Annotated in this window: 54 protein-coding genes (2 of these 54 running past the window's edge); 23 read left to right on the plus strand and 31 right to left on the minus strand. The window is 42.0% G+C overall.

What is annotated here, in order from left to right; genetic code table 11:
* Together ACLPIE_RS00870 and ACLPIE_RS00875 are read right to left on the minus strand one after the other, a co-directional pair.
* A protein-coding gene (locus ACLPIE_RS00870; RefSeq protein ID WP_430258784.1) for a hypothetical protein crosses the window boundary here: on the minus strand, positions 1 to 124 show its start. Its footprint begins 1,007 nt before the window's first position; 124 of the gene's 1,131 nt are visible here — the first part of the coding sequence; it begins with the start codon at positions 122 to 124; its stop codon lies beyond the left edge, outside the window.
* Positions 121 to 1,374, minus strand: coding sequence for a hypothetical protein (locus tag ACLPIE_RS00875; protein WP_430258785.1), 1,254 nt, complete (start codon positions 1,372 to 1,374; stop codon positions 121 to 123). Before ACLPIE_RS00875 ends, ACLPIE_RS00870 begins: the two co-directional genes overlap by 4 nt.
* A gap of 273 nt (positions 1,375 to 1,647) precedes the next feature.
* On the opposite strand from ACLPIE_RS00875, the gene ACLPIE_RS00880 reads away from it, so the two are divergent.
* A complete protein-coding gene (locus ACLPIE_RS00880) occupies positions 1,648 to 2,367 on the plus strand; it encodes a UTRA domain-containing protein (RefSeq protein WP_430258787.1) in 720 nt (239 codons plus the stop codon).
* 80 nt (positions 2,368 to 2,447) lie between these two features.
* Here the strand turns inward: ACLPIE_RS00880 and ACLPIE_RS00885 are convergent, their stop codons facing one another.
* The 12 genes from ACLPIE_RS00885 to ACLPIE_RS00940 form a co-directional block, all read right to left on the minus strand.
* Positions 2,448 to 4,130 (minus strand): electron transfer flavoprotein-ubiquinone oxidoreductase, encoded by a 1,683-nt coding sequence (locus ACLPIE_RS00885; protein WP_430258789.1) that lies wholly within the window; start codon positions 4,128 to 4,130, stop codon positions 2,448 to 2,450.
* Between the two features lie 11 nt (positions 4,131 to 4,141).
* Positions 4,142 to 5,092, minus strand: a complete 951-nt coding sequence (locus tag ACLPIE_RS00890) for an electron transfer flavoprotein subunit alpha/FixB family protein (RefSeq protein ID WP_430258791.1) — start codon at positions 5,090 to 5,092, stop codon at positions 4,142 to 4,144.
* A 14-nt stretch (positions 5,093 to 5,106) separates the two neighbouring features.
* Complete coding sequence (locus tag ACLPIE_RS00895) at positions 5,107 to 5,862, minus strand: electron transfer flavoprotein subunit beta/FixA family protein (protein ID WP_430258793.1); 756 nt, start codon at positions 5,860 to 5,862, stop codon at positions 5,107 to 5,109.
* A 178-nt stretch (positions 5,863 to 6,040) separates the two neighbouring features.
* Positions 6,041 to 7,480 carry a purine-cytosine permease family protein gene (locus ACLPIE_RS00900; protein WP_430258794.1) on the minus strand — a complete coding sequence of 480 codons (1,440 nt, stop codon included), beginning with the start codon at positions 7,478 to 7,480 and terminating at the stop codon, positions 6,041 to 6,043.
* Between the two features lie 277 nt (positions 7,481 to 7,757).
* Positions 7,758 to 8,897 carry an acyl-CoA dehydrogenase family protein gene (locus ACLPIE_RS00905; protein WP_430258796.1) on the minus strand — a complete coding sequence of 380 codons (1,140 nt, stop codon included), beginning with the start codon at positions 8,895 to 8,897 and terminating at the stop codon, positions 7,758 to 7,760.
* The gene (locus ACLPIE_RS00910) at positions 8,894 to 10,078 is read right to left on the minus strand and encodes a CaiB/BaiF CoA transferase family protein (RefSeq protein ID WP_430258798.1); all 1,185 of its coding nucleotides are present in this window, start codon (positions 10,076 to 10,078) and stop codon (positions 8,894 to 8,896) included. The genes ACLPIE_RS00905 and ACLPIE_RS00910 overlap by 4 nt, the downstream gene beginning before the upstream one ends.
* Before the next feature lie 57 nt (positions 10,079 to 10,135).
* Positions 10,136 to 11,803 (minus strand): urocanate hydratase, encoded by a 1,668-nt coding sequence (gene hutU, locus ACLPIE_RS00915; RefSeq protein WP_430258800.1) that lies wholly within the window; start codon positions 11,801 to 11,803, stop codon positions 10,136 to 10,138.
* A gap of 788 nt (positions 11,804 to 12,591) precedes the next feature.
* Positions 12,592 to 13,293, minus strand: coding sequence for a high-affinity branched-chain amino acid ABC transporter ATP-binding protein LivF (gene livF / locus ACLPIE_RS00920; RefSeq protein ID WP_430258802.1), 702 nt, complete (start codon positions 13,291 to 13,293; stop codon positions 12,592 to 12,594).
* Entirely contained in the window at positions 13,293 to 14,072 is a 780-nt protein-coding gene (gene livG, locus ACLPIE_RS00925; RefSeq protein ID WP_430258804.1) for a high-affinity branched-chain amino acid ABC transporter ATP-binding protein LivG, read from the minus strand. Before livG ends, livF begins: the two co-directional genes overlap by 1 nt.
* A complete protein-coding gene (locus tag ACLPIE_RS00930) occupies positions 14,069 to 15,340 on the minus strand; it encodes a high-affinity branched-chain amino acid ABC transporter permease LivM (protein ID WP_430258806.1) in 1,272 nt (423 codons plus the stop codon). Before ACLPIE_RS00930 ends, livG begins: the two co-directional genes overlap by 4 nt.
* Entirely contained in the window at positions 15,337 to 16,263 is a 927-nt protein-coding gene (livH, locus tag ACLPIE_RS00935; protein ID WP_430258808.1) for a high-affinity branched-chain amino acid ABC transporter permease LivH, read from the minus strand. Before livH ends, ACLPIE_RS00930 begins: the two co-directional genes overlap by 4 nt.
* A gap of 102 nt (positions 16,264 to 16,365) precedes the next feature.
* Positions 16,366 to 17,475, minus strand: coding sequence for a branched-chain amino acid ABC transporter substrate-binding protein (locus tag ACLPIE_RS00940; protein WP_430258810.1), 1,110 nt, complete (start codon positions 17,473 to 17,475; stop codon positions 16,366 to 16,368).
* Between the two features lie 379 nt (positions 17,476 to 17,854).
* On the opposite strand from ACLPIE_RS00940, the gene panM reads away from it, so the two are divergent.
* Complete coding sequence (gene panM / locus ACLPIE_RS00945) at positions 17,855 to 18,268, plus strand: aspartate 1-decarboxylase autocleavage activator PanM (RefSeq protein WP_430258812.1); 414 nt, start codon at positions 17,855 to 17,857, stop codon at positions 18,266 to 18,268.
* Positions 18,255 to 18,641, plus strand: a complete 387-nt coding sequence (locus ACLPIE_RS00950) for a VOC family protein (protein WP_430258814.1) — start codon at positions 18,255 to 18,257, stop codon at positions 18,639 to 18,641. Before panM ends, ACLPIE_RS00950 begins: the two co-directional genes overlap by 14 nt.
* A 113-nt stretch (positions 18,642 to 18,754) precedes the next feature.
* Here ACLPIE_RS00950 and rpoH read toward each other — a convergent pair whose 3' ends face one another.
* The 4 genes from rpoH to ftsY all read right to left on the minus strand — a co-directional run bounded on the left by rpoH (position 18,755) and on the right by ftsY (position 23,598).
* Entirely contained in the window at positions 18,755 to 19,633 is an 879-nt protein-coding gene (gene rpoH / locus ACLPIE_RS00955; RefSeq protein ID WP_430258816.1) for an RNA polymerase sigma factor RpoH, read from the minus strand.
* 259 nt (positions 19,634 to 19,892) lie between these two features.
* On the minus strand, positions 19,893 to 20,870 hold the full coding sequence (gene ftsX, locus ACLPIE_RS00960; RefSeq protein WP_430258818.1) for a permease-like cell division protein FtsX: 978 nt from the start codon (positions 20,868 to 20,870) through the stop codon (positions 19,893 to 19,895).
* Entirely contained in the window at positions 20,863 to 21,528 is a 666-nt protein-coding gene (ftsE, locus tag ACLPIE_RS00965) for a cell division ATP-binding protein FtsE (protein ID WP_430258820.1), read from the minus strand. The genes ftsX and ftsE overlap by 8 nt, the downstream gene beginning before the upstream one ends.
* Before the next feature lie 6 nt (positions 21,529 to 21,534).
* Complete coding sequence (gene ftsY / locus ACLPIE_RS00970; protein ID WP_430258822.1) at positions 21,535 to 23,598, minus strand: signal recognition particle-docking protein FtsY; 2,064 nt, start codon at positions 23,596 to 23,598, stop codon at positions 21,535 to 21,537.
* Between the two features lie 271 nt (positions 23,599 to 23,869).
* Between ftsY and rsmD the strand changes: the two genes are divergently transcribed.
* Both rsmD and ACLPIE_RS00980 read left to right on the plus strand, forming a co-directional pair.
* Positions 23,870 to 24,451 carry a 16S rRNA (guanine(966)-N(2))-methyltransferase gene (rsmD, locus tag ACLPIE_RS00975; RefSeq protein WP_430258824.1) on the plus strand — a complete coding sequence of 194 codons (582 nt, stop codon included), beginning with the start codon at positions 23,870 to 23,872 and terminating at the stop codon, positions 24,449 to 24,451.
* An 11-nt stretch (positions 24,452 to 24,462) separates the two neighbouring features.
* Positions 24,463 to 24,759 (plus strand): DUF1145 family protein, encoded by a 297-nt coding sequence (locus tag ACLPIE_RS00980; RefSeq protein WP_430258826.1) that lies wholly within the window; start codon positions 24,463 to 24,465, stop codon positions 24,757 to 24,759.
* Between the two features lie 3 nt (positions 24,760 to 24,762).
* Here the strand turns inward: ACLPIE_RS00980 and ACLPIE_RS00985 are convergent, their stop codons facing one another.
* A complete protein-coding gene (locus tag ACLPIE_RS00985) occupies positions 24,763 to 25,116 on the minus strand; it encodes a DUF2500 family protein (RefSeq protein WP_430258828.1) in 354 nt (117 codons plus the stop codon).
* Between the two features lie 121 nt (positions 25,117 to 25,237).
* Here ACLPIE_RS00985 and ACLPIE_RS00990 point away from each other — a divergent pair, with 121 nt between their 5' ends.
* From ACLPIE_RS00990 to ACLPIE_RS01000, 3 genes are all read left to right on the plus strand, one after another.
* Positions 25,238 to 25,867, plus strand: coding sequence for a lysoplasmalogenase (locus ACLPIE_RS00990; RefSeq protein WP_430258830.1), 630 nt, complete (start codon positions 25,238 to 25,240; stop codon positions 25,865 to 25,867).
* A gap of 153 nt (positions 25,868 to 26,020) precedes the next feature.
* Positions 26,021 to 28,429: a zinc/cadmium/mercury/lead-transporting ATPase gene (locus ACLPIE_RS00995; RefSeq protein WP_430258832.1), complete on the plus strand. Its 2,409-nt coding sequence runs from the start codon at positions 26,021 to 26,023 to the stop codon at positions 28,427 to 28,429.
* A gap of 196 nt (positions 28,430 to 28,625) precedes the next feature.
* Complete coding sequence (locus ACLPIE_RS01000; RefSeq protein ID WP_430258834.1) at positions 28,626 to 29,552, plus strand: Rpn family recombination-promoting nuclease/putative transposase; 927 nt, start codon at positions 28,626 to 28,628, stop codon at positions 29,550 to 29,552.
* Positions 29,553 to 29,601: 49 nt separating this feature from the next.
* On the opposite strand, the gene tusA is transcribed toward ACLPIE_RS01000, so the two are convergent.
* The gene (gene tusA / locus ACLPIE_RS01005) at positions 29,602 to 29,850 is read right to left on the minus strand and encodes a sulfurtransferase TusA (protein WP_430258836.1); all 249 of its coding nucleotides are present in this window, start codon (positions 29,848 to 29,850) and stop codon (positions 29,602 to 29,604) included.
* A 170-nt stretch (positions 29,851 to 30,020) separates the two neighbouring features.
* Here tusA and ACLPIE_RS01010 point away from each other — a divergent pair, with 170 nt between their 5' ends.
* Entirely contained in the window at positions 30,021 to 30,689 is a 669-nt protein-coding gene (locus ACLPIE_RS01010; RefSeq protein WP_430258838.1) for a 7-cyano-7-deazaguanine/7-aminomethyl-7-deazaguanine transporter, read from the plus strand.
* Between the two features lie 127 nt (positions 30,690 to 30,816).
* On the opposite strand, the gene glpC is transcribed toward ACLPIE_RS01010, so the two are convergent.
* The 3 genes from glpC to glpA are packed head-to-tail and all read right to left on the minus strand — an operon-like array spanning position 30,817 to position 34,947.
* Positions 30,817 to 32,010, minus strand: coding sequence for an anaerobic glycerol-3-phosphate dehydrogenase subunit GlpC (gene glpC / locus ACLPIE_RS01015; RefSeq protein WP_430258840.1), 1,194 nt, complete (start codon positions 32,008 to 32,010; stop codon positions 30,817 to 30,819).
* Positions 32,007 to 33,302, minus strand: coding sequence for a glycerol-3-phosphate dehydrogenase subunit GlpB (gene glpB / locus ACLPIE_RS01020; protein ID WP_430258842.1), 1,296 nt, complete (start codon positions 33,300 to 33,302; stop codon positions 32,007 to 32,009). The genes glpC and glpB overlap by 4 nt, the downstream gene beginning before the upstream one ends.
* Entirely contained in the window at positions 33,292 to 34,947 is a 1,656-nt protein-coding gene (glpA, locus tag ACLPIE_RS01025; RefSeq protein WP_430258843.1) for an anaerobic glycerol-3-phosphate dehydrogenase subunit A, read from the minus strand. The genes glpB and glpA overlap by 11 nt, the downstream gene beginning before the upstream one ends.
* A 432-nt stretch (positions 34,948 to 35,379) precedes the next feature.
* Between glpA and glpT the strand changes: the two genes are divergently transcribed.
* Entirely contained in the window at positions 35,380 to 36,729 is a 1,350-nt protein-coding gene (gene glpT / locus ACLPIE_RS01030) for a glycerol-3-phosphate transporter (RefSeq protein ID WP_430258845.1), read from the plus strand.
* Between the two features lie 90 nt (positions 36,730 to 36,819).
* Positions 36,820 to 37,893, plus strand: coding sequence for a glycerophosphodiester phosphodiesterase (gene glpQ / locus ACLPIE_RS01035; RefSeq protein ID WP_430258847.1), 1,074 nt, complete (start codon positions 36,820 to 36,822; stop codon positions 37,891 to 37,893).
* 67 nt (positions 37,894 to 37,960) lie between these two features.
* Here the strand turns inward: glpQ and epmA are convergent, their stop codons facing one another.
* Positions 37,961 to 38,938, minus strand: coding sequence for an elongation factor P--(R)-beta-lysine ligase (gene epmA / locus ACLPIE_RS01040; RefSeq protein WP_430258849.1), 978 nt, complete (start codon positions 38,936 to 38,938; stop codon positions 37,961 to 37,963).
* A gap of 832 nt (positions 38,939 to 39,770) precedes the next feature.
* On the opposite strand from epmA, the gene frdA reads away from it, so the two are divergent.
* The 4 genes from frdA to frdD are packed head-to-tail and all read left to right on the plus strand — an operon-like array spanning position 39,771 to position 43,073.
* Positions 39,771 to 41,567, plus strand: coding sequence for a fumarate reductase (quinol) flavoprotein subunit (gene frdA, locus ACLPIE_RS01045; protein WP_430258851.1), 1,797 nt, complete (start codon positions 39,771 to 39,773; stop codon positions 41,565 to 41,567).
* A complete protein-coding gene (locus ACLPIE_RS01050) occupies positions 41,560 to 42,294 on the plus strand; it encodes a succinate dehydrogenase/fumarate reductase iron-sulfur subunit (protein WP_430258853.1) in 735 nt (244 codons plus the stop codon). Before frdA ends, ACLPIE_RS01050 begins: the two co-directional genes overlap by 8 nt.
* A gap of 14 nt (positions 42,295 to 42,308) precedes the next feature.
* Positions 42,309 to 42,704: a fumarate reductase subunit FrdC gene (gene frdC / locus ACLPIE_RS01055; RefSeq protein ID WP_430258855.1), complete on the plus strand. Its 396-nt coding sequence runs from the start codon at positions 42,309 to 42,311 to the stop codon at positions 42,702 to 42,704.
* Between the two features lie 15 nt (positions 42,705 to 42,719).
* Entirely contained in the window at positions 42,720 to 43,073 is a 354-nt protein-coding gene (frdD, locus tag ACLPIE_RS01060; protein ID WP_430258857.1) for a fumarate reductase subunit FrdD, read from the plus strand.
* 93 nt (positions 43,074 to 43,166) lie between these two features.
* On the opposite strand, the gene tetR is transcribed toward frdD, so the two are convergent.
* Positions 43,167 to 43,778, minus strand: coding sequence for a tetracycline resistance transcriptional repressor TetR (gene tetR / locus ACLPIE_RS01065; RefSeq protein ID WP_430258859.1), 612 nt, complete (start codon positions 43,776 to 43,778; stop codon positions 43,167 to 43,169).
* A 79-nt stretch (positions 43,779 to 43,857) separates the two neighbouring features.
* On the opposite strand from tetR, the gene tet reads away from it, so the two are divergent.
* The 5 genes from tet (at position 43,858) to ACLPIE_RS01090 (ending at position 50,374) form a co-directional block, all read left to right on the plus strand.
* A complete protein-coding gene (tet, locus tag ACLPIE_RS01070; RefSeq protein WP_430258861.1) occupies positions 43,858 to 45,060 on the plus strand; it encodes a Tet(A)/Tet(B)/Tet(C) family tetracycline efflux MFS transporter in 1,203 nt (400 codons plus the stop codon).
* A gap of 77 nt (positions 45,061 to 45,137) precedes the next feature.
* Positions 45,138 to 45,719 carry a TetR/AcrR family transcriptional regulator gene (locus ACLPIE_RS01075; RefSeq protein ID WP_430258863.1) on the plus strand — a complete coding sequence of 194 codons (582 nt, stop codon included), beginning with the start codon at positions 45,138 to 45,140 and terminating at the stop codon, positions 45,717 to 45,719.
* A gap of 192 nt (positions 45,720 to 45,911) precedes the next feature.
* Positions 45,912 to 48,107 carry a TonB-dependent siderophore receptor gene (locus ACLPIE_RS01080; RefSeq protein WP_430258865.1) on the plus strand — a complete coding sequence of 732 codons (2,196 nt, stop codon included), beginning with the start codon at positions 45,912 to 45,914 and terminating at the stop codon, positions 48,105 to 48,107.
* 18 nt (positions 48,108 to 48,125) lie between these two features.
* A complete protein-coding gene (locus tag ACLPIE_RS01085; RefSeq protein WP_430258867.1) occupies positions 48,126 to 49,259 on the plus strand; it encodes an ABC transporter substrate-binding protein in 1,134 nt (377 codons plus the stop codon).
* On the plus strand, positions 49,259 to 50,374 hold the full coding sequence (locus ACLPIE_RS01090) for a hypothetical protein (protein ID WP_430258869.1): 1,116 nt from the start codon (positions 49,259 to 49,261) through the stop codon (positions 50,372 to 50,374). Before ACLPIE_RS01085 ends, ACLPIE_RS01090 begins: the two co-directional genes overlap by 1 nt.
* Positions 50,375 to 50,449: 75 nt before the next feature.
* Here the strand turns inward: ACLPIE_RS01090 and ACLPIE_RS01095 are convergent, their stop codons facing one another.
* Together ACLPIE_RS01095 and ACLPIE_RS01100 are read right to left on the minus strand one after the other, a co-directional pair.
* Positions 50,450 to 51,634 carry an MFS transporter gene (locus ACLPIE_RS01095; RefSeq protein WP_430258871.1) on the minus strand — a complete coding sequence of 395 codons (1,185 nt, stop codon included), beginning with the start codon at positions 51,632 to 51,634 and terminating at the stop codon, positions 50,450 to 50,452.
* A gap of 62 nt (positions 51,635 to 51,696) precedes the next feature.
* Positions 51,697 to 52,467: a hypothetical protein gene (locus tag ACLPIE_RS01100; RefSeq protein ID WP_430258873.1), complete on the minus strand. Its 771-nt coding sequence runs from the start codon at positions 52,465 to 52,467 to the stop codon at positions 51,697 to 51,699.
* A gap of 260 nt (positions 52,468 to 52,727) precedes the next feature.
* On the opposite strand from ACLPIE_RS01100, the gene ACLPIE_RS01105 reads away from it, so the two are divergent.
* Complete coding sequence (locus tag ACLPIE_RS01105; RefSeq protein ID WP_430258875.1) at positions 52,728 to 52,937, plus strand: helix-turn-helix domain-containing protein; 210 nt, start codon at positions 52,728 to 52,730, stop codon at positions 52,935 to 52,937.
* A 113-nt stretch (positions 52,938 to 53,050) separates the two neighbouring features.
* On the opposite strand, the gene sugE is transcribed toward ACLPIE_RS01105, so the two are convergent.
* Complete coding sequence (sugE, locus tag ACLPIE_RS01110) at positions 53,051 to 53,365, minus strand: quaternary ammonium compound efflux SMR transporter SugE (RefSeq protein ID WP_353242591.1); 315 nt, start codon at positions 53,363 to 53,365, stop codon at positions 53,051 to 53,053.
* Between the two features lie 268 nt (positions 53,366 to 53,633).
* Here sugE and ACLPIE_RS01115 point away from each other — a divergent pair, with 268 nt between their 5' ends.
* Positions 53,634 to 54,542, plus strand: coding sequence for an EamA family transporter (locus tag ACLPIE_RS01115; RefSeq protein ID WP_430258877.1), 909 nt, complete (start codon positions 53,634 to 53,636; stop codon positions 54,540 to 54,542).
* A 316-nt stretch (positions 54,543 to 54,858) separates the two neighbouring features.
* On the opposite strand, the gene efp is transcribed toward ACLPIE_RS01115, so the two are convergent.
* Positions 54,859 to 55,425, minus strand: coding sequence for an elongation factor P (gene efp, locus ACLPIE_RS01120; protein WP_004258667.1), 567 nt, complete (start codon positions 55,423 to 55,425; stop codon positions 54,859 to 54,861).
* Between the two features lie 43 nt (positions 55,426 to 55,468).
* Here efp and epmB point away from each other — a divergent pair, with 43 nt between their 5' ends.
* Entirely contained in the window at positions 55,469 to 56,497 is a 1,029-nt protein-coding gene (epmB, locus tag ACLPIE_RS01125; protein ID WP_430258879.1) for an EF-P beta-lysylation protein EpmB, read from the plus strand.
* A 43-nt stretch (positions 56,498 to 56,540) separates the two neighbouring features.
* Here the strand turns inward: epmB and ACLPIE_RS01130 are convergent, their stop codons facing one another.
* Entirely contained in the window at positions 56,541 to 56,885 is a 345-nt protein-coding gene (locus tag ACLPIE_RS01130; RefSeq protein WP_430258881.1) for a DUF4156 domain-containing protein, read from the minus strand.
* A 421-nt stretch (positions 56,886 to 57,306) separates the two neighbouring features.
* On the minus strand, positions 57,307 to 57,671 hold the 3' portion of the coding sequence (gene groL, locus ACLPIE_RS01135; protein ID WP_430258883.1) for a chaperonin GroEL. The gene runs 1,279 nt beyond the window's last position; 365 of the gene's 1,644 nt are visible here — the last part of the coding sequence; its start codon lies off the right edge, out of view; it ends in the stop codon at positions 57,307 to 57,309.

Here is a 57,671-nt window from a genome sequence, read left to right on the forward strand (position 1 = left end):
TATTATAGTGTTTCCTCTGCCAATCCACCGTACTATCACGAACAAAAACCACGAAAGTGAAGACTAAAATTAACGCGAAGACTAAAGATAAAAAGAGAAAACGTCGACTCAGAAATGGGTTCATGAACGCACCTCCGTGACATAATCCGTTTGACCATTCTGGCGACGTAAATGCTTCAATACATATTGCGCTTGATAATACCCATTTCCTCTCGGAGATAGTTTAAAATATATCGCCACACATAGCGCAATAAAGAAGCTAATACCGAATAAAATCGAACTTGCGAAACTGATAAATAGCATGCCAGTATCTACAATATTGACCCAATCCCAATAATCCCAATATCCACCTTTCTCTAGGGTTTCAGAAATTGAAAACCCTCCGGCCATCAGGACAAACAATAATAAGAGCAAGCAAGTAACCCCCCACAACCCGAAATAAAATCCCCTTTCTTGTGGAGCTCCCTTGCCTATCAAACTGTAAGCTAGTCCATCTTGATGATTATAAATACCAAAAATGACCTGCTCTTTTGAATGTTTTTTAATATTTTTATGAAAAACTTCAAGTTCATCACCTTGAGCAATAAAAAGATTATGGTTGTTAAATAACGGTTCATTGGCTGAAACTAGGACATCCATATGGCTGTTATTAATTTGCAAACCGACATGATTGAGTTTTTGCTCTGTATCCCCCCTAGCTACTGTTAAGCTATGGATTGACGTGATATCCACCTTCCCTCGCGTGACAAATAATGACGCTTTACTGCGATAGTTATCAACTGGTTTACATAATTTATTGGCTTTGGTTTCCGTACTTTTAATGCCTAAAATTTCAATTTGATTCCCTTGCTCACTCTTTTGGTATTGCCCATCAATAACCAAATCCAGCGCCTTTAAAATTAATTTTCGTTTTGGGCTTAAAATATGTTTAGTTTCGGCTAACACAATACCAAATAAGACAATTCCGCCAAAGGCGGCACAACTTAAAATCACCACTAAGATTATCATTAAAATACTATCATCTGCGTTAATAAAACAATAATACACCGCAGGAATTAGCATCATTAACAACAATGAAATTAAATATTGTATCCCTAACCTTCGCGTAAAACCGACTGTTCTATCAGGCTCTAAGCGGCCATGTTGTTCATGGTAGACCCACTCAACCCAATAACTGCCATCATTCATCTCTTTTGCACAAATAACCAAGGAGTCACCTTGTTGTAAACGTTCTAAAAAAATCTCGCTATTTGAGAAATCTCCCTGATTAAAGAAAAATATTTTTTCTGAGGCAATCAGCCTTACCATCCCCATTGGGCTGACATTTCGATAATCACACTGAGTAAGACTGACATGGAAATATTGAGCTTGCATCATCAATGCCTAATTCACTAAGTAAAATTAACATAATGATAATAAATAAAGGTATATAGCCCTAGTAAAACTTACCTTATAATAAAATAATTCAGACAATGATTAGCGACTTTAATCCCCTATTATCTTAAAGGTTATACCTATAAATGGGAGCCTCCTACTAGTAAAGCCAATAATTACTGATAAACTTGCATTCAATACAAAGCTTGTAAGTGAACGGTGCGATAAAGTAATTTTACCTCCCCTTTTTAACGATAATTTTGAATAAAAGCGATGACATCACAACCTGCATATAAGCAAATTCAGTCTTACATTTTACGCAGCATTGATTTGGGGATTTTTAAACCTGAAACACAAATTCCCACCGAGCTTGAACTGTGTGCACAGTTCAATGTAAGCCGTATGACCGTCAATAAAGCCATTTCAGAATTAAGCCAAAAAGGGATTCTGAATCGGATCGCAGGGAAAGGCACCTTTGTTGCTACTCAAAAATATGAGCTTCCTGTTACAAAAGCGTTTGATATTTTTGATGAGATATCATTAAGTGGGAATAAATATAGTGGCCATCAACTGCAATTAAAAGTGATCCCTGCATCCTCTGAGATTGCCTTACAGCTAGGCATCGCAGAAGGGTGTAACGTCGGCTATTGCAAGGTACTTCATTTTGAAAATGATATTCCATTGATGTTAGAAGAACGTTATGTAAACCATGCTATTGTCCCTGAGTTTGTAAACCAAAAATACGGCGATACTGAAACACCGAGTGGTTATTTACAGCGTCATTTTCCCGTGAGTGAAATGGAGCACACCATTGAGGCCATATTAGCAACAAAATCGATAGCACAATCTTTATCTATAAAAGAAAACTCACCTTGTTTACAGCTTAGTCGACGTACTTGGACAGGAAATACCTTAATTAGTCATGTGAATATGACTACCGCCGGTTCACGATACAAATTTAAATTGCATACCCGTATCGATAATAATCAATAAAAAAATGGGGCAACAATGCCCCAAAGCGACTGATAAATATAAAATATCAAGCACATCCATATCACAATAAATAATAAGTATTACATTCCTTGATAAATAGGGCCTTCACCGCCTTGTGGAGCTGTCCACGTGATGTTTTGCAAAGGGTCTTTAATATCGCAAGCCTTACAATGCAGACAATTTTGTGCATTTATTTGCAGTTTTTCTTCCTGATTATTCCCCACAATTTCATACACTCCAGCTGGACAATAGCGTGTTTCAGGAGCAGCATATTTGGCCAAATTAATTTGAATCGGAATAACGACATCTGCTAATTTCAAATGACAAGGCTGTTCTTCCTCATGGTTAGTGTTTGATAAAAATACAGAAGACGGCCTATCAAACGTCAGCTTTCCATCAGGCCTTGGATAAATAATCGGTTGGAAATTTTTTGCCTGTTTGGTGCTTTCATTATCGGCCTGTTTTAATTTCAGCGTCCAAGGGCTTTTGCCTTTTAATAATAATTGCTCAGCACCAAATAGCATTGAGCCTACGATTAGCCCTTTTTTCATATATGGCTTAAAATTGCGGGTTTGATGTAATTCTTGATATAGCCAGCTTTCTTCAAATAGTTGACGAAAGACTCGTTTAAATTGTTGATAATCGATTGTTTCATCATGCAAACAGCTAAATAATGCATCTGCTGCCAACGAGCCACTTTTGACAGCGCAATGGGTGCCTTTAACCCGTGCAGCATTTAAAAACCCCGCATCATCACCAATTAATGCCCCGCCCGGAAAACTTAACTCAGGTAATGCGGCTATCCCCCCAGCAACCATTGTTCTAGCCCCGTAGCTAATACGCTGGCCACCCGATAAAAAAGCACTAAATTCAGGATGCGTTTTTAAACGCTGAAACTCTTCAAAGGGCGATAAATAAGGATTTTCATAATTCAAACCAACAACCAACCCCACAGCAACCAGATCCTCACCATAGTGATAAGCAAAACCGCCACCATAGGTTTGATTATCTAATGGCCAACCTACCGAATGGATCACTAAGCCTGCCTGATGCTGCTCTTTTGGGATTTGCCAAATTTCTTTGATCCCCAGCCCATACGTTTGTTTGCCACTATTCGCCGCCAAATCAAAGTGGGAGATCAATTGTTTACCTAGTTGACCACGGCACCCTTCCGCAAAAAAGGTCATTTTCGCCACTAAATTCATACCCGCTTGGTACATGGCTGTGGGGTTACCTGCTCTATCTAATCCCATGTCTCCTGTGGTTACCCCAATCACTTTTCCCGCCTCATCAAATAGCAACTGCGTGGCAGCAAACCCCGCAAACACATCGACACCTAACGCTTCAGCCTCGGTAGCCAAAGCCGCACAAATTTGTCCTAAACTACCAATAAGATTACCTTTGTTTTTCAAACAAGCGGGTAATAACGCTAAAGGCAAGCGGCTGGCTTTATTTTCCTTCAGCCATAAAAATTGGTCACGATTGACGGACGTTAATGGTGATGAAATCTTTTGTTGCCAATCCGGCAATAATTCATCAAGCGCTCGAGGGTCTATCACCGCGCCTGATAAAATATGAGCCCCTATTTCTGCCCCTTTATCAATTAAGCAGACAGATAACTCAGCGCCTTTTTCTGCTGCAAGCTGTTTTAAGCGTATTGCAGCAGATAATCCAGCAGGCCCGCCACCGACAATCAGGACATCGAACTCCATCGATTCCCGCTCGGGAGCCTCATTTATTTTCTCAATATTGTCGATAGCCATGAGCCCCTCCATTACGCCAATGCTTTATCAAATTCAGGTAAGATCTCAAACAGGTCGCCAACAATGCCATAATCCGCCACTTGGAAAATTGGCGCTTCAGGATCGCTGTTAATGGCGACGATCACTTTACTTTCTTTCATACCTGCAACATGTTGAATTGCACCTGAAATTCCCACCGCAATATACAAATCAGGCGCAACAATTTTCCCTGTTTGCCCAACTTGGTAATCATTAGGCACATAGCCGGCATCTACTGCGGCACGGGAGGCTCCAACAGCAGCGCCTAGCTTGTCTGCAATAGTTTCTAATAACGCAAAGTTTTCCCCAGAACTTAACCCTCGTCCACCAGAGATAACCACTTTGGCAGAGCTCAATTCTGCACGGCTAAGCGGCGTCAAAGATTGTTTTATTAACTTTGTAGGCTGAGGTAAATCCACTACCGCCAATTTATCAATTTCAGCACTGTTTTGTGTTTCATATCCCCCTGAAAATGCAGAACTACGGACAGTGATCACCACTTGCTGACCATTATTTTGTACTGTCGCCAAGGCATTTCCGGCATAGATAGGTCTGACAAACGTTTTTTCATCAATGACTTGAGTAATATCAGATAGCTGAGAAACACCCAATATCGCAGCCACTCGCGGAGCGATATTTTTCCCAAAAGTTGTTGCAGGAAACAGTAAATGTGAATAATTTTTAGCTGCTTCAACTATCGATTTAGCCATAGGCTCCGCTAATTGCCCTTCAAGAGCTTCCGATTGTATTTCGAGGACTTTATCCACTCCCTTTAAGCTTGCGGCTAGTTGAGTAACGTTAGCAGTATTGCCGCCTGCCACCAACAAGTGCAGCTCCCCTCCTGCAACGAGAATTTCATGAGCAGCCGTAATGCTATGATAAGTAGATGATTTTATGGTTTTTTCGTCATGTTCGACAATCACTAACACTGATGTTTGGCTCATAGGTTTTCCCTCTGTTACAGTATTTCTTTTGCTTGCAGTTCACTCACTAATGCAGCGGCGCTGCTCAACAAGGTGCATTGCCCCATACGTTTTTTAGGTTCACTGACATTAATCGTTTTAACTTGGTCTAGTGGGGAGAAGTTCATCTCTGTAATATCGATAATGTCTAAAGGTTTTTTCTTTGCTTTCATGATATTAGGCAAGGTTGCATAGCGTGGTTCATTTAACCTCAAATCCGTTGTCACCACCGCTGGCAACGGCATTTCAAGGGTTTCAAGCCCCCCATCAATTTCCCGAGTCACTTGCAGTGACTGCCCTTGCACCAAAATCTGTGAAGCAAATGTCGCTTGAGGGTAATCTAACAACGCCGATAGCATTTGCCCTGTTTGATTACAGTCATCATCAATCGCTTGTTTCCCCAATAAAATGAGGGAAGGTTGTTCACGCTCAACCACTTGCTGTAACAAACGCGCGATGTCTAAAGGTTCGAGTGTTAATTCCGCCGGTCGCTGAACAAGAATGGCACGATCTGCTCCAATCGCCATCGCACTGCGTAGTGTTTCTTGGTAGCTAATATCCCCCACAGAAACCGCAATAACTTCAGTTGCTTTCCCTGCTTCTTTTAAACGTACGGCTTCTTCCACCGCAATCTCATCAAAGGGATTAATGGCCATTTTGACATTCGCCAAGTCAATCCCTGAGCCATCGGCTTTTACTCTAACTTTGACGTTATGATCTATCACTCGCTTCACTGCGACTAAAATTTTCATAGCAACTCCTATCCCAATTCTTTCGCTGTTGGCTTATATAGCCATGTCGTTAAATGATGGGTTATAAAATCAGTTTTTAAGTTGAGAGAAGCCATAGCAGTGAATATTTCACTGCTATTGGTAATCTCGTTTTTTACTTTTTATCTATTCGCTAATGCTATATTTTTCAGTAGAAAGGTTATTTGTTTGTCGGCAATATCAACCGGTCCGCCACTGACATCGGCCATTGTTTTATTGAAACATAATAAATAATACTGGTTGCGACTAAGCCCACAATCCATGAGATATCAACCCCACCTAGCTTTTCAACTAAAGGCCCGGTATAGAAACCCGTTGAAATAAACGGTAATTGAATTAATACCCCAATGATGTAAGTGGTCATCCCCACTTTATTCCAACGACCATAACGTCCGTTTGGATTAGCCAGTTCAGGGACATCGTAGCGGCCTTTGGTCACCCAATAATAATCAACTAGATTAATTGCACTCCAAGGGGTAAAGAAGGCGAGTAAAAACAATAAGAAGGCAGAAAATAATTTTAAGAACGAATGTTGCCCTGCTAACCCGAGTATGGTTGAAAAACTCACCATCAGAATAATGAAAAATAGCCTTTGACCTCGAGAAATTTGACTTTTCCCACGGAAACCACACCAGATTGCAGCCATAGACATGAAACTACCGTAAGCATTCAGTGCCGTTATTGTTACTTTTCCATAGAAAATACTGATGTATAACAGTGCAGCTATTAAACCTGTGCTGCCTAAGCCCACAATATAAGACACTTCGTTACCCGCAAACTGGTTACCTGCAAGCGCTGCGGCAAAAACCCCTAAAATCATTGAGGCTTGAGTGCCAATCACAGTACCAGCACCTACTGCCATAAAGGCTTTAATTGTTGGAGTCTTAGTCGGTAAATAACGTGAATAGTCAGCAACGTAAGGCCCAAATGCGATTTGCCAAGAAGCCGATAATGACATTGCTAATAGAAAATGAGTCCAATCGAAGTGGCGATTTTCCAGTAATACAGAAACATCATTCATATAAAACAGTCGGAAAAATAAATAAAAGAACGTGATAACCCCCACCACGCTCGCGACTTTTCCTAAAATATGGATAATCCGATATCCACAAATGGTGATACCGATAATCACCGCACCAAAAATTAAGATGCCAACCCAGTCAGTCACATGCAGTAATTGACCTACCGCCTGCCCCGCTAATACCGTACCACTGGCTGAGAAACCTACATACATCATACAAACCAATAAGATAGGAATAACTGCACCGTATACGCCAAACTGTACACGGCTAGAAATCATCTGTGGTAACCCTAATTTAGGCCCTTGCACTGCGTGCAATGCCATGACCGCCCCACCAAGTAATTGACCAATAAATAAGCCAATTAATGACCAAAATACATCCCCACCCAGTACGACAGCAAGTGCACCGGTGACAATGGCGGTAATTTGTAAGTTTGAACCGAACCATAAAGTGAATTGGCTCGATAAGGTGCCGTGGCGTTCAGATTCTGGAATATAATCGATGGAACGTGCTTCGATTAATGGTACATTTTCCTGACGTTTTTGTTGTCCTGTTGCGATGTCGTTTGAAACTGTCATGGTAACTCCTCTTTAAGCAAGGCTGGCTTAAAGAATGAACCAATTAATCGTAATGGGTAGGTAATAACTACAGTCGTAAGATACAGTTATTAAACATTACGTGGGTGATGTTTTATCTATTATTCACCCGTAATAGCTAATTGAAATACATTCTTAAACCTGATTATTGTTGTGTTTTTTATTCCATGATCCTGTTATCAGGTAGTGCTTTCCATATTACTTAATAAACGGGTGTTCGCCTGTCCCGACCACCCATTTGAAGTTCTATTAAAATAAATCAGACTGCGTCTAACACCGCACGCGAAATAATGATTTTTTGGATTTCCGACGTTCCTTCAAAAATACGCAAAATTCGCGCATCTCGAACATAACGCTCTAGAGGTAAATCACGAATATAACCATAGCCGCCATGCAGTTGTAATGCCGCATCAGTGACAAACCCAGCACACTCAGCCGCAAATAATTTCGCCGTTGCTGATTGCAAACTAAAACGCTCTCCTGAATCACGCAGTTCTGCGGCTTGCCATGTCAACATACGGGCGGCTTCAAGTTGAGTGTGCATATCTGCGATGCGCCATTGTGTCCCTTGGTATGCAGCGAGTGGCTTTTTACCAATTTGGCGTTCTTTTACCCAACCTAAAGCACTTTCCATTGCAGCGCGAGCAATCCCCAAGGAAGTCGCTGCAACCTCAACTCGGCCTTTGTCTAAGACTTCCATCGCGGTATGAAACCCTTTATTTTCTTCACCTAATAGAGCTGACTCCGGTAACCAACAATTTAGCGCTAATTCATAAATCGTACTGCCGCGTAACCCCATCGTTTTCTCTGGCTGTGAAAAAGCGACGCCTTCGGTTCCTTTAGGGATCATAAATGCACTGATCCCACGAGCCCCCGCTTCAACATCCGTTTTGGCATATAGCACAATAAAATCCGCTTCTTTAGCGTTAGTGATATAGTGCTTATTGCCACGAATACGCCAGCCTCCATTTTCACGCACTGCCACAGTGCGCATATCCGCAGGGTTTGAGCCTGCGGCAGGTTCCGTTAAGCCGAAAGCCCCTAAAAGCTCACCGGCCGCTGCTTTAGGCAACCAGTAGGCTTTTTGTTCTTCCGTTCCACCAATCAAAATAGAGTCTGTGGCTAGAAAATGTGCTGTCAACGCCGATGAAGTAGAGGCACAAGCCGCAGCGACAGCTTCAACAATTCGGCTCATGGCAATACTGCCAATACCAAAGCCGCCATATTGTTCAGGCAAGTTAATCCCCCAGCAGCCCATTTCCCCTAGTGCTTGTAAGCTTTCGGCGCAGAAAGTTTCTGTTTCGTCATAGCGTTGTGCATTCGCCTGTAAAATGTCCTGACAGACCTTTTCGACGGCGTCAACAATCGCTTGTTCCGTTTCATTAATAACAAAACTCATTGCATAACCTCCGCATTTTTATTTTTTGTTTTCATTGATTTATACACGGCATTAGCCTCACCTAATACCGGTGCTCGCCGTGTTGAATGAGGTTTCTGACCATTGAAGAAGACGGGCTGAGAAATTAACGGTGTGCCACCGTCATTTAAATACGTCAGCACTTGCCGTACTTGAGCATGCTCACTTTGAGTCGCTTGGTATAAATTATGAATTGGCGAAGCGGGTACCCCAGCATTGAGTAATAAGTCACACACTTCATCAACCGTTCTTTGGCTAGTCCAACTTTCAATTTCGATACGTAATTCAGCTTGATGGCGCGTTCTGCTAGGGTCATCTGCATAGCGAGAGTCCTGACATAACGCGTTTTTTCCCATGCACTCACAAAAACGTTGGAACAGTTTTTCGCTCGCGATAGCAATCACCACTAAGCCATCTTTTGCGCGGTAAGTATCAAATGGAGTCGAAACAGGATGGCGATTTCCCACTAAGCTGGGCGCTTTGTCATGGGCAAACAGGTTTGAAAGCCCTGTAACTTGCATGCTCAGCAAGACATCAACCATTGCAACATCAATATACTGTGCGGCTTCGCCATGACGTTCCCTCGCAAATAATGCGCTACTGATAGCCCAAGACGCAAACATGCCTGCACAGACATCACCGATGGATTCACCACTGCGAGTTGGCCCTGTTTCAGGGAACCCTGTCACACTCATCAAGCCTGACATGGCTTGTGCCACAATGTCATACGCAGGGTAGCCCGCCAGCGGACTGTTCTGCCCAAAGCCTGAAATACTGGCGTAGATTAATTTGGGGTTGTGTTGCTTTAAGCTATCAAAGTCGATGCCGAGTCGTTTGGTCACACCCGGACGGAAATTTTCAACGACCACATCACTTTCTTTAACTAATTGGCATAAAATAGCCCGATCTTCATCGGCTTTAAGATCAAGCTCAATACTGCGTTTACCTCGGTTGATCAAACCGTAATAAACACTTTCGCCATCAATGAAAGGCCCTAGATGACGGCTATCGTCACCATGACTCGGCACTTCAATTTTGAGCACTTCCGCACCAAGATCGGCCATCATTCCCGTACAATAAGGGCCCGCTAATACGCGGCTTAAATCGATCACTTTGATCCCCGCCAGTGGCCCTTGTCTTTTCTGAGTTAGCGCAGTATTCATACTGAATTCCTTCTATTCTAGAAAGTTGCCGACCGATGAAACAGTCGGCAAATGACATTACTTCACCATTGGCAAGTTCAAACCTTGCTGCTTTGCGCAATGAATTGCGATGTCATAACCCGCATCTGCATGGCGCATAACCCCTGTAGCAGGATCATTGTGCAGAACACGCGACAACCGTTTATCAGCAGCATCCGTACCATCACACACAATGACAACCCCTGAATGCTGAGAAAAGCCCATGCCTACACCACCTCCATGATGTAAGCTGACCCATGTTGCCCCGCCTGCCGTATTCAACAGTGCATTAAGTAATGGCCAGTCAGAAACAGCATCCGAACCATCTTTCATGGATTCCGTTTCACGATGTGGACTCGCAACCGAACCGGAGTCTAAATGGTCACGACCAATCACGATTGGGCCTTTTAATTCACCACTTTTCACCATTTCATTAAAAGCACGGCCTAATTTCTCTCGGTCTTTTAAACCTACCCAACAGATACGTGCAGGCAAACCTTGGAAAGCAATACGCTCACGCGCCATGTCTAACCAATTGTGTAAGTGCTTGTCATCAGGTAATAATTCTTTCACTTTTTGGTCTGTTTTATAGATATCTTCTGGATCACCCGACAACGCGACCCAACGGAATGGGCCGATACCTTCACAAAACAAGGGACGGATATAAGCAGGAACAAAACCTGGGAAATCAAAGGCATTACTAATGCCTTCATCTTTTGCCATTTGACGAATATTGTTGCCATAGTCAAAAGCCGCTGAGCCTCTTTTTTGCATCGTTAACATGGCATCAACTTGAACTGCCATGCTTTTTTTCACCGCTTTAGTGACTTCGGCAGGTGCTGTTTGTTGTTTTTCACGCCACTGGCTGAGCGTCCAACCTTGTGGTAAATAACCGTGAACGGGGTCATGTGCGCTAGTTTGGTCGGTGACTGAATCAGGGGTAATATTGCGCTTCACTAATTCACTATAAACATCCGCAGCGTTACCTAATAACCCAACAGAAACAGGCTGACCATTTGCTTTGGCTTCTTCAATGTATTGCAGGGCTTCATCAAGAGAAGTGGCTTTTTTATCGACATAGCGGGTTCTTAAACGAAAGTCGATACGGCTTTCGTCACATTCCACAGCAATCATGCTAAAACCGGCCATTGTCGCGGCTAATGGCTGTGCACCGCCCATCCCACCTAAGCCGCCCGTTAAGATCCAGCGCCCTGCCGCATTACCATTAAAATGCTGTTTAGCTAATGAAACAAACGTTTCATAGGTTCCTTGAACGATCCCTTGAGAACCAATGTAGATCCATGAGCCCGCAGTCATCTGCCCATACATCATTAAACCTTTTCGATCTAATTCATTGAAGTGATCCCAATTCGCCCAATGTGGCACTATATTTGAGTTTGCAATCAATACGCGTGGAGCGTCTGGGTGTGTAGGAAATACACCAACAGGTTTACCAGACTGCACTAACAACGTTTGATCATCCTCCAATGTTTTTAGTACATCTAAAATTTTGTCATAGCATTCCCAATCCCGTGCTGCACGACCTATGCCGCCATAAACCACTAAACTTTGTGGATGCTCGGCGACTTCAGGGTCTAAGTTGTTTTGGATCATGCGGTATGCTGCTTCTGTCAGCCAGCTTTTACAGGTTTTATCACTGCCACGCGGTGCGCGGATCACACGAGTTGAGTCTGTACGATTTAACATGGTTGTATCCCCTATCATCCATTTTCAAAATAACATTAAATTAACAATCATTATTTATGATAATCATCGAGGTACCTTGTTAGTGGCAGTGCCCTTTGTTTTCAAAATAATTAATTAATTAAAAATCAATAAATTAATTTATTATCAACTTGCTCGAGACTATCTATTCATTGAGAGCATTTATCTATTGCTTAAATATATATACATTTAATTCACAAAGTATATACATTTAAATTTGAATTTTTATACAAAGTGTGGAGATAGAGGAAGGAGTAAAGTTATACAACAACAAGTAGCTCTCTGTTTCTAGAGAAAAAGTTGTATATACATTTAAATTTAGAAGTAGAAACAAGCAAATAGCGAAATTGCGAGTCGCTTCACAGAACCTTGCAACAAGGTATAACGAACAAATTCATACCACACATCATAAAATGATATATACCCAAAATAAAAACGGGCTACCTGCATCAACAGATAACCCGAATAATTAAACACGTAGTATGACTAAAATTTAATTTTCTAAATCATTCGCCTTGTGGCTAGGCGGCAAAATGAGGATATCTTGGGGAGCATACATCAGTATGTGACCCAAGTCGCCGAGTGAAGCTAACACCGACACTGACCATAATTGAATAGCTTAGCCAGTTTCCCACATACTGCAATTTTCTAAATCATTCGCGTTGTGGCTAGGCGGCAAAATGAGGATATCTTGGGGAGCATACATCAGTATGTGACCCAAGTAGCCGAGTGAAGCCAACACCGCCACAGCACGAAGGATGACGAAAATTTTAGCCGCCGAGGTAAGCACTGCGTACAGCCTCATTAGCTAATAAAGCTTTTCCGCTATCTTCCAACACAATATGGCCATTTTCCAACACATACCCACGGTCAGCGAGTTTTAACGCTTGATTAGCGTTTTGCTCAACGAGGAAAATCGTCATTCCTTCTTCCCGCAACTGTTGAATAGTATCAAAAATTTGCATAATGATGATTGGAGCTAGTCCTAATGACGGCTCATCCAGCAACAATAACTCCGGTTGGCTCATTAAGGCTCGCCCAATGGCCAACATCTGTTGCTCACCACCAGACATAGTTCCTGAACGTTGACTTCGACGTTCATAAAGCCGTGGAAACAGTTTATAGACCCGCTCAATACGCTCTTGATACTGCTGCCGATTAGCGAAAAATCCCCCCATCGCAAGGTTTTCTTCCACCGTCATTCGTGAAAAAACACGACGGCCTTCAGGTACTAAGGCAATATCTTCACGCATAATTTTCGACGTCGGCAACTGAGTAATATCAACACCACGATAGATAACTTGGCCTTCAGAAGCGCGAGGGTCACCACACAAAGTGCTTAGCAGTGTCGTTTTCCCTGCCCCATTCGCCCCAATTAGCGTAACAATTTCACCTTTTTGAATATTCAGGCTGATCTCATGCAAAGCCTGAATTTTTCCATAATGAGCAGAAACTTTTTTAAACTCTAACATCAGTAAGCTTCCCCCAAGTAGGCTTTGATAACATCAGGGTGTTGCCGGATTTCATTTGGCGTACCATTGGCGAGTGGTGTTCCCTGATTCACCACATAAATACGATCTGAAATTCCCATAACCAATTTCATATCATGTTCAATCAATAAAATAGAGACATTATGATGGTTGCGCAGTTCTGCGATTAAATCATCCAAATCATTGGTTTCTTTGGGGTTAAGTCCAGCTGCGGGTTCATCCAACATGAGAATTTCAGGGCGAGTGACCATGCAGCGCGCGATTTCCAAACGTCGTTGCTGCCCATACGCTAAATTCCCTGCCTGCCGATTGGCAAAATCAAGTAAATCAACACGCTCTAGCCATTTTACCGCATTATCAACCGCTTCAGACTCTGCACGGCGAAAAGCGGGCGTTTTTAATAAGCCAGAAAAAATGCCACTTTTTAAATGTTGGTGCTGCGCAACGAGTAAATTCTCAATCACCGTCATTTCTTTGAACAAGCGCACGTGCTGGAAGGTGCGAATCACGCCTAAACGAGCAATCGCCTGCCCATTAAGCCCTTCAAGGTGCTTATCTCGATACAAGATAGTGCCACTCGTTGGTTTATAAAATCCTGTTAAGCAGTTGAAAATAGTTGTTTTCCCTGCACCATTAGGCCCAATCAGAGAAACAATTTCCCCTTGGTTAATGGTCAGTTCAACATTGTTCACCGCAAGCAGGCCACCAAATCGCATAGTTAAGCCGCTAACTTGTAATAAAGGCGTGGTTAATTGACTCATACGCCCTCCCCTTCAGGGACTTTTTTCACCTGCATTTGCCGACGTTTCATCGGTAATAAGCCCTGTGGTCGCCAAATCATCATCAATACCATCAATGCCCCGAGCAACAGCATGCTGTATTGATTAAGGTCACGCATCATTTCCCTTGATACAACTAAAATAATCGCGGCTAAAATCACTGAAGTCTGAGACCCCATTCCCCCCAGCACCACAATCGCTAACACAAAGGCTGATTCCACAAAGGTGAATGACTCAGGGCTAATAAACCCTTGCCGTGCTGCAAACAAGGTGCCGGCAAACCCCGCAAAAGCGGCGCTGATGGTAAACGCTGTTAATTTAATTCGAGTTGGACTCAACCCTAATGAGCGGCAAGCAATTTCATCTTCACGCAATGCTTCCCATGCACGACCCAGAGGCATACGTAACAATCGATTAATAACAAATAAGGTTAAAACCACCAGCAATAACGCAACAAAATACAAGAAAATGATCCGATCTCCTGGGCTGTAATCTAACCCAAAGAAGTTATGGAACGTATCCCAACCATCTTTTGCCGTACGGTTAAAATCCAATCCAAACAATGTTGGTTTCGGTAATTGGCTAATGCCATTCGGGCCACCGGTGATTTCTGTATTATTGAGTAATAAAATACGAACGATTTCCCCAAAACCGAGTGTAACGATCGCCAAATAATCCCCTCTTAAACGAAGTACGGGGAACCCCAATAAAAAACCGGCGAATGCTGCGGTTAACCCTGCGATCGGTAAACTTTCCCAAAAACCAAAACCATAATAATGATTTAATAAGCCAAAAGTATAAGCCCCTATGGCATAGAAACCTGCGTAGCCTAAAACCAGTAAGCCAGATAACCCAACGACCACATTTAGACCTAATCCTAACATCACATAAATTAACGTTAAGGTTGCGATATCCACACTTCCACGTGAAACAATAAACGGCCAAATAATTGCAGCAATAATAATAAGAACGGCAAGAATTTTTTGTTTTGGGGTAGAGCCATCAAAGTCAGGAATAGACCATGATTTTTTAGGTACGCCCTGCCATACTTTGCTCAACGCTGGGCGGATCAATTGATAAACAAAGATCACCACTACCCCTGCAATGATCCAGTTCCAACGGACAGAATCCCCCATAGTGACAATTAATTTGGTGCCATCAAGTGCCAGTTGTAACCCCATCATAAATAAGGCAAGTACAAAAAAGGTGCCTGAAGCCACAATGGCATTAATCCAGTTTTCTTTTCTCATACTTTTTCGACCTCCGGGCGTCCCAGAATACCGGTAGGCATGATCAACAACACTCCGATTAATAAACCAAATGACACAACATCTTTGTATTCTGTACTTAAATAGGCGGAAGTCATCGCTTCAGCCACACCAAGAATTAAACCGCCGAGCATAGCGCCAGGTATACTGCCAATCCCGCCTAATACCGCAGCAGTAAAGGCCTTCATACCGGCCATAAAACCAATATAAGGGTTAATAACACCGTAGAATTGTCCTAACAATACACCAGCGACTGCCGCCATTGCCGCGCCAATTACGAAGGTTAATGAAATTACGCGGTCAGTGTTGATGCCGAGCAAGCTGGCCATTTTGAGATCTTCTGCGCACGCACGGCAAGCCCGTCCCATTCTGGAATAACGAATAAATACCGTTAATGCCAACATTGCAAGAAGTGTCACGACCCAGATAGTTAGCTGCATTTTTGTCACAGTCGCTTCAAAGCCATCACTTTCGCCTAACACCCATTGGCCTGTAATTAAGCTAGGTAATGCCAAGTCACGCGACCCTTGAGACAAACTGACATAGTTTTGTAGGAAAATAGACATTCCGATCGCAGAGATCAACGCAATCAAACGTTTAGAATGGCGTACGGGCCGATAAGCAACGCGTTCAATACTCCACCCATAAGCACTGGAAACGACAATTGCCGCAACAAACGCAGCAGCAACCAAGATCCAACCAACGTCGATCCCTAGCATCATCAAACCTGCTATCACAATAAAAGAGACGTAGCTGCCTATCATGTAAACTTCACCGTGGGCAAAGTTAATCATACCAATGATGCCATACACCATTGTATAACCGATAGCGATGAGCGCGTAGGTACTGCCAAGGGTTAACCCATTAAGGAATTGCTGAATAAAATAAAGAATTTGATCTGACATAAGACTTTCCTTTCGAACTACTTGTCCTGAATAGAGAGCAGAAGCCGGAAGCAAATGACTCACTTCCGGTTATTGTTCACTATTTTGGAACACGACTGACCGCTATTTTACAGAGGTGGAAGTCCCATCTTTGTGCCATTCAAACACGCCAAACTCGAAACCTTTTAAGTCTCCATTTGGCTGCCAGCTCAGAGTCCCCATCACGGTTTCAACTGGGTTTGCTTTCAGATCTTTAACTAAGTCTTCAGGTTCAATACTTCCCGTGCGCTCCATGGCAGTTGTTAAACCTTGGATAGCTGCGTATGTTGTCCACACAAATGGACCCGTTGGGTCTTCTTTTTTCCCTTTAATGGCATCAACAATCGGTTGGTTTGCTGGAACTTGGTCATAACGTTTTGGTAATGTGACTAACATCCCTTCTGATGCATCACCCGCAATATTGGATAATGATGAATTACCGACACCTTCTGGCCCCATAAAACGGATATTTAAGCCAGCTTGCTTCGCTTGACGCAAAATTTGCCCCATTTCTGGGTAGTAACCACCGAAATAAACAAAATCGACGTTCTCTTTTTTCAGCTTAGCGACTAATGCAGAGAAATCTTTATCCCCTGCGGTCACACCTTCAAACATCACCTCTTTTACGCCTGCTTTATTTAAGTTTTCACGTACAGAACGTGCTAACCCTTCACCATACTGTTGTTTATCATGAACAACGGCAATACGAGATGGCTTTATATGTTCCATAATATATCTCGCTGCTGTTGGACCTTGGTCTGAATCTAAACCTGTCGTACGCAGAACCATCTGGTAGCCACGAGTGGTTAAATCAGCATTCGTTGCCGCTGGGGTAATCATGATAACGCCTTCATCTTCATAAATATCGGATGCAGGTTGTGTTGAAGAAGAACATAAATGGCCAATAACGTGACGAATACCGTCATTGATCACTTTATTTGCGACAGCAACTGCTTGTTTTGGGTCACACGCATCATCATATTCCACTGCAACTAGTGTATTACCATTAATACCCCCCTTAGCATTAATGTCGGCAATCGCTTGGCGAGCCCCTGTAAATTCCATATCACCATATTGAGCAACAGGCCCTGACATTGCGCCAACAACTGCAATTTTGATTTCCTTCGCCCATCCGGCTGAGCTGAATGCCATTGCGATACAGCCCGCTAACAATGCTTTATTCATATTCTTCATTTTATCGTCCCCGTCTTCATGGTTCTGAGTGTTTGTGTTTGATTTGTAGTAGATTATTATGGTTGACAGGTACAATGCCTGATATTTCAAAATATAGCGAATAAGGCTATATATTTCATGATATTAAACAAGATAATTATGCTAAATAGCAAATGGATATGGTAGGTTATTAAGTTATATACAGAATAAAAAACTAATAGGTTTAAGTAGGTTTCTTATAAATACTAGTGTTATATTCTAGTTAAATTTAAATTAATCCGAGTGAAACTCGGAAAATCCAGTATCACGAAATTTTTCTCTCTAAAATCAAAAAATCAGTTACCGATCACTCTGGTAGGATCAGTGACTGCAACACTTACAGGGAAACAGACAAAATATTATGAGACTCACAATTATCCCTTTGGTCATTCCTACTGAGCAGCAATATGTGGACTTGTACAAAATCTGGCCTGACCTGAGCCAAGTACAGCTCGAAAAACAGCTTGCAACTGGGCAACAGTTTTATGCGGCGCGTTTTAATGAAAGGCTGCTGGGAGCAGCGAAAATCACTATTAATTCCTCATCCGCTACCGTACATGATTTTTGTATTCGGGAAGTCACACGCCGCCGTGGTGTCGGATCATATCTATTAGAAAAAATTTGCCAAGGTATACCTGATATCACGCAATGGAAATTCGACATGAGTGGCGTCGTCCAGCAAGAAAAAGAAGCTGTGAAGCTATTTTTGGCAGCTCAAGGTTTCAACAGCTCTACACAGCCTGATATATGGGAAAAATGGAATGAAATTAAATAGAATTCATCATGTTGCAATAATTGCATCCAATTTTGAGGTTAGTAAGGATTTTTATTGCCGTATTTTGGGCTTAAATTTGCTTGAAGAACATTACCGTCCAGCAAATGATTCATGGAAAGCTGATTTAGCCTTCGGTGAATACTATCAAATTGAATTATTTAGTTTTGTTAACCCACCGGCAAGGCTGAGTTACCCTGAAGCCACAGGGTTGCGCCATTTAGCCTTTAGTGTTGATGATTTAGATAAGTGGGTCGCCTATTTAACTGAACAAGGTGTGGCTTGCGAGGCTATACGCGTCGACCCTTATACCCAAAAGCGTTTTACATTTTTCACGGACCCCGATGGCTTACCATTAGAGTTGTACAGTGATTAATTGAATAATTAAGGATATAAAAACAGAAATGATTATCTGCATTTACACACCATTAACAGGTAATAAATGCAGATAATTTTAGTGAAAAAGGAGACGAGCGAATTCGTAACAAATTACATTTCGTCGTCTTCGTCTTCTTCCATTGCAAGGCGTAATTTCTTCATGGCGTTCTTTTCAAGCTGACGTACACGTTCAGCGGATACACCATATTTATCAGCCAATTCTTGCAATGTAGTTTTGTTGTCATCATCCAACCAGCGAGCACGGATAATGTCTTGGCTACGCTCATCTAAAGAGGCCAATGCATCAGCTAAGCGGTCAGTCGCATGGCTTTCCCAATTATCATCTTCAATTGAACCTGCAAAGTCTGACGACTTATCTTGTAAATACAGAACAGGTGCAATAGGACCGCCAAAGTCACTGCTATCATCATCGTCTGACATGTCAAATGCCATGTCTTGCGCAGCCATACGGGATTCCATTTCGCGCACATCTTTAGTGCTTACCCCAAGCTCTTGGGCAACCATATCCACTTCGTCTTGGTTAAACCAGCCAAGACGCTTTTTATTTTTTCTTAAATTAAAGAAAAGCTTACGCTGCGACTTTGTAGTCGCGACTTTGACAATACGCCAGTTGCGTAAAACATATTCATGAATTTCAGCTTTGATCCAATGAACCGCAAAGGAAACTAGGCGTACACCAACTTCAGGGTTGAAACGACGCACCGCTTTCATCAGGCCAATATTTCCTTCCTGAATTAAATCAGCCTGCGGTAAACCATACCCTGCATAACTACGAGCAACATGAATAACAAAGCGCAAATGCGATAAGATCAGTTGCTTTGCAGCATCCAGATCACCATGGTAATGCAGCCGTTCAGCAAGTTCCTTTTCTTCCTCAGCGGTAAGCATTGGGTAAGAATTAGCCGCCCTAACATAGGCTTCAATACTTCCCTGTGGAACAAGAGCTAATGATTGCATGTCTTTGGTCATTCAGATCCTCTATAAAATAATAGAAAAGAGATTAATTTGATGTGAATACCCGTTTGGGCTCATCATGAAGCAAACAGGCAAATAGTTTACCAGTTTAGCTGCGTTAAATAAATTATATACAAGAATTGTTAACGGCAGGTCAATATCAGACCAAACAATTCAGACGAAGTTCATTTTTTCAGTAAAGAGCATATAAAATCAATGGGTAACCAACATTAACAATGAGCTACCCTTGATAAAAGAATGAGAAAACAAGCCGTTACTCAGGTGTAAAGTGACGTAAATGTTGAAGAGTCGCCAGCCAAGCTGCGATCCAACCAACCATTGCTGATAATAATAAGATCAATAATGATTCTTCCCACAACAATCCCTCTATATGGAATTGAGTTCCGAACACACTGGCGACTTGTGCAACTCCCCCCGCTAATTGCCAAACCAATAAGAAAGTCATGATCAGCGAGATAATTGCCCCTAGAGCACCTAATACCAGACCCCCATTTAAAAATGGTCTCATGATAAAACCATCAGTTGCCCCAATGAGCTTCATTACGTTAATAGTATCACGGCGAGCAAAAATATTTAGCCTCACGCTATTACCAATCACAAGGAATAACGAGACAATCATTAAGATCCCAATGACGGAGGCCACTTTTCCCACCAAACTCGTCAGTGCCGCCAAGCGAGAAAACCAACTGTCATCCATGCGCACTTCTTCAATGCCATTCACTTGGCTTACGCGATCCCTTAATGTTGCTAACACATCGGAGCTTTCAAAGTCGATTTTTGGCGTAATGATAGCCACTGCTGGTAGTGGATTTTCTTCTAGCATATCAAGTGCAGTACTAAAGCCAGACCAACTACGAAATTCACTCATTGCTTGATCCCGTGAAAGGTAATTGACGTGATCAACACCTTCAAGAGCTTGTAGTTGAGTCACCACATTTTGCCCACCTTGTTCATCAAGAGATTTGTCTAGATAAACGGTTAGCTGCGGAGTGGGATACCATTGTGATGCCGCTTGTGAAACATTTTTCCACACTATATAGCAAAGGCTTGGTAAGGTCAGTGAAATTGCAATCACCATCACGGTCAAAAAAGTAGCCAAAGGCTGCCTTAGCATATCAGCCAGTGCATTCAGCCATGAATAGCGCCATTGTTCACGCCACCCACCTTTTAAAGCTTTGCTTTTCGATTGCATGGTACGTTCCGGCTTACCTTTACGGACGTTTTTAGCCATGTTGACCTCCAAGCATACGGCCTTCACTCAATGTAAGAACACGATAATTACGACGTTCAACCAATGCAATATCATGAGTTGCCATTAAAACAGTGACACCAACACGGTTAAACTCTTCAAATAAGCGCATAATACCTTCTGAAAGTTCACCATCAAGGTTACCTGTTGGTTCATCCGCTAATAGCATCGTCGGTTTGTTCACCACCGCACGAGCGATCCCCACGCGTTGCTGTTCACCACCAGACAATTGGATTGGAAAGTTTTTGGCTTTATCTAATAGCCCGACTTTATCCAAAGCAGCAGAAACCCGCCGACGAATATCTTCCATGCTAGCGCCAGAAATAATTAATGGCATCGCCACATTATCATAGACGGTTCTGTCAAATAACAGGTGGTGATCCTGAAAAATCATACCGATCTGCCTACGCAAGAACGGGATCTCCCGATTTTTCAAACGACTAATATCATGCCCATTAAACAAAATATGACCCGCACTTGGGCGTTCAATGCCACAAATGAGCTTGAGTAACGTACTTTTACCGGCGCCTGAGTGACCTGTCAAAAATGCCATTTCTCCCGGTTGAAGGTGGAAATCAACCCCTTGAAGTGCTTGGCGGCCACCGCGATAAGCTTTACTAACGTGTTCAAAGCGAATCATCGAAAATTATTCCTCTCGGGCAAATAGGGCCTCGATAAAGTCATCTGCTTTAAATGGACGTAAATCTTCAATACCTTCACCAATACCAATGTAACGAATTGGAATACCAAATTGGTCTGCGATAGAGAAAATGACTCCACCTTTTGCTGTACCATCGAGCTTCGTCAATGTTATCCCTGTCAGGCCCACTGCATCATCAAAAAGTTTTGCCTGACTAACTGCATTTTGTCCAGTACTTGCATCTAGGGTTAACATGATTTCATGTGGTGCGTTTTCATCCAGTTTTTTCATCACACGAACAATTTTTTTCAACTCTTCCATCAAGTGTGATTTATTCTGTAAACGACCCGCTGTATCCGCGATTAAGATATCAACCCCTTTCGCTTGTGCAGATTGAATAGCATCGAAAATAACGGATGCAGGATCAGCGCCAGTATGTTGAGCGACCACAGGGATTTTATTACGTTCTCCCCACACTTGGAGCTGCTCAACTGCGGCTGCACGGAAAGTATCCCCTGCCGCTAACATGACACTTTTTCCTTCTGATTGGTATTGACGGGCTAATTTACCTATTGTGGTGGTTTTACCCACTCCATTAACACCAACCATAAGAATAACATAGGGTTTTTTATCTTCGATCACGAGTGGTTTATCCACTTTCGCTAAAATATCAGACATTTCCTCACGCAGTTTGCCATATAACGCTTCTGCGTCTTTCAATTCTTTACGGCTTGCGTGTGCGGTGAGGTTATCGATAATTTTACGCGTGGTATCAACGCCCACGTCTGCAATCAATAACTGTTCTTCAAGTTCGTCGAATAAGTCATCGTCAATTTTCTTACCTGAGAATAAACCAAGAAACCCTGATCCCAAGTTTTGACGTGTTTTTAATAACCCTTTCTTTAGCCTAGCAAAGAAACCCTCTTTTTTGGGTTTTTCTTGCTCCGTTGATTGATTATTTTTTTCTTCTTCTAAACGTAAGCGCTCAGCTTCAGCTTCTTCCTCTGCAATCCTCGCTTCTTCGGCGGCCTGCTCTTCTGCTAAACGTGCCGCTTCGGCTGCTTGGCGTTCACGTTCAGCTTGTTCTTCCGCTAAGCGAGCTGCTTCCGCGGCTTGGCGTTCACGTTCAGCTTGTTCTTCCGCTAAGCGAGCTGCTTCCGCGGCTTGGCGTTCCTGTTCGGCTTGTTCCTGCGCTAAACGGGCTGCTTCTGCCGCTTGGCGTTCACGTTCGGCTTGTTCCTGCGCTAAACGGGCTGCTTCTGCCGCTTGGCGTTCCTGTTCGGCTTGTTCCTGCGCTAAACGGGCTGCTTCTGCCGCTTGGCGTTCCTGTTCGGCTTGTTCCTGCGCTAAACGGGCTGCTTCTGCCGCTTGGCGTTCACGTTCGGCTTGTTCTTGTGCTAAACGGGCTGCTTCTGCCGCTTGGCGTTCCTGTTCGGCTTGTTCCTGCGCTAAACGGGCTGCTTCTGCCGCTTGGCGTTCACGTTCGGCTTGTTCTTGTGCTAAACGGGCTGCTTCTACCGCTTGGCGTTCCTGTTCGGCTTGTTCTTCGGCGTGTTTGACAGCGGCTAACTCGGCTTGACGCTTACGTTCTTCCTCTTCTTCTGCCGCTTGAATAGCCGCTAATTCGGCCTGCCGCTGACGTTCTCTTTCCTCTTCCGCGGCTTGCATTGCTTGCGCTTCTATACGTTCGCGCTGCGCTTTTTCTTCCGCTACCTTAGCTTCTTCCGCAGCCAGACGTTCACGTTCAGCTTGCTCTTGCGCTGCTTGAATGGCAGCAACTTGCTCTTGACGTTCACGTTCAGCTTGCTCAGTAGCGGCTTCGATTGCCGCTTGCTGTGCTTCATACTGACGTTGAGCCTCATCTTCAGCCGCTTTAATTGCCGCTTGCTCTGCTTGATGTTGACGTTCCGCTTCTGCTACTGCGGCATCGATCGCTGCGTCTTTGGCTGATTGTTGATTTTCTACTTCATTTACTGTATCTACATGTTGGGTATCTTGTTGGGTCTCTTCTTCATTTTTTCGCCCAAACCCCAACCATGAAAAAAAGCCTTTTTTCTTGTCTTTAGCCATTTGCCACTACACTCCTCGCGGTAAAAATATGGCGCTCGATAATCAAATCGCAATAAAATTATATGCAGTCTACCATTTCATCGCTCAGCAACACATATCTGAAAGAAAAATCCTGACAATTTAATCTGAATTTTTGTATTAACGCAGTAAAAATAGCGTACTAAACTTGAAATGCAGTGAATAAAGAATAACAACACTGCAACTTATCGCGCGACAGGTATACAATAGTAACAGTAGATAAACCAACTAAGTAATAGTAACAATAAACATTATGGCAAAAAGACCACAGTCCGCCCCTTTAGGGCAAATTCGCATTATTGGTGGGAAATGGCGAGGCAGAAAACTGCCTGTTCGTGATAGTGAGGGCTTACGTCCCACTACAGATAGAATTAAAGAAACTTTATTTAACTGGTTAATGCCAATTATTCGTGATGCTCGCTGCTTAGATTGTTTTGCAGGAAGTGGTGCTTTAGGTTTTGAGGCATTATCACGCTTTGCAGAAAATGTGACATTTATTGAACTTGATAAACAAAATGCGCAATTGTTAACTGAAAATAAAACTCGCCTACAGGCAGATAACGCGGTCATTATTCATCACAACAGCCTCGCTGTTTTAGGCCAAGCAGGACAACCTTTCGATGTCGTTTTCATTGACCCTCCATTTCGTAAAGGGCTACTCCATGAAACGATCGAATTATTAGAGAAAAACCAATGGCTAGCAAACGAAAGTTGGATATATGTTGAGTCAGAAGCGGAGTCACCACTTACTGACATTCCTGCTAATTGGCAACTTCATCGTGAAAAAATCGCAGGCCAAGTCGCTTATCGTTTGTTTATTCGCAATTTACCCTAGGAAAATAAAATATGTTAATTAATGTAGGCCGCCTGCTTATGATCTGTGTATGGGGATTTATGCTATTTAATCTTATTCATCCATTCCCTAAGCCATTGAAATACTTTATGGATGTAGCAATGGTATTCATGATCTTTATGCATGCACTGCAAACTATTTTCCTAAAAGCAACGCTTCCTAAAGGGGAAACAATCTCTAAATTAGTACAATTACGTATTTTCTTTTTTGGAGTATTTGAAATGCTAGCTATGCAGAAAAAAACCAAAGCGGCGATAGAAAAAGCGAAGAAACAGCAATCAGACCAATAGAAATTATGGTGCAGGCTCAAAACGAATAAACCGAGTCCCTTGCATCGTAAGTTTTCCTTCGCGGCCTAACTCAATACCTTGGTATTGTTCTTCTGTCACAATCGTTTTGATAATTTCTCCACTTGAGCGTGTTTTGAAATAAATTTCATAGCGGAAGGTTTCAGGAGACACGACGTCTCGTTCACGTGAACGCATGTTAGGATAAGGATAATCTTTTTTATTATCCACTTTGACCAAATAACTCACAGGCAAAGCGTTATCATTAATTTCATTTTGCTTGCGTTGGTCAAAAAAGCGTTTAGTGGCGAGAACCGCAATAATCACTAAAACTATAATCAATAATATTGGTTTATTCATAATGTGTGCTTTTTGCTTAAAAAGTCAGTCATGATAGTTTATCTTATTTAACTAAACAGGACACGTTTCTAAGTTGTCGGATCACTGTCGTGTCATTCATTGAATTTATAAGGATGTGTATATGATTAGTTGGCCGTTCCTCGCAGTACTCTTTTCTGGTTGGTTATATGTCGATGCAGCCTATCGAGGTCCTGTGTGGCAACGTTGGCTATTTCGCCCAATTACACTCCTGTTATTGTTATTCTGGGGATGGAGCTCTGACGACCTCAATCTGCAAAACTATCTCATTTTAGCTGGGTTACTCGTTTCTCTTATCGCTGATCTATCACGCATGCTTTCAAGTGAGCACTTACTAACTTCTGTCGTATTGATGTTTCTTAGCTATTTGATTTATACCATCAGCTTTGGCATGCAATTAAACTTCGGCCTCTTTTTACCTTGGTTAGCCGTTCCCCTCATTATTGCAGCGGTGACCCTTGTGGTTATTTGGGGGAAACTCGAAAACCTACAGGCCGTGGTTTTTGCCTCATTAATCATGTGTATGATCATGGCATGGGTTGCTGGCGATCAATATTTTGGCTTAGGCCGTGAATATAACTTCTCCATTATGATTGGGGCATCGCTACTGTTTTTATCTAACTGTGTTTGGCTAATTGCTCGCTTCCGCATTCCATTTAAAGCGTCAAAAGCTATCGTTGCGGCACTGTACTTCCTTGGGCAATTTTTCATTGTTCGTGCGGTTTACTTGTAACCACGCCTTTTAGTCATGTCAAGCCAATTGATAAAAAGTGCTATTTGAGAATTTTATCAATTGGGCGTCCTATTTTCATTTGACTCTGGAGTAGACTCCAAAGTGTAGACTTATCCGCAATGATAGAACATATTGTTTGATAAGGGGGCGCTTATGCACTCACATTCCCATAAAGAAACACATAACCACACCAGCAGCTGCTGTTCTAACAACAGTTGCTGTTCATCTACTGTGGCAGACAATAGCAAAAAAGTTAGTGATGGCTCACATACTCATGAACATAGCAGTATGAAGAAACACCCCGATGATGATGAGGGCTCTCATCGGCACGGTGAAGAATACCATTCAACTCACGCTCACGCCGCTAATGACCATGACCATTCAGGTCACGAACACCAGCACGGCAGTAGCTGTGGATTAACAGCAAACATCAGCAATGAAGTTGAGCCAACTCAAACCGCTGACCAACGCTTTAGTTGGATCATCCGTGGCATGGATTGTCCAAGTTGCGCCAATAAAATAGAAACGGCAGTAGCCCAAATTAGTGAAGTTAAACAAGCAAAAGTTTTGTTTGCCACAGAAAAGTTAGTGGTTGATGCCAATACAGATATTAGTGCAGCGGTACGTGCTACTGTAGAAGCGGCTGGCTATGAATTACATGATGTCGGCAGTAACAGCGCGGCTTCTGTTGCTCCAGCACAAAACTTATTAAGTGAAGCTAAACCCGTCATTATTCTAGCCATTTTAGTCGCTATCAGTTTGGGGATTGAGTTTATCAATCCACAATGGGGTAATATTGCTTTCATTTTAACTACGCTATTTGGGTTATACCCTATTGCCCGTAAATCGTTGCGTTTAATTCGCACAGGCTCACCATTTGCCATCGAAACATTAATGACGGTTGCCGCCGTTGGTGCGATATGTATCCAAGCCACTGAAGAAGCGGCAATGGTTATTTTGCTTTTCATGTTAGGTGAAATGCTAGAGTCCTACTCCGCAGGACGAGCCCGACGAGGCGTCAGTGCCTTAATGGCATTGGTTCCAGAAGATGCGGTTTTAATTAAAGATGGGGAAAAAACGACTATACCTGTTGCGCAATTACGTCCTGGGGATATTATTGAAATCGCACCGGGTGGGCGTTTACCTACAGATGCTGAGCTAGTTTCAGGGTTTGCAAGCTTTGATGAAAGTGCATTAACGGGGGAGTCTGTTCCGGTAGAACGCAACGCAGGCGAAAAAGTGGCGGCGGGTTGTTTATCAGTCGATAAAGCCGTACAAATGAAAGTGGTTTCAGAGCAAGGCCAAAATGCTATCGACCGAATTTTACAGCTGATAGAAGAAGCAGAAGAACGTCGTGCGCCAATAGAACGTTTTATTGACCGCTTTAGCCGTGTGTATACACCAATCATTATGCTAATTTCTGCATTAGTGATTATTATTCCACCTATTTTTTTCAGTGCTCCGTGGGAAACTTGGATTTATCGCGGGTTAACGCTGTTATTAATTGGCTGCCCTTGTGCGCTAGTGATTTCAACCCCGGCTGCCATTACCTCTGCATTAGCAACTGCCACACGCCGTGGTGCCTTAATTAAAGGAGGAGCTGCACTGGAGCAACTGGGAACTATTACGACCATTGCTTTAGATAAAACAGGCACACTGACAGAAGGGAAACCCCATGTCACTAACTTAGTACCTGTTGAGGGTTTATCGGAAAGTGAATTATTGCAAATCACAGCATCTGTTGAGGTTGGCTCCCACCACCCACTGGCCAAAGCGGTGGTCAATAAAGCAGAAGAATTTTCTCTAACTGTCACTGAAGCGCAAGAGCGTAAAGCACTAGCAGGAAAGGGGGTTGAAGGACGTCTTCGTAACAAACATATCCTTGTTAGCGCGCCAAATCGTCTCGATACACCGTTAACTAGTGAGTGGCAAGCCAAAGTTGAAACCTTAGAAGCGGAAGGAAAAACAGTGGTTGTCACGCTAGAAGACAACCGTGTCATCGGCTTAACTGCGCTGCAAGATACGCTGCGCGATGACGCAGTGGACGCAATGAGTATCCTTAAAACACTCAACGTAAATGCGGTGATGCTAACCGGTGACAACCCACGTGCAGCTGGTGCCATTGCAGGTCAATTAGGAATGGAATTCCGTGCAAGCTTATTGCCTGAAGATAAAGTCACTGCGGTAATGGAACTTAACCGCAACCACAGTACGATGATGGTCGGTGATGGTATCAATGATGCCCCCGCAATGAAAGCCTCAAGCATTGGTGTTGCAATGGGCAGTGGAACTGACGTTGCGTTAGAAACAGCGGATGCTGCATTAACCCATAACCGTTTAACCGGTTTACCTGAGATAATCGCGCTATCACGTGCTACACGGAAAATTATTCGTGAAAATATCACCATAGCACTTGGCCTAAAAGGTGTATTTTTAGTTACCAGTTTACTCGGGATCACTGGTCTTTGGGTTGCTGTACTCGCAGACTCAGGTGCAACCGCACTGGTCACTGCTAATGCTGTACGGTTACTTCGAGTAAAATTACCTCAAGTGAAAAAATAGTGTTTCATCAACTCATCAAAGCGCTCTTTGGGCGCTTTTTATTTTTTAGAAGGAGACATAACTCCATTATTACAACATGTTAATTGTCATATTAACTAGAAGATTAGGACTAACTTCATCTTCATTCCCCCCCAAATTTCGTTAAAGTATCTCTTGAAAAAGGGTGATGCAAATCGGATATTGGAAGGGGTCTAAGATGGTAAAAAGTCACAGCTCAACACCTCATGACTCAGCATTTAAAGGCTTTATGTCTAAAATTGAGAATGCTCGTGATTTTTTTGATATTCACCTACCTATACATATTAAGCAATTATGTAATTTTGATACGTTGGCGATAACCAATTCCTCTTTTATTGATAAGCAGCTTCGCTCTCGTCTATCTGATGTTTTGTACAGCGTAGAGACACAGCAAGGTGAAGGGTATCTTTATATGTTAGTTGAGCACCAATCAACACCCGATAAATTCATGGGGTGGAGAATGATGTACTATGCATTTTCAGCAATGAATCAGCACTTACAGCAAGGGCATCGTAATTTACCCTTGGTCGTCCCTATTTTGTTCTATCACGGAAAAGTCACGCCTTACCCATATTCACACCCATGGACTCATTGCTTTCCTTGGCCTGATATAGCAAGCAACTTATATAACCAGCCATTTCCCATCGTAGATATTACCGTCATTGATGACAATGAGCTGGTAAACCACCGTAAGGTTGCCGTAATGGAATTAGCAATGAAGCATAAAGATTTACGAGAAAATGTTGAGAAAGTGACTACACTATTAGCTCAAGCTGTGAATAATAATTATCATAATAATGATGATATTATCACGATATTCAATTACTTATTTCTTACGATGGATTCACCTCATTTTAAAACAGTTGTTAATCAACTTATAGATCAAATAGAGAATAACCAAGAGGCGATTATGAACATTGCACAACGATTAAAAAACCAAGGAATACAAGAAGGTATCGATATTGGCGTAAATAGAGGTATTGATATTGGTGCAAATAAAAAACAATATGAAATTGCGCTTAAAGGTTTGCAACTCGGTACAAGTATTGAACTTATTTGTCAGCTTACAGGGCTAAGTTACCAAGAAGTATTAAGCCTGCAATAACCCCTACCTCTTGGTAGGGATTGTCACTAATAAATTTGGTTCATTACAACTAGCTCGATTTTTTACGCAACAAATAGCGATAAGGGGCAGAATCGGCTTCAACTACAAGCAGCTCATGTTCCATAAAGCGACAAAAACCTGGGATATCACGTGTCGTTGCAGGGTCATCTGCAATAATTAATAAGGTGTCACCCTCAGCCATGCCACGTACTGTTTTACGCACCAACATTACAGGCTCAGGACAACGTAAACCTAATGTATCGAGAGTTTTGGTCGCATTCGCAAATAAATCAGACATAAAAACGCTTCTATCTAAAAGTAATCAATCCGTCGATTATATAATAAAATAACACGCAATGAATGAACTGTTTTGCTTTTGTTGCGCAACAGGCGTATCATGCGCAGTTCCCAATTTCTAGGGCGTATTTCATGGGTTCCCTCACCCCATTGTGACTAAAAAGGTACAATATGTTTGATTTTACTCCGCAGCAAAAAGCCACTGCGTTAATTTGGCTATCGTTGTTTCATATTTTAATTATTACCTCTAGTAACTACCTAGTGCAGTTGCCAATTAACATTTTTGGTTTTCACACCACTTGGGGCGCGTTTACTTTTCCATTTATTTTCCTCGCCACTGACTTAACCGTACGAATTTATGGTGCACCTCTTGCGCGCCGAATTATTACTGCGGTGATGCTGCCCGCATTACTGATTTCATATGTTATTTCAGCATTATTTTTCCAAGGTGAATGGCAAGATTTTACTGCTTTATCTGAGTTCAATTTATTTGTTGCGCGCATCGCTGCCGCAAGCTTTATGGCTTACGTACTTGGGCAAATATTAGATGTGAGTGTATTCAATAAGTTACGCCAAAATGCACGCTGGTATGTGGCACCTGCCTGCGCTATGTTCTTTGGTAACTTAATTGATACTATCGCGTTCTTCTTTATCGCATTTTTCCGTAGTAGCGATCCATTTATGGCCGCAAACTGGGTTGAAATCGCGTTAGTTGACTATGTTTTCAAGTTACTTATTTGCATGCTATTTTTCTTACCTGCGTATGGTGTTTTGCTGAATTTCATTTTGAAATACTTCTTTGATAATGCAGATAAAAAGAGATTTGCAAACCAACACTAGAATAGTAATAGAAAGGGGTAACTACCCTCAGACTGTGACAAAGTCCTCTTTTTACGGAGGCCTTTGTCAGCAGGCTAAGCTGAATTAAAATAAGAAATACCTGTCGTACAATTCCATTAATGGCGCATCATAACGCTCTCGCTAATAGTGATATCGGATGCTCGCACTTTTTACTTGTCGACATCTCAATTTGCCACTTACAAGTTTCACAGTCAGTGATGACCATATCAGCACCACTTTCTTCGATTTGGCGGAATAAACCCGCCCCAATACCTTGAGAAACTTCATAGTTTTCTTTCTTGAAACCGTAGGTTCCAGCGATACCACAGCATTGAGAATCCAACACGATCAACTCAACGCCTGGCACTCGTTTGATTAGTTCTAACGTGTAGGAAGTCCAGCCCATTTTTTCCATATGACAAGGCGTGTGGTAAGCCACTTTTAATGGAGTGTGTTTAAGCTTCAATTCACGCCCTTCTTCGAGTAGGCGGTAGATATAACGTGTTGCCAGCTCAATGTTGTCACGCATCGCTGAAGTGTCGACATCTAAAACATGAGTATATTCATCACGGATCGTAAACGTACAGGTTGATGACGTTGCGACGACTGGCACATGTTTTTCTAGGATGGTTTCTTGCAGCGATTCCAAGTTGACATTCGCTTGGCGCTTCGCTTGCTTCATAAACCCATTGGCAATTAACGCAACACCACAGCATTTTTCGCGTTTAAGTAATTGAACCCCAATATTCATCCCATTGAAAACTTTGATTAAATCTTTCCCGAGCTGAGGATGATTGTAATTCACATAGCAACCATGGAAAAACGCAACTTGTTCTTCGTATTTGGCTTGCTCTGAGGCCTGCTTGGCGTACCAACGACGGAAAGTACCAAATGAATATTTTGGTAATTCACGACGATGGTCAATTTTTAATGCTTTATCAAGAATTTGACGAACCGGTTTTAGCCCTGTAATTGTATTCACCACAGGAGCAAATGGTGTTGATAACGACCCCATTAAATCTGTATGACTTAATATTGCATCACGGATTTTAGGTTTTTGCTGACTATAAGTATTGCGAGCCCGAGCTATAATATCGCCGATTTTCACATCAGATGGGCAAGCTACCTCACAACGCTTACAGTTAGTACAATATTTAAGTGCCTCATCATATAACATAGGGTCTTTTAAGCGTAAACGCTCGCCATCAGGACCCGCTTGTTTGGGTCCCGGATACAATGGGTTCACTTTTGCAACTGGACAATAAGTGGTACACACAGTGCATTTAATACAGCTTTCAAAGCTTGCATCTTGAATACTCATTGTGCCACCTCCGCCTGCATGGCCTTATTCTTACTGACTTCATTGATAATTTCATTTGCTGCATATAATGCGCTAATCATTGATACACCTGCACCACAGCCTTGGGTCAATGGGTCAAATCCACCTAATACCGCCCCTGCCACATAGAGATTGTTTAAGGATTTCCCATCTTTTTGAGCACGCAACGTCTCATCTGTTTTGACCCCAAAAGCCATGTAAGGCTGGGAAGCAAAGAACTCTTTATTCGTCCATTTTCCGCGTTCTGTAATATCACACAAATCTAAGTGCATAAGTGGCTCATAAACGCGGTCAAACTCAGCGACCAAGCCATTATTAAAAAAACTACCAGTCGCCAAAATAAAGTGTTTTGCTTTTAAAAAGATATCACCATGATTGCGTGTCTGTACGGACTCAATATGGTCATCAACACAATTTACTGCTGTAACTTTATCACCCGGCATAACAATTCCACCCTGACGACGAAACTGACGCAATAGCATTTCGTGTAAACGAATTCCTAATAAAGAAGGTGGAAGAGTTGGTAATAAAAATAATGGCTTACCTAAGTTCATTTGTAATTCATGCAAGGGTTCATCACTATCGAGTCCAATACAAGCAGGCATGAAAACCGCCTCTGCATCTGCGACCAGAGGTAATATCTCAGCGACCATTTGAGCCATGTTTTCTGGTCTATCAAGCCAACGAGCAACGTTAACAGCTCTAAACTCGCTCGGGTTTTCCCTTAATCGGTCTAACAATGGTAAATGCACATAATGTGCTTTGGCTTGCACCCCTGCACGTTGCAACTCATCTGCCACCATTTGCGGTTGAAAATCCAAGAATCCTTCAATCCCTACCACGGCAATATTACTAACATCCATTTTATGATGTAAACCAACGGTCGGAACAGACTCTGGACTAAGCCAAGTCATTCGCTTATGGCCTAGAGGTGTGATGCGATAATGATTTTCTTCACATGAACCTTTTAAATGAACGCCCGCTTGCTGCAATATTGATTGCGCCATATGCGCAAGCTCAGCCACTTGCGTTTTCCCGATGATACTATACGGGTGTATGGGGGCTTGTTCTTTTAGTAAATCAATAACTTCCAATGGTTTTTCAACCACTTGACCATCTGGCAAATGGGTTAACAAATCCAAGGAACCTGATGAAAAATGCAATGCATTTTGCCCTGCACTGACAATTGCACAAGATAGGCCAGATTGAGTCAACCGAATGCCACTCATTAGCCCTGCTAGACCACCGCCCATTACCACAACATCATATTTCATTGTCCGCCTCCTTCTGTGGTCCCTTACCAAGGGTAGCTTCATTCATGCCACACAAACCGTGGTATACCCAACTGGTAAACTCGCTCTCACGCAATGCATCCCCCCAAGCTATTGGGCGAACACCTTTCCAGCGCTCATTAAGGAAATGGCTGAGCTGTTGCTCTGTTTCATAAGGGGTTGTGACATTAAAGCGATTCAGTAAACCCGCAGCACGACAAGCACATAGCTCACCTTGGCAAGTTCCCATCCCCACACGGGTACGACGTCTTAAATCAAGCAAGTTATTCACCGTTAATGAATTCACAGCGTAACGGACTTCTCCCGCAGTAACGGCTTCACATTCACAAACTAGGCTTTTATCTAATCTATCGGTACTTAAAATCGCAGACGCTCTATCACCATGTCGATAAACCGCAGAACCCCGAATTGGAGCAGGGATAGAAACGACATTGCGCAAGGCTTCTTCTGCGCTGTGTTGCGAGCCCGGTAAGGGGGCTTCTGCTGTGGTGCATTTCGCACTGAGACCCAATTTTTCACAAACTTTATCTGTCGCCCACTCCGCCATCAGGCGATATGTCATTAGTTTACCGCCAGTAATAGTAATAAACCCTTCTAAGCCATCACGTTTTGCATGATCAAGGAGTACAATTCCACGACTAACATTTCGGCCTGATGGGTCGTCATCACTCGCGACTAATGGTCGAACCCCTGCATACGCACGCAAAATGCGCGTTGACGCAAGTGCTGGTGATAACATCGACCCCTCACGGATTAAAATATCGACTTCTTCGGGGGTGACATACATATTATCAATTTGGTCATATTCAATATGCGTAGACGTAGTACCTATCAGGGAAATAGTATCACCTGGTACAAGAATATCGGCATCCGCAGGCTTACGGCAACGGTTGATCACCATGTTGTTCAAGCGATGGCCTAAAATTAACAACGCCCCTTTGGCTGGGAACATTTTGATTTTTAAGTCGCCATATTCTGCAATTTTTTGCCCCCAGATACCGCCTGCATTTACGACAATTTCGGCATAAATATCATACTGTTTTTTCGCTTGATGATCGTAAACTGTCACGCCACGAACCGTATCACCATCACGAATAAGTCCTATAACCTCATGATATGTTAATACTTTAGCACCATGTTCTCTGGCATCTAGCATATTCGCCGCAGTTAACCGAAAAGGGTCAACAGTTCCATCAGGAACACGAACGGCACCGATGAGATGTGGATTAACAGAAGGTTCAAGGCGAATAGCCTCTTTCGGATCAATCGCTGTCGCATCAATCCCTGCGGCTTGGCAAGCCACAATAAATTTTTGCTGATAATCTAAACAATCCTCCGGCAACGTAATAAATAAACCATCGGTTCGCTCAATGCAGTGATGAGCGATACGTTTAAGGATTTTGTTCTCTTCAATACATTCTTTGGCAGATTCGCTATCTGTCACCGCATAGCGTGCTCCACTATGCAATAAACCATGGTTACGCCCTGTTGCACCAGTCGCAATATCGTGTCGTTCAAGTAAAATCGTTCTTAGACCTCGGCGAGCGCAGTCACGAGCGACTCCTGCACCTGTTGCGCCACCACCAATAATGATGACATCCGTTTCAGTCACAGATGAGCCATTCATGTCGCATTCCTCACATTAATAAACATTTCTATAATCGATAAGTATAGATTCTATTTTTATAATCTATTATTAAATATAGACCAGAAACGCGATCAATGTTTGATAAGGAACAAAAACGAAAGTAATCAGTGAATTTTTAGTGTTATAAAGAACGGAATCGTGATGGAAATCACAAAAAAATTAACAATTACAGTTCCATTCCATTCACAAATGTCATTTACTATGCACCTTTATAAACAAAGCTAATAATTGTGCGTTAGATTACAGATAAATTGTTTTTTAATGACTACAATTTAGAGCAATTAAGAAAACAAAAGCTCTTGAATTACTCGGTTATTTTCGTTTTTGTTACTCCATTAATAATAAACACTCAGTCATTTTCTTAATAAGAGAAGGTATGAGTGAATAATTAACATGCCACCGGAGGCGTATATGTTAAGTATTTTTAAACCAGCACCTCATATACAGAGGCTGCCAGCTGACAAGATAGACCCAGTCTATCGTAAGCTTCGCTGGCAGATCTTCTTGGGTATTTTCTTTGGCTACGCAGCGTATTATCTAGTTCGAAAAAACTTTGCATTAGCAATGCCGTATCTTGTTGAACAAGGATTTTCAAAAGGTGACCTCGGCTTTGCCTTATCAGGAATATCAATTGCTTACGGTTTTTCTAAATTTATCATGGGGTCATTCTCTGACCGCGCAAACCCACGTTATTTCTTACCTGCTGGTTTAATACTTGCTGCTCTTGTGATGCTCATCATGGGTTTCGTTCCGTGGGCAACATCAAGCATCATGGTCATGTTCGTTCTGTTGTTCCTATGTGGTTGGTTCCAAGGGATGGGTTGGCCTCCTTGTGGCCGCACCATGGTTCACTGGTGGTCACAAAAAGAGCGTGGTGGTATCGTTTCTGTCTGGAACTGTGCGCACAACGTCGGTGGTGGTATTCCTCCATTGCTGTTCATGCTAGGTATGGCATGGTTTAATGACTGGAAAGCGGCTTTATATATGCCTGCTTTTGCTGCCATTGCTGTTGCACTGATTGCATTTGCATTAATGCGCGATACACCACAATCTTGTGGTCTTCCACCAATCGAAGAATACAAGAATGACTATCCAACAGACTATAAAGCGTCTGATGAACAAGAATTAACAGCAAAAGAAATCTTCATGAAGTATGTTTTCCCGAACAAACTATTATGGATGATTGCGATTGCAAACGTATTTGTATACTTACTGCGTTACGGTGTTCTTGACTGGTCACCAACTTACCTGCGCGAAGTAAAACACTTCGCAATGGATAAATCTTCATGGGCTTACTTCTTATATGAATACGCGGGTATCCCAGGCACATTGCTGTGTGGTTGGATGTCGGATAAAGTCTTCCGCGGTAACCGTGGTGCGACAGGTGTATTCTTCATGACTCTAGTCACTATCGCGACTATCATTTTCTGGATGAATCCTGCGGGTAACCCAAATATCGACATGGCTTGTATGTTGATCATTGGTTTCTTAATCTATGGTCCGGTTATGTTGATTGGCTTACACGCCCTTGAATTGGCACCGAAAAAAGCAGCAGGGACTGCGGCAGGCTTTACTGGCTTGTTTGGTTACCTCGGCGGTTCGGTTGCGGCAAGTGCTATCGTCGGTTATACCGTTGACTATTTCGGTTGGAATGGTGGCTTTGCTGTCATGATCGGTGGTTCTGCACTCGCTGTTGTTCTTTTGTTCATCGTTATGCTGAGCGAAAGCAAACATAAACGTGAATTAGCAAACTCTCAATAAATAACGTGTTTATGTAAACTCGTTGACCATAGGCTATATCAGAAAGATATAGCCTTTTTTTTACCTAAAAAGTGCCAAGGGGATATAATCATGAACTTTCCATTAAAAACATTGGTGACAAGTATGGTTTTAGCGATATCTGTGTCCGCCGTAGCTCAAGCTTCTGGTAAAATCGTTATTGCACATCGTGGTGCAAGTGGATACTTACCAGAGCATACTCTACCTGCTAAAGCAATGGCTTACGCGCAAGGTGCTGATTTTCTAGAGCAAGATTTAGTCATGACTAAAGATAATGAGCTTGTGGTACTACATGATCATTATCTTGACCGTGTGACTGACGTTGCAGAGCGTTTTCCCGATCGTGCACGTAAAGATGGTCGCTATTACGCGATTGACTTTACACTACCAGAAATTAAATCCCTGAAATTCACGGAAGGTTTTGACATTGTTGATGGTAAGAAAGTCCAAAGCTATCCGAACCGGTTCCCTATGGGGAAATCTGATTTTCGTATTCACACTTTCGAAGAGGAAATTGAATTTGTTCAAGGCTTGAATAAATCGACGGGCAAAAATATTGGTATTTATCCAGAAATTAAAGCGCCTTGGTTCCATCAACAAGAAGGCAAAGATATTACCAAGAAAACCCTAGAGGTACTAAAAGCCTACGGTTACACCGATAAAGATTCGAATGTTTACTTACAATCATTTGATCCAAATGACCTAAAGCGTATCAAAAACACATTGATGCCAGAAATGGGGATGAACCTAAAATTAATCCAGTTGATTGCCTATACCGACTGGAATGAAACTCAAGAGCAAAAACCCGATGGTACGTGGGGTAACTACAATTACGATTGGATGATGAAACCAGGCGCAATGAAAGAAATTGCCACCTATGCCGATGGTATTGGCCCTGATTATCATATGCTAATTAGTGAAGAGTCCACCCCAACCAATATCAAAGTGAATGGCATGGTCAAAGAAGCCCATGAAAATAAAATGGCGGTTCACCCATTCACCATTCGTGTTGATAAGCTGCCTAAATACGCCAAAGATGGGCAACAGCTTTATGACATCATATACAATCAGGCCGATGTCGATGGCGCCTTTACAGACTTCCCTGATTTAGGGGTTAAGTTCTTAGCGCAACAGGCTCAGAAATGATCGTTTTATGAGCCAAAAACAATAATGCAGCCATTTGGCTGCATTATATAAACACCAGTTTGATAAATTACGCGATGGTCACAGGAAAAGCGATAACATCACTGATTTTATCAGCATTCAATGCCAACATAATTAGCCTATCAACTCCAACAGCCACGCCAGAACAATCCGGTAAGCCGTGTTCTAACGCGGCCAACAAATACTCATCAACAGGTTGAACAGGTAACCCCATTGCTGCACGTTTACGATTATCTTGTTCAAAACGTTGACGCTGCTCATCCGCATCCGTTAGTTCATGAAAACCGTTCGCCAACTCCATTCCTTTGAAATACACCTCAAAGCGTTCAGCAACACGGTGATCTTCGGTGCTTATCACCGCTAACGATGCCTGAGTAGCGGGAAAATGGTAAACAACTGCGGGCTTTTCTTTACCGATATGCGGTTCAACCCCCATGGTAAACAATAACTGCAATAAAGTGTCTTTATCTTCTTCGTGATCTGCAATATTGCTTAAATCTAAGCGCGCGGCAACATCACGTAACTCGCTTTTCTCAGCAGATAATGGATCAATGTTTAAATAGCGTAAAAACGCTTGCTGGTAAGAAAGAAGCTCAGCGCTTTCACATTCCAGCACTTGCTGCAATAAATCATCAACTTCATTGATCAAGCGGTACATATCGAAATGCGGGCGGTACCATTCAAGCATGGTAAATTCAGGGTTGTGATGCCTTCCCGCCTCTTCATTTCTAAAACTGCGACCTAATTGATAGATTGGACCACTACCCGCAGCAAGTAGACGTTTCATGTGATATTCAGGGCTGGTCATCAAATATAAATTGATGCCTTGTGCGGCTCCAGGGCCCACGAAACGCGTTTCAAATGGAACAAGGTGAATGTCAGTCACCGTTGCTTGACTCATTGCGGGGGTTTCGACCTCAAGTACACAGCGATCAGTAAAAAAATGTCTGATTTCCGCGATAATTTTCGCACGCTGTAACAGGTTAGCGATGGGGGCGGTTGGCTGCCAATTCGCTATATCACTCATTAAGATGACTCCAAAATAAACTTAGTCGTGCAGTGTACCCACCTCACCTACAACACACAATCCATTTACGCTAATAAAGCCGATTTATCTAATCAAAAGTCGTTATTTTTTGCAGGTCACTTTCGACACAATTGTGTGAGTATAAATATCTTGATTATCTCCGGCTTTACACGATTAGGCAAAGTCTTTACTGGCAGAACTAGGTTCATCTTAAATGATGAAAGAAAACAAAAAAGAGAAACACACCTAAAACATGATTATTTCTTATATTATGTAACATTACTGTTAATAAAAAAACGAAATGATTCTCTTTCTCAAATTGTTTAATAGTTAAAATTAAGAAATTAATTTTCCCCTGAAAATAACCTGAAAATAAATAGTGAAGCGGCTCGCAATTTAATATTCAATATGAATTAAAATCTTCAGCAGTAATCCCCGTATTTTTCACTCCCTATTGTTAAAATCCGAGCAATTGACTTGGTTTTATACACTTAATTTTTATGTGAGCTTAATGATAATTATTTGAAATTCCTTTTTATTCACAATTAACAAACTAAAAATTTTATAAATGTAGAAACAATTCATGAAAAAACGATCTAGCTCACATTTTATTGTTAAATTTGGTCAAAACCCCCCTCTATATCAAATTTATCTTGAGGAGTATTCGTTATAATTCACAGCATGATAAGTCATTATTAGCTATTATATTATTTACTATAAAAAAACAGATATTTTGCAGTTCAACCTTAAGTTAAACTGAAAATTACATAGCTAGTCATCAAAAGTATTTAAAAGAATTTATCAATTTACACTTGAACAATGGAGAAGCGCAGTGCAAACCTTCAATGCCGATTTAGCGATTATCGGGGCCGGGGGCGCAGGCTTACGTGCAGCGATTGCTGCCGCTGAAGCAAATCCCAATATCAAGATTGCTCTGATCTCAAAAGTATACCCAATGCGTAGCCATACCGTGGCAGCAGAAGGGGGATCAGCTGCAGTTACCCAGGCTCATGACTCCTATGACTATCACTTTAATGATACTGTCGCAGGTGGGGACTGGCTGTGTGAGCAAGATGTTGTCGATTATTTCGTCGAACATTGCCCTACAGAAATGACCCAACTCGAATTATGGGGCTGCCCGTGGAGCCGTAAACCAGATGGTTCAGTTAACGTTCGCCGCTTTGGTGGGATGAAAATTGAGCGGACTTGGTTTGCTGCCGATAAAACCGGCTTCCACATGCTCCATACACTCTTCCAAACATCATTAAAATACCCACAAATTCAACGCTTTGATGAACACTTTGTCCTCGATATTATTGTTGATGAAGGCCAAGCTCGTGGTCTAGTCGCCATTAATATGATGGAAGGTACAAAAGTCCAAATTCGTGCGAATGCTATTATCATGGCGACAGGTGGTGCAGGCCGTGTCTATCGTTACAACACCAATGGCGGTATTGTCACTGGTGATGGTATGGGAATGGCTTTCCGTCACGGTGTACCACTGCGGGATATGGAATTCGTTCAGTATCACCCGACAGGATTACCCGGTTCCGGTATCTTAATGACAGAAGGTTGTCGTGGTGAAGGGGGAATTTTAGTCAATAAAGATGGCTACCGTTACCTACAAGACTATGGAATGGGCCCTGAAACGCCACTAGGTAAACCCGAAAATAAATATATGGAACTGGGTCCTCGTGACAAAGTTTCACAAGCTTTCTGGCATGAATGGCGTGCAGGCCGCACTATCAGCACTCACCGTGGTGATGTTGTGTACTTAGACCTTCGCCACCTTGGTGCAGAAAAACTCCATGAGCGTTTACCGTTCATTTGTGAATTAGCCAAAGCTTACGTGGGTGTTGACCCTGTGACAGATCCAATCCCTGTTCGCCCAACGGCTCACTACACTATGGGTGGTATCGAAACAGATCAGCGTACTGAAACACGTATTAAAGGCCTATTTGCTGTCGGTGAATGTTCCTCTGTTGGTTTACACGGTGCAAACCGTTTAGGCTCTAACTCACTGGCGGAGCTGGTGGTATTCGGTCGTTTAGCCGGTGAAGAAGCAGCACGTCATGCCGCAGAAGCAACACCAGCAAATGCCAGTGCGATTGAAGCCCGCACAAAAGATATCGAAAATGACCTACAAAAACTCATGAACCAAAAAGGAAAAGAGAGCTGGTCGAAAATTCGTGACGAAATGGGTATGTCAATGGAAGAAGGCTGCGGTATCTACCGTACTCCTGAATTAATGCAAAAAACCGTTGATAAGATTGCTGAACTGAAAGAACGCTTTAAACATGTCGAAATAACCGACCATAGCAGCGTCTTTAACACCGACCTACTGTACACCATTGAATTAGGCTTTGGCCTTGATGTGGCGGAATGTATGGCTCACTCCGCAATCAATCGTAAAGAATCGCGTGGTGCACACCAACGTCTCGACGAAGGCTGTACTGAGCGTGATGATGTGAATTTCCTTAAACATACTTTGGCATTCTATAACCCAGAAGGCTCCCCTCGTTTAGAATACAGTGATGTAAAAATCACAAAATCTCAGCCAGCTAAACGTGTTTATGGTGCCGAAGCTGAAGCTCAAGATAAGGCGAAGAAGGAGCAAGCTAATGGATGATATGAAACACCTAAAAATGGAGATCATGCGTTACAATCCGGAAACGGATAGTGAGCCCCATTTGGTGGCGTATGATGTCCCTTACGATGAACAAACTTCTTTGTTAGATGCGTTGGGCTATATCAAAGATAACCTTGCTCCTGATCTGTCTTATCGCTGGTCTTGTCGTATGGCTATCTGTGGTTCTTGCGGCATGATGGTTGATAAAGTGCCTAAACTGGCTTGTAAAACATTCCTGCGTGACTATCCACAAGGCATGAAAGTTGAGCCTCTAGGTAACTTCCCAATCGAACGCGACCTTGTTGTTGATATGACTCACTTTATTGAGCGTTTAGAGGCGATCAAACCGTATATTATCGGTAATGACCGTAAACCTTCTGAGGGCCCGAATAAGCAAACGCCTGCACAGATGGCAAAATACCATCAATTTTCAGGCTGTATCAACTGTGGTCTGTGCTATGCAGCTTGTCCACAATTTGGACTGAACCCAGAGTTCATCGGTCCTGCCGCGATCACATTGGCAGAGCGCTACAATTTAGATAACCGAGACCATGGTGCGAAAGAACGCATGACCTTATTAAACGGTGACAATGGTGTCTGGAGCTGTACGTTTGTAGGCTACTGTTCTGAGGTCTGTCCTAAGCATGTCGACCCTGCTGGCGCAATTCAGCAAGGGAAAGTTGCCAGCGCGCAAGACTTTGTTATCGCCATGCTGAAGCCACGATAAGGAGATTTGAAGTCATGACTACGAAACGTAAACCCTATGTTAGGGAAATGAAGGGCGATTGGTGGCAAAAGCTGGGTTTTTACCGCTTTTACATCATGCGTGAAAGTACTTCTGTCCTTCAGGTTTGGTTCAGTATTTTAGTCCTGTATGGGGTATTTGCGCTGAAAAGCGGTCCAGAATCATGGGCGGGCTTTGTTGGGTTTTTAAGTAATCCAATCATTTTTATCATTAACATTATTACGTTGGCTGCAACACTATTACACACCACAACGTGGTTCAAGCTTGCACCAAAAGCCGTCAGTATTATTGTCAAAGATAAGAAAATGTCTGAAGAGCCTATCGTTAAAGGCTTCTGGGCTCTCACGATTGTTGTTACCGCAGCAATCTTAGCTATCGCATTGTTATTTTAATCTAAGGAGAATCTGATGAATCTAACGCCTAAACGTTCCGATGAACCGATTTTCTGGGGGTTATTTGGCGCTGGTGGTATGTGGAGTGCCGTTATTGGCCCTGCCATCATCATCTTATTAGGAATTTTAATTCCGCTTGGTGTTGCACCAGAAATGCTTAGCTATGAACGCATTATGGCATTTTGCCAAAGCTTTATCGGCCGTGTTTTCTTATTACTGATGATTATTCTGCCAGTATGGTGTGGTATGCACCGTATTCACCATACATTGCACGATTTTAAAATCCACGTCCCTGCGACTAAATGGGTTTTCTATGGCGGTTCAGCCATCATTAGTGTTATTGCAATCATTGGTGTTTTCACGCTGTAATTGCAAAATAAAGTAAATCTAAATACCCCATTGTCACCGGCAATGGGGTATTTTTATCTAACAAAATCATTTCTCATAGAGAATAGCTCACCTTCAGTCCAACAATTTCCGTTCAAAACCTTGAATTAATGCCTCTAAACCAAATAAAAAGGCGTCAAAACTATCATTATGATCCATGATTTGTATCGCTTCTTGAAGTAACGGCGGCATCTCATCACCCAATGCGGCATCTCGCTCATTTTGAGCGGCTAGATGCTCTTGCTGCTCTAGTACCGAACCTAGCGTAAAGTGTCCAACGGCACTGATCGCATATAACCCACTTTTCAACGAAAAACCCTGATTTACCATAAACTGTAATTGGGTTTCTACCGTGGCATATTGCTCAAAACTCGGGCGTGTTCCTAAATGCACTTTTGCCCCATCTCGATAGCTTAATAACGCACCGCGAAAACTAATCGCGTTGTTACGCAAAAATTGTTGCCATGTTTCCCCTGACTGGGGCAATGAATGTTGATGATGTTGGTTTAGCATTTCAACCGATAACGCATCCAGTAACGCGCGTTTATTTTTTACATGCCAATACAACGTTGGCTGCTCAACACCAAGCTTTTGAGCCAGTTTTCGCGTTGTTAGCCCTTCCATGCCCACTTCATTTAATAACGCTAATGCAGCGGTAATGATGGTTTCTTTATCCAGTCTCGCCATATTGTTCCCCTAGTTTTCTATTGACACTCTATCATTGATAGAGATATATTCCAACTCTATCAATGATAGAGAAAAAACCATGAACAAATTTGCGATCACTGCGCTAACGATCACCGCCCTTGATGCCATGGGGATCGGCTTGATCATGCCTGTTTTGCCAGCCCTACTTCGCGAGTATGTCGCGCTAGAAAACTTGGCGAGTCATTACGGTATCTTGCTGGCTTTGTACGCCATCATGCAGGTCTTTTTTGCCCCAATACTGGGCAAATGGTCTGATAAACTCGGCCGCAGACCTATTTTGTTGATTTCCCTTGCAGGAGCCGCGTTGGACTATACTTTGTTGGCTTTATCTAGCTCACTTTGGATGCTGTATTTAGGTCGTTTAATCTCAGGGATCACGGGGGCAACAGGCGCAGTTGCCGCATCAGTTATCGCTGACAATACCCAACCTCATCAACGGACTAAATGGTTCGGCCGTTTAGGTGCCGCATTTGGTGTGGGCTTAATCGCCGGTCCTGCGATTGGGGGCTTTGCGGGGCAGCTATCTCCTCACTTGCCTTTTGTCATTGCGGCGATCTTAAATGCGTGCTCTTTTGTCGTGATTTTGTTTATTTTTAAAGATCAACGTAAAAACGCCACACAAAATGAGCAGCCTGAAGATGTCCCTGTACCGGTTCCCTTCATACAAGTGATAAAACCTGTCACCCTGCTGCTGTTCGTCTTTTTTATGGCGCAGTTAATTGGGCAGATCCCCGCCACTACTTGGGTGCTATTTACCGAAAGCCGCTTCCAATGGGATAGTATGCAAGTTGGGCTATCTTTAGCTGGCTTAGGCGTTATGCATGCCCTCTTCCAAGCCTTTGTTGCTGGAACTATTGCCAAAAAATTCAGTGAGAAGGTGACGATCATTGTTGGTTTTATCGCAGACGCAAGCGCATTCATTATTTTGTCATTACTGACAGCCGGTTGGATGATCTATCCAACCTTGATCTTACTCGCAGGTGGCAGTATCGCGTTACCTGCGTTACAAGGGCTGATGTCTGCTCAAGTCAATCAAGCTAACCAAGGTAAACTACAAGGGGTTTTAGTCAGTTTAACCAATGCCACAGGGGTCATTGGTCCATTATTATTCAGCTTAATTTTTGGCCAAACACTAGCAATTTGGGATGGCTGGGTGTGGGTGATTGGCGCGATGATGTATGTTTTATTGATTGTTATTTATTTAGCTTGTTGTAAAGATTTAGCTCAAGTTGAAAAGATAGAAAAACTATTGACGAGCTAAATTTTAGGCTATCTCATTTAAATGCTATGATACTCTACCAAATCTGCTTTTTGAACATGACGTTAAGAGACATTTCAATGACAATACAACCAAAAAAGCCAAGAACGAAACCTGCAGAAGAAAGGCTTGACGACCTGATGAATGCAGCAGAAAAACTCTTTCTTTCTAAAGGGTTTGTAAGTACTACTGTCAGTGAAATTGTTTTATCTGCTGACGTCGCAAAAGGAACCTTTTATCATTATTTCCAGTCTAAAAATGATATTATGGAAGCCCTGCGTACCCGTTATATGGACTGGTATTTAGGCCATATTCAAACAGCTTTAGATAACCAAACAAGTGCTTGTGATAAATTGAAATCGTGGTGTGAAAATAGCGTCAAATACTATGTCGAAAAACAACATATTCACGACATGCTATTTCACGATGAGTACCACGGACGTGGCAATGACCATGAAACCAGAGCTGTCGAGCAAATCAAATCTATCTTAGCATTTGGCGAAAAAAACCAAGAATGGCCAGCTTTACCTCCAGAGCTGATAGCAACGATGATCTACCATTCAATGCATGCCGCAGTTGATAATTTATCGAATAGCACGGAGTATAATCAATACAACTTAGGCGAAATTCTCTATCAGCGCTTTAGCCAGTTGCTAAAATAAGTTTGCCATCCATGCAGCGATAGCCACTGATCTCGCTGCATTTCTAATATTATTTCCTCCTTCTGACTCTATCTGTTTTTATTATTATATATCAAAGTGTTATAACTCTATCTTTTTTATAAGTTCAATATTCCCTTTTATTTAAATGCAAATGATTATTAATCATATTGACCGACGGTCAGTTTACGATCTATGCTAGCGCAATTAAAATTTCACATTGACTCTATTGGCTTGGATGGTATGAACAACTTTGTCCCCAAAAACAGTACACTATCAACAATTAGCATGCTCGTCTGTACGCTACTTTACTCAAACAGCCTGAATGCAGCCGCTAAAACGGATGTGTTGGTCGTCACTTCCCACGAAAACAATGATGAGGAACCCAGAGGATATGCTAACAAAACGCAATCCACGGCGACTAAAGGTTCTGCATCCTTATTGGAAACACCGCAATTTGTTTCTGTTATCAAACGTGAACAAATGGACACATTACCTTCAGAATCTATCAGCCAAGCCCTACGTTATAGCGCAGGGGTGACTAGTGAGAAATTTGGGGCTTTTGGTAATGGTATCGATTTTTCAAAAATTCGCGGGTTCGATGCTGACTATTATTTAGATGGGTTACGTGTTATTGGTAACAGCGGAATTTGGGGACCACAAATCGATTCATGGACGCTAAATAGTATTGAAGCTGTCCATGGTCCTTCATCTGCACTGTATGGCCAAGGAGGAGCCGGTGGCGTCATCAATATGCAATCACGTCGTCCCAGCGCCAATGAATCCCATCAAATTCAGTTCCAAAAAGGCAATTTTGATAACAATGCTGTGAAGTTTGATACAACTGGTGCATTAAATGACAGCGAAACATTACTTTATAGAATGAATGGGCTCGCTTTATCAACTGATTCGCAAATCAATTCTTCTAAGCAATCGCGTTATTTGCTCGCGCCATCCCTCACGTGGCAGCCCAATGAAAAACTCAGTTGGACAGTCTTAAGCCAATACCAACGTGATCCCCACATTGGCCATTACAACACACTACCCGCTCAAGCGATTGGTTTATTGCCAAACCCAAATGGAAAGCTGGACTTTACGCAAAACTACAGCGATCCTAGTCATGAAAAATCTGAACGTACTCAATGGTCTGTCACTTCGCTGGTCGACTATCAAATCACTCCGTCCATCACTTTTAAACAGAATATGCGCTATTCCGATGTCGATACGCACATTAAACGCGACTTCACACGGGGCTTTTTAGCGGGTGATCGGCGACTCACGGCGGTTTATCAAAACTCGCCAAGCCGTTCAAAAACATTCGTTGCTGACAACCAACTCATTTATCAGCTCAATACTGGCCCCATTCGCCATCAACTGCTCTCGGGTTTTGATTACCAAACTGGCAAGCTTGATAAAGACTGGTGGGGGTCACAAACGGTGAGTTTTGATCCGTGGATAAAACCTCATCACCCTGAATTCAAGCCTTATCCGGTATCTCACACATCAACGACTCAACGCTTTGATCGTTATGGTATTTATCTACAAGATCAACTCAGTTGGCAACAATGGGATCTGATCCTTAGCGGTCGCTATGATTGGTCGTATCTTGATACCGAGAATAATCTGGCAAACACCACGCAAAAAAATGATACCTCCGCATGGAGCCAACGCGTTGGACTTACATATGCTTTCGAAAGTGGTTTTTCGCCGTGGATTAGCGTATCTGACAGCTTTGACCCTGTTTTAGGTACTGACGCAGAGGGGAAATCCTTCATTCCAACTGAATCAAAACAGACAGAACTAGGGATAAAATACCAAAACCAATCTGGTGATTTAATGGCAAGTCTTGCCACCTATGAGCTTGAACAAAAAAATGTCACCACCCATAACCCTCTGAATCCAGACTACTATAACCAAACGGGTAAAATTCGCTCCCGAGGTATGGATTTTGAAAGTCGGTTTGCTATCACGCCTTCGTTAAATATGATGCTTAATTACGCCTATACCGATAACAAAATCACAAAAAGCCAAGATCTCTCAGTCTTAAACAAACACCCAGTTCAAGTCCCTAAACACAGTGGCTCTGCATGGGTAGACTACCGCTTTCACTCCCCTTATATAGAAGGTGCGTTAGTCGGAGTGGGAGTACGTTATTTAGGCGAAACATGGGGTGACAATACCAATACTTTTAAAGTCCCTGCGGTGTGGCTAGGGGATGTTAGCGCTAGGTACCAAATGGACGCGCTTGTTCCTGAATTAACAGGAATGGAACTCGGGGTTACCGTGAGTAACATCACCAATAAATCCTATGTCGCTAGCTGCACTAGCTCTACCTATTGCAGCATAGGCACCAATAGAACGTTATTTGCCACACTCAATTACTATTTTTAACAGGCTGGTTAAACATTTATGACCGTCTCCAAAAGGGAATTCATCAAAGCGGGGTTAGCAACCATGGCACTTACCCTAGTACCATCCCCCTCCTCGGCAGAAAAAAAACATCGCATCACCGATATTCTCGGACGCACTGTCTATTTTTCAAAAATGCCTGAACGAATTTATTTAGCCGATCCTTCGCTGATTTTTCTTTACGCTGCGCTGAATAAGAACAACTTTGTTGAAAAATTAATAGCCGTTCCAAGTAACTTCCGTTCGGCTGACTTGCGTAGTTATCACCAATATTGCAAGGCTTTCCCTGCTCTCCAAACGCTCCCCCACCTCCCGCCTATTGGAGGGGCTCAAGCCAATTTAGAAATAATTTTAACGCTAAAACCAGAGATAATTTTTACAACAACAGGGACATTTTCAGGGTTACAAGCAAACGGATTACTGGCGCTATTACAACGCGCGAATATACCCGTGATAACCCTTGATATGAGCATTGATCCTATTGGCAACACACCCAAAAGTATTGCGATTATGGCGGACATTTTTCAACAACAGGACACGGCTAAACAAATCAATCAATTCATTAAAACACACCTGCAAATGATCGAAAGCCGTTTACAAGCCGCCAAACCTACAATGCCCAAAGTCCTGCTGGAACGAGCCGCAGGTTTTACTGAAGAATGCTGTTTAGCTTATGGAAATGGAAATTTTGCCCAATTTCTTACGTTCGCAGGTGGGGAAAATGTTGCCAAACAATATATTCACGGGACTTATGGCGTTCTCAATCAGGAAACCATTATCCACACTGAAGCACAGACGGTAATTGTGACGGGAACAGATTGGAGCGGCTATAACCCCAAAGGCAATTGGGTTGGTTTAGGGCCTGGTGCTGATTTAGTTGTTGCAAAACAAAAATTAAAACAACTAATGACACGCAATGCGTTTAAAACATTAAGTGCGGTGAAACAACAACAGGTTCATGCCATTTGGCACACTTTTTATGACAGCCCTTTTGGCTTTATCGCGGTCTTAAAGTTCGCCAATTGGCTTCACCCAGCGCTATTTGCAGACATTGATGCCGATAAGGTTTTTAAATCTTTTACCGAACAATTCTTGCCCGTCAAATGGGAAGAAGGCTATTGGGTTTCACTTTAATGAAAAAGGCTAATATAACCATGATTTATTCCCCTGACCCATTACGTCAACAAGTTGAAAGACAAAGCAATGGCCAACGCACCATTATTTATAGCCCCAAGGGCCAACCTAATTATGTTTTTATCGTTCCTCGTTTTAACTTAGAAGATGTCGATAAACACCTAGGAAATGGCCCTCACCCTGCGTTTATTATCAATAACCATCTTATCGACGGCTTTTTCTATTCTTGCTACGCCGCCAGCTTACGTGATGGCGAATTAGTAAGCCAGCCAGATAAAATACCTGCATGCAATCTTGATTTATTACAGTTTCAAGTCTTGGCCAAGCAAAGCGGCAAAGGATGTCATATCAGTACTAACGCAGAATGGTGCGCCATTTCAGCATTAACTAATCAACAAAATGCCATTGTTCAAGGTAACACAGATTATGGTCGTAACTATTATTCCCATAATGAATCCACCCCACGAATAGACGGTCTTGCCACGGGAGATTTACAAGGAACGCCAACAACCCGAACCAATGTACAGTGGGAAAACTGGCACCACAATAACCAACTAACAGGGATCAGCGATTTAGTCGGTAACCTTTGGGAATGGCAAACTGGCGTACGGTTACACGCAGGAGAAATCCAAGTGATCCCAAATAATGATGCCGCCATTAACTTAGAGCACTCATTCGCAAATTGGCACGCTATCGACATGGCTACAGGTGAGTATATTCCGATAAACCGTTCCACAAGTGCCAAATATGACTCTCCCATTGCTAAAACTGATGGTAATGCAGGAACCCCAATCATTTCACAGAATATCTTAAATTTTAATGGCGCACCAAATGATTCCAGCTACCCTGCGGGTTTACTCGACAGCCCTTTTCGTTTGCTTAATAGCGCAAGCCAAGAACAAATCCCAACCTTACTGAAGGTATTGGGCCTCGCGCCTTATAAAGCGAAGCAAACAGATGACCAAATTTACCTACGCAACTACGGTGAACGCGCTCTAATGCGCGGCGGTGCATGGTATTCACAAGCCTGCGCAGGTATCGATGCCCTGTGCCTTAGTCACACCGAACACCATAAAAGTACGACGGTAGGAGCAAGGACAGCTTGGGTTTTTTAGCTACCTTCTTGCCATTAAAGGCAATACAAATTCCCTCATTCAAATAACAGAATGAGGGAACTCATGAAAAGCAGGCTAAGTATGAGCAGGTTTAGACAATGAATAAAAAATAAAATAAGATAGCCCACAAACAACTATAAATGCACCAACGTAAGCTAGATGGTAATGACTGAGGTAACTGACAACTAATGGCGTTATCCCCCCTAGTGAAGCCGAAGCACCATTATAACCAATACCTAAGATTGCAGCCTGCCCATTTGACTTACTCATGAGAACCGCTGACAAATTACACAGTATCATGGCTGAATAACCCGACATCAGCAATTGAGCAACCAACACTAACAATAAATTGTTTATTTGTAATATGAAATAAAGTGGTACAGAGCAGAGAACCATTAGTATCGTTCCAATATTAAAAATACGCGTAGTTGAACTATATTTATCAGTTAACCAACCACATATCAGCATGAAAATTAAAAGTAGACTTGACGATAAGATTGCATAAAAACTTTTTATTTCCTCAATCTTTAACTGCTCAATAATCAATGAAGTAGATAAATTCTGTGAATAAAATGTGACTGTTCCTGGGATAGTAACTACAAATACCCATAAAATACTCCGCCAGCTTATTGATTTTTTAACGGTATGATTACCTTGATGATTTGGTAGTTTAATCCTAAACCAAAAACTGATTAATATATTCCCAACACCAATAAGTAAAGGAATACGCCAACCTATTGATTGCATCATTTCTTCACTCATGATGTTTTTTAGTAAAAGGACAATCCCAAGAGAAATAACAACACCAAATAAAGAGCTACCAACGATAATAGAGGATAATTTAGCCCCATCTTTAATATGAGAATCATTAAATAAATATGTAATTAATGATGGAAATTCTCCTGCAAAGCTAAATGATAATGCAAGTTGTAAAAGCAATATAACGATAGGTGTATAATTACCCAATAGTTCAATAGGAAGCAAGGCCATCATTAATGTTGCTGTTCCAGTGATAAGGCTAGTGAGTACTAAAGCTGATTTTTTTCCAACAATATCTGCGTATCGCCCTATAACATATCCACCAATAGGGCGTATTGCAAAGCGTAATGCAAATATCCCCCATACCATTTCAGTCGCTTGGGAATAACCTAGTTTAGCTAATTCCGCACTTAAGTAAGTAGATATTGCTGCAAAAATTGCAATATCATAATACTCAAGTGCATTACCTGCTACAGCACCAAACCTGAATTTCCATTTCATTTATTATCCTTACAATTCCTTTTTTTATTATTAATCTCATTAGCTGTTGTATTAATTTAAAATTAAGGATAACTCACTAAAGTTTCTAAACAAGCTAGTGTAATTCCGTTATCCTTTAATACTGAAAACAAACCGCTAGATGATACATAAGGGCAATCGAGTTTTTCTTTGATACGTTGAATACGCTTATGTTCACAAGCTTCTGAACACCCTTGAATATAGCTAATCTCCTTTACTCTGCAGTGAGATAACAATAACCTAATGGTAATAACCTCTTTTTTAGTAAAACGAATGTTTCCAAACCTCATATACTGATGAATATCTAAAAGCTCTGACTCTTGCTCTTCACTGTTTAATTTTCTATCGGGTAGTAAAATACTTTCCCTTAATGGAAGTTTTTCATCATTTTTTTTCCATATTCCATGAGCATAATCAGATATTGTTGGTCGGCATTTATATATAGCCATCATTTCTTTTATCGATAGTTTTCTTTTTGAATTTATTGATGTTATCTCATAGACATCACCATACTTTGCACAAAAATCTACTTTCTGCTCGTGCTTTGAGGTTTTCAATAAAGTATCCATGTGGACTTTAGAATAATTATTCCAGTACTGTATCCCTGATGATAATCTTTCACTAATTATTTTATCTAAATCAGCATCCCAGTAAACTAAAACCCATTCATAGTTGTTTGAGATAACACTGACATCTTTATTTCCTACATCAACTCTAGTGAAAGAGAGATCTATATCATTCCAATCAAAATAGTTTGAAAACATATTATTTAGGCCGGCACAAGAGTTTTCCAAAACTTTATTTTTAACATCCATAAACTTCCTCCAAATAAAAATTCTTGAGAGTGGATTCTTATTATTAGCACAACAATTTAAACATTAGAACAAATAAAAAAGAAAAATAAAAAAATTAACTTTAATTATTTAAATTAAAATCATAAAGAAAGAAATTAAATTCATTAGCACATTGAGATATCAATTAATAGCCTTATTTTATGAATATTTAAAATAACAATAGCGGCACTTATATTATCAAAACCAAATCACTCCTATTTAATCATCGTTCGGAGATAAACATGAAACAAGACTGGCATCCAGCGGATATTATTGCAGCGATAAAGAAAAAAGGTTCTTCTCTTTCAGCAATATCACGGCAAGCAGGATTAAACTCTTCAACATTAAATAATACCCTTTCAAGGCGTTGGCCTAAAGGAGAACGGATTATTGCTGAATTTTTGGATATACCAGCATCTGAAATTTGGCCATCACGTTATCATAATAAATAACCAGAAAGAGCTGTTTTTTCTATGCCCAACCCACTGATGAATATAAACAAAATAAAGCGGGTGATTATTACTTTCACCCGCTTATTTATCATGTAGCAATTTTGAGTTTAAGGTTAACTCGATACTTTTAAGCCAATTAACCCCGTAATAATCAAAGCTAGGCTTAGCAAACGGAAAATATTCGCCGATTCACCGAGAAAAATAATCCCCACAATCGCTGTACCGACTGCGCCTATCCCTGTCCAAATGGCATAAGCCGTGCCAACAGGCAAATCACGCATGGCATAAGCCAATAGGCCCATACTCGCAATAATGGCAATAATAGTAATGATACTTGGGGTTAAGCGTGTGAAACCATGAGTGTATTTCAAACCCACTGCCCATACGACTTCTAATAAACCTGCAAATAAAAGGACGATCCAAGCCATGGCTGGTAGCTCCCGTTAGTTACTCGGGGTCGTCCCCATATTAAATAACGTTTATTCAGGTCGTCCTGAATACGTGTGATGTGTAACCACATTATAAACACTCGCGAACACAGACTCAAGCAACGAAAAATAACAAATAACTGTAAATTGATGACAAAATTTAACCTGAATATTCTGTTTTTAGCCAATAAGTATCATTGATATCGCGCTATTGTGTTAGCAAAGGTAAAGTAGAAAGACTTACCTCGCATGACCTTGAGAAAATAGCATGAATTTCAAAGATATATTACTTGCCCTTTGTGTGGTCATTATTTGGGGCATTAACTTCGTCATTATCAAGTTAGGTGTTACCGCGCTTCCACCATTATTACTTGGGGCATTGCGCTTTGTCTTTGTTGCCTTTCCTGCTATTTTCTTTTTTAAGCGCCCCAAAATACCGCTTAAGTTATTACTTCTGTATGGATTAACCATCAGCTTTGGTCAATTTGCTTTTTTATTTTGTGCGATACGCGTTGGTATGCCTGCGGGGATCGCATCTGTTATCTTGCAATCTCAGGCCTTTTTCACCTTATTACTTGGCGCAATGATTTTAAAAGAATCATTACAACCCACACATTTTATTGGCATGTTTATCGCGATTGCAGGGTTAACGATATTAGCAAATGGAGCCACTAGCGGCGGATTAGATGATATCCCGTTACTTGGCTTAGCCTTCACATTAATCGCTGGATTATCTTGGGCTTGTGGAAATATCACCAATCGAATAATCATGCAAAACCAAGGAGCTGAAAAGTGTAGTGCCCTATCTTTAGTCAGTTGGAGTGCCCTGATCCCCATCATCCCTTTTTTGATCAGTTCTTGGTTCCTAGAAGGTGAAGATGCCATCGTCTCTGGCCTTGCAGGTTTTGATTGGTCGGTTTTAGGTATGATTTTATATTTAGCCTATTTATCCACATTTGTAGGCTATGGGCTATGGGGGATATTGCTGGGTCGCTACGAAGCATGGCGAGTTGCACCGTTCTCATTACTGGTTCCTGTTTTTGGTTTAAGCAGCAGTGCTTTATTCCTTGGAGAACATATCAACGGTATACAAGTTGCTGGCCTCATTTTGATTATGTTTGGCTTAATTACCACACTTTTTGGCAAAAAAATCATTCAACGCTTACGGTATGCTTGAGATAACACACTTAATTACTTTTTATTTAACTTAATATAAATTATATAGTTATAATTTTTTCTTAAATAAACAATAAAAAGCAACCAATTGAGTGGATGGGATAACTATGGGTAAACAATTAATTTAGATTGTGCTCTCATGGGGTTATATTGATTTGTACCATGAGCGCATGTCGGGGAAGAATCTTTAGTTAAGATGCTTGTTATGGTGCTAAAGGTAAGTTTAAGTGCCGCGAGCCCTTCCCAAAATAGACAAAAAAAGCCGTGGACTTAAACCACGGCTTTTTATTTTTAACAATTGAGTATAGGATCAACCATTATTTAACACGTGATACATACTCACCAGAACGAGTATCAACACGGATAACTTCACCGATCTGAACGAACAGAGGAACCTTAACCACTGCACCAGTGCTCAGTGTTGCAGGTTTTCCACCTGTACCTGCGGTATCACCTTTCAGGCCTGGATCAGTATCGGTAATTTCTAACTCAACAAAGTTAGGTGGAGTTACCGCGATAGGACGACCGTCCCACAGTGTTAAAATACATTCTGCTTGGTCAACTAACCATTTAGCGTTATCGCCAACGGTTTTTTCGTCTGCTGCTAATTGTTCGAAAGTTTCGTTGTTCATGAAATGCCAGAACTCACCGTCGTTGTACAGGTAAGTTAAGTTCATATCCATGACATCTGCACCTTCAACAGAGTCAGTAGACTTAAATGTTTTTTCCAACAGTTTGTTAGAAATCAGTTTACGGATACGCACTCGTGCGAATGCTTGACCTTTACCCGGTTTGACGAATTCACTTTCTAAAACAACACAAGGCTCGCCATCTAACATGATTTTAAGACCTGAGCGGAATTCATTGGTACTATAAGTAGCCATGGTGATCCTCTAATTTATAAACTAAAAATGGCATAGCCAAAAAATGGTCGATATTGTAACTCAAAATACCTCATCCAGAGAAGTCTGGATACAACAACTTGCTGAAGCAATCACTAATCCAGATGAATTGCTGCATATACTTAATTTGGAAAATCATCATTTTTCACAAGAAGACAGCGAAGCGCGTAAATTATTTCCTTTACGCGTACCCATGCCGTTTATCTCTAGAATGAAAAAAGGTGATCCAAGTGATCCTCTGTTATTGCAAGTATTAACGGCAAAAGCAGAGTTTGACTTACATCCCGGTTTTTCTACGGACCCACTAAAAGAGCAGGATAATGAGATCCCTAGTTTACTGCATAAATACCACAACCGCGCATTACTACTGGTAAAAGGTGGCTGTGCAGTGAACTGTCGCTACTGTTTTCGCCGGCATTTTCCTTACGAAGACAACAAAGGAAATAAAAATAACTGGTTGATGGCTGTGGATTATATAAAAAACCACACCGAACTCAATGAAATCATCTTCTCAGGTGGTGATCCATTAATGGCAAAAGACCATGAACTCGATTGGTTGATAGGCCAATTAGAGGCGATCCCACATCTAAAACGCCTTAGAATTCATACTCGTTTACCTGTAGTAATACCAGAACGTATTACTGACACACTGTGCAAAAGGCTTGCTAACTCTCGATTACAAGTAATTATGGTTACACATATTAACCATGCAAATGAAATCGACGAAGCATTTAGCTATTCAATGCAAAAGCTAAAACTTTCTGGTGTAACGTTGCTAAATCAAAGCGTACTACTGCGCCACATAAACGATAATGTCACTGCGCTGATGAACCTAAGCAATGCGCTATTTGATGCAGGGATTTTACCTTATTACCTACATGTCTTAGACAAAGTTCAAGGTGCAGCTCATTTTTTAGTCAGCGATATGGAAGCAAGACAATTAATTCAACAATTGCTAAGTAAAGTATCTGGGTATCTTGTACCGAAACTAGCGCGAGAAATAGGAGGAGAACCAAGTAAAACGCTACTTGACCTCAATTTAAAGCAAAGCTAGAAACAAAACGCCCAAATAATCATTTGGGCGCTACGTATTCATTTTAGGGGCATTTATAAACTTGGCCAACCATTTTGCTATCTAGGGGAATAAAGCTAGATAAAACGGTTTCACTCGGGCTTGTCGCACCAAAAATCACATTACCGCCCATTGCTGCCGCTTTATTACGTAAATCATTTGCAGCGCTACGCATTGAGCTAGATTCATTATTTACGCCGCTCAACCAGTTGCTTTGTGTCCCTACAACCTGACCGAGAAGCTGGCAATCACTTCCGGGTTGATTCTCAACAAAACGAACTTGTGAGCCTGCCGCAGTCAAATTAGTTGTTGTCGAACAACCCGCTAAAAGCAATAATGCAGCAGCACCAAGCAAGACTTTAATTCGCATGTTTTCCCTCATTTTTCATTGTGTTTTTTGCAGCCGGTTTGAAAATCTGGTTAGCCCCAATACCGTTATATCATGAAATATCTAGGAGGTGATTAACATACTGCATCACAATTACCATGCAAATGCCACGGATCACCAGCCGAATAGAGTTTATCATAAAACAATCGATACAACTGCCCTGTTGTTTACTTATTCAAACCATTTTACCTTACGCTAAATATAACCTGTTGAGTGACCTTTAGGCAAAAATAAATGGTATATCTCACTAATCACCAATTGATGTTATGAATAATAGCTCTTTTAACCAATCAATAAAGAATTAAAAAAAACCAGCACCGCTAGGAGTACTAACAGTGCTGGTCTTATATTGGCGGGTAGTCGCTAATTAGCCACTACCGATGTGTGATGTTTGCCTAGTGGCTTACATCATACCGCCCATTCCACCCATGCCGCCCATTCCAGCGCCACCTAAATCAGGTGCATCTGATTTTGGTAGATCAGTGATCATCGCTTCAGTGGTAATCATCAGGCCTGCAATAGATGCTGCGAATTGCAGAGCAGAACGAGTCACTTTAGTTGGGTCTAAAATACCCATGTCGATCATATCGCCATAAGTATCTGTTGCTGCGTTGTAACCTTCGTTACCTTTCGCTGCTTTAACGTTATTAACAACCACAGACGCTTCTTCACCTGCGTTAGTAACGATTTGGCGCATTGGCGCTTCCATCGCACGCAGAGCAACACGGATACCCACGTTTTGTTCTTCGTTTTCACCAGTCATAGCTT

Source organism: Providencia sp. Me31A (assembly GCF_050487165.1).
GTDB lineage: Bacteria > Pseudomonadota > Gammaproteobacteria > Enterobacterales > Enterobacteriaceae > Providencia.

Excerpts from the sequence above, each read along its gene's own strand:
- ACLPIE_RS00875 (WP_430258785.1), bottom strand. The coding sequence starts at position 1,374 with ATGCAAGCTCAATATTTCCATGTCAGTCTTACTCAGTGTGATTATCGA.
- ACLPIE_RS00880 (WP_430258787.1), top strand. The coding sequence starts at position 1,648 with ATGACATCACAACCTGCATATAAGCAAATTCAGTCTTACATTTTACGC.
- ACLPIE_RS00885 (WP_430258789.1), bottom strand. The coding sequence starts at position 4,130 with ATGGCTATCGACAATATTGAGAAAATAAATGAGGCTCCCGAGCGGGAA.
- ACLPIE_RS00890 (WP_430258791.1), bottom strand. The coding sequence starts at position 5,092 with ATGAGCCAAACATCAGTGTTAGTGATTGTCGAACATGACGAAAAAACC.
- ACLPIE_RS00895 (WP_430258793.1), bottom strand. The coding sequence starts at position 5,862 with ATGAAAATTTTAGTCGCAGTGAAGCGAGTGATAGATCATAACGTCAAA.
- ACLPIE_RS00900 (WP_430258794.1), bottom strand. The coding sequence starts at position 7,480 with ATGACAGTTTCAAACGACATCGCAACAGGACAACAAAAACGTCAGGAA.
- ACLPIE_RS00905 (WP_430258796.1), bottom strand. The coding sequence starts at position 8,897 with ATGAGTTTTGTTATTAATGAAACGGAACAAGCGATTGTTGACGCCGTC.
- ACLPIE_RS00910 (WP_430258798.1), bottom strand. The coding sequence starts at position 10,078 with ATGAATACTGCGCTAACTCAGAAAAGACAAGGGCCACTGGCGGGGATC.
- hutU (WP_430258800.1), bottom strand. The coding sequence starts at position 11,803 with ATGTTAAATCGTACAGACTCAACTCGTGTGATCCGCGCACCGCGTGGC.
- livF (WP_430258802.1), bottom strand. The coding sequence starts at position 13,293 with ATGTTAGAGTTTAAAAAAGTTTCTGCTCATTATGGAAAAATTCAGGCT.
- livG (WP_430258804.1), bottom strand. The coding sequence starts at position 14,072 with ATGAGTCAATTAACCACGCCTTTATTACAAGTTAGCGGCTTAACTATG.
- ACLPIE_RS00930 (WP_430258806.1), bottom strand. The coding sequence starts at position 15,340 with ATGAGAAAAGAAAACTGGATTAATGCCATTGTGGCTTCAGGCACCTTT.
- livH (WP_430258808.1), bottom strand. The coding sequence starts at position 16,263 with ATGTCAGATCAAATTCTTTATTTTATTCAGCAATTCCTTAATGGGTTA.
- ACLPIE_RS00940 (WP_430258810.1), bottom strand. The coding sequence starts at position 17,475 with ATGAAGAATATGAATAAAGCATTGTTAGCGGGCTGTATCGCAATGGCA.
- panM (WP_430258812.1), top strand. The coding sequence starts at position 17,855 with ATGAGACTCACAATTATCCCTTTGGTCATTCCTACTGAGCAGCAATAT.
- ACLPIE_RS00950 (WP_430258814.1), top strand. The coding sequence starts at position 18,255 with ATGAAATTAAATAGAATTCATCATGTTGCAATAATTGCATCCAATTTT.
- rpoH (WP_430258816.1), bottom strand. The coding sequence starts at position 19,633 with ATGACCAAAGACATGCAATCATTAGCTCTTGTTCCACAGGGAAGTATT.
- ftsX (WP_430258818.1), bottom strand. The coding sequence starts at position 20,870 with ATGGCTAAAAACGTCCGTAAAGGTAAGCCGGAACGTACCATGCAATCG.
- ftsE (WP_430258820.1), bottom strand. The coding sequence starts at position 21,528 with ATGATTCGCTTTGAACACGTTAGTAAAGCTTATCGCGGTGGCCGCCAA.
- ftsY (WP_430258822.1), bottom strand. The coding sequence starts at position 23,598 with ATGGCTAAAGACAAGAAAAAAGGCTTTTTTTCATGGTTGGGGTTTGGG.
- rsmD (WP_430258824.1), top strand. The coding sequence starts at position 23,870 with ATGGCAAAAAGACCACAGTCCGCCCCTTTAGGGCAAATTCGCATTATT.
- ACLPIE_RS00980 (WP_430258826.1), top strand. The coding sequence starts at position 24,463 with ATGTTAATTAATGTAGGCCGCCTGCTTATGATCTGTGTATGGGGATTT.
- ACLPIE_RS00985 (WP_430258828.1), bottom strand. The coding sequence starts at position 25,116 with ATGAATAAACCAATATTATTGATTATAGTTTTAGTGATTATTGCGGTT.
- ACLPIE_RS00990 (WP_430258830.1), top strand. The coding sequence starts at position 25,238 with ATGATTAGTTGGCCGTTCCTCGCAGTACTCTTTTCTGGTTGGTTATAT.
- ACLPIE_RS00995 (WP_430258832.1), top strand. The coding sequence starts at position 26,021 with ATGCACTCACATTCCCATAAAGAAACACATAACCACACCAGCAGCTGC.
- ACLPIE_RS01000 (WP_430258834.1), top strand. The coding sequence starts at position 28,626 with ATGGTAAAAAGTCACAGCTCAACACCTCATGACTCAGCATTTAAAGGC.
- tusA (WP_430258836.1), bottom strand. The coding sequence starts at position 29,850 with ATGTCTGATTTATTTGCGAATGCGACCAAAACTCTCGATACATTAGGT.
- ACLPIE_RS01010 (WP_430258838.1), top strand. The coding sequence starts at position 30,021 with ATGTTTGATTTTACTCCGCAGCAAAAAGCCACTGCGTTAATTTGGCTA.
- glpC (WP_430258840.1), bottom strand. The coding sequence starts at position 32,010 with ATGAGTATTCAAGATGCAAGCTTTGAAAGCTGTATTAAATGCACTGTG.
- glpB (WP_430258842.1), bottom strand. The coding sequence starts at position 33,302 with ATGAAATATGATGTTGTGGTAATGGGCGGTGGTCTAGCAGGGCTAATG.
- glpA (WP_430258843.1), bottom strand. The coding sequence starts at position 34,947 with ATGAATGGCTCATCTGTGACTGAAACGGATGTCATCATTATTGGTGGT.
- glpT (WP_430258845.1), top strand. The coding sequence starts at position 35,380 with ATGTTAAGTATTTTTAAACCAGCACCTCATATACAGAGGCTGCCAGCT.
- glpQ (WP_430258847.1), top strand. The coding sequence starts at position 36,820 with ATGAACTTTCCATTAAAAACATTGGTGACAAGTATGGTTTTAGCGATA.
- epmA (WP_430258849.1), bottom strand. The coding sequence starts at position 38,938 with ATGAGTGATATAGCGAATTGGCAGCCAACCGCCCCCATCGCTAACCTG.
- ACLPIE_RS01050 (WP_430258853.1), top strand. The coding sequence starts at position 41,560 with ATGGATGATATGAAACACCTAAAAATGGAGATCATGCGTTACAATCCG.
- frdC (WP_430258855.1), top strand. The coding sequence starts at position 42,309 with ATGACTACGAAACGTAAACCCTATGTTAGGGAAATGAAGGGCGATTGG.
- frdD (WP_430258857.1), top strand. The coding sequence starts at position 42,720 with ATGAATCTAACGCCTAAACGTTCCGATGAACCGATTTTCTGGGGGTTA.
- tetR (WP_430258859.1), bottom strand. The coding sequence starts at position 43,778 with ATGGCGAGACTGGATAAAGAAACCATCATTACCGCTGCATTAGCGTTA.
- tet (WP_430258861.1), top strand. The coding sequence starts at position 43,858 with ATGAACAAATTTGCGATCACTGCGCTAACGATCACCGCCCTTGATGCC.
- ACLPIE_RS01075 (WP_430258863.1), top strand. The coding sequence starts at position 45,138 with ATGACAATACAACCAAAAAAGCCAAGAACGAAACCTGCAGAAGAAAGG.
- ACLPIE_RS01080 (WP_430258865.1), top strand. The coding sequence starts at position 45,912 with ATGCTAGCGCAATTAAAATTTCACATTGACTCTATTGGCTTGGATGGT.
- ACLPIE_RS01085 (WP_430258867.1), top strand. The coding sequence starts at position 48,126 with ATGACCGTCTCCAAAAGGGAATTCATCAAAGCGGGGTTAGCAACCATG.
- ACLPIE_RS01090 (WP_430258869.1), top strand. The coding sequence starts at position 49,259 with ATGAAAAAGGCTAATATAACCATGATTTATTCCCCTGACCCATTACGT.
- ACLPIE_RS01095 (WP_430258871.1), bottom strand. The coding sequence starts at position 51,634 with ATGAAATGGAAATTCAGGTTTGGTGCTGTAGCAGGTAATGCACTTGAG.
- ACLPIE_RS01100 (WP_430258873.1), bottom strand. The coding sequence starts at position 52,467 with ATGGATGTTAAAAATAAAGTTTTGGAAAACTCTTGTGCCGGCCTAAAT.
- ACLPIE_RS01105 (WP_430258875.1), top strand. The coding sequence starts at position 52,728 with ATGAAACAAGACTGGCATCCAGCGGATATTATTGCAGCGATAAAGAAA.
- sugE (WP_353242591.1), bottom strand. The coding sequence starts at position 53,365 with ATGGCTTGGATCGTCCTTTTATTTGCAGGTTTATTAGAAGTCGTATGG.
- ACLPIE_RS01115 (WP_430258877.1), top strand. The coding sequence starts at position 53,634 with ATGAATTTCAAAGATATATTACTTGCCCTTTGTGTGGTCATTATTTGG.
- efp (WP_004258667.1), bottom strand. The coding sequence starts at position 55,425 with ATGGCTACTTATAGTACCAATGAATTCCGCTCAGGTCTTAAAATCATG.
- epmB (WP_430258879.1), top strand. The coding sequence starts at position 55,469 with ATGGTCGATATTGTAACTCAAAATACCTCATCCAGAGAAGTCTGGATA.
- ACLPIE_RS01130 (WP_430258881.1), bottom strand. The coding sequence starts at position 56,885 with ATGCGAATTAAAGTCTTGCTTGGTGCTGCTGCATTATTGCTTTTAGCG.